This is a genomic window from Acinetobacter baylyi DSM 14961 = CIP 107474, assembly GCF_000368685.1.
GTDB lineage: Bacteria > Pseudomonadota > Gammaproteobacteria > Pseudomonadales > Moraxellaceae > Acinetobacter > Acinetobacter baylyi.
This window is the reverse complement of record NZ_KB849626.1, coordinates 115,344-173,014: the sequence shown is the minus strand read 5'-3', so window position 1 is coordinate 173,014 and position 57,671 is coordinate 115,344. Positions and strand designations below refer to the sequence as shown.

Sequence of the window (57,671 nt, the reverse complement as noted above, 5' to 3'; positions counted from 1 at the left end):
TTGTAATGAACAAAGTTCCTCCAACAAACGCAACAAACATGATAATTGCATGCCAGTTTGTTGCTTGCTGCTCTGACTGACCCAGATCAGGACTTGCCATCGCAAGTGTAGAGAAGAGTACTCCAACTGCCATTAAAGCCAACGCTTTGAATGAATTCCATTTCATCTTAGTGCAGTCCTTTTTCATGAGTAATATTTTCGACTTCTCTCAATGCTTCTTCATTGAGTTGATCGAGTGTATTGTTTGCAATGTACGAATAGACACCACATAGAACAAATGACAGAACAATGATGCCTAAACCCAGTGGAATTCCCCACGTGGTTACACCACCACTAAATGAACTCATCAAAAACTCTTTGTTATATCCCACCAGTAGCATGAACCCAACATAGACAATGAGCATGATGATAGTCAGTGTCCAACTCAATGTTGCTTTCTTGCTCACCATTTTTTTAAATTTGGGATTTTGTAGAATTCGCTCTACCTGAACGTCATCCATAATCTACTCCTTATATCGCGGCCATCGTTGGGCGCTTTTTAATCCTTTTTCTTCACGCTATAACGTTAACAATCTTGTATGAGGTTCGTAACTTAGACTTTGGTCGCTAAATTTTAATCAATATGTAAGGGTTTAACTCGGCTTAAGGTATGATATGCCTAGTGTTTAACAGATTTGGTCGCATGAATAGCTGGCTTATTATTGGTGGACTTGCCCTATATATTTTAGTCTTATTTCTTTGTGCTTTTTTTGGAGAAAAGCATGCCAGCCGCTTGAGCACACGTGGACGAATGTTATTATTCAGTCTCACACTCGGCGTATATTGTTCATCATGGACATTTTATGGCGCAACAGGCGCAGCCGTTCGTGAAGGTATCATTTTTCTCCCCATTTATCTTGGCCCACTTATTTTTATCTGGTTTGGTTACGATATCTGGCGCAGGTTAGGCCGTGTCCGACAGCACCATGCGATTTCCTCAATTGCCGATTTTATCGCAGCTCGTTATGGTAAAAGTGGTGCGCTGGCCTCTTTTGTTACCATTCTGGCCGTTATCGCGATTATCCCTTATCTGGCATTACAGCTTCGTGCAGTCGCCCTCAGTACCGCAGTCATCCTAGATCAGGCTACTGATCATCTGACTACAGCCACCAACAGCGTACTGTTATTAACTGGGATTTTGGCCATACTGGCGATGATGTTTGGTACTCGCCAAATTGCCAATACCGAGCAGCATGGCGGTCTCATGCTGGCAGTGGCATTTGAATCTTTTGTTAAACTGTTCGCACTGTTATGTGTTGCTGGCTTCTTTTTGCTGGAATCTCCCGAAAATATCTCACAAGTCAGCAATGATGTCGCCAAAACTTTTCACAATGTACAAATGTTTGGTGTGCCTGAAACATTCTGGATTCAAACTTTACTTGCGGGCCTAGCCATCATTTGCCTACCACGTCAGTTTCATGTCGCAGTCGTCGAATTACGAGATGAAAAACACATCCGAGGTGCACGGCGCTGGTTTGCGGTCTATTTAATTCTAACGACTGTCGCGATTATTCCGATTGCCAGTTGGGCATTACATGCTGCACCCAGTTTTTTAACCATTCCAGATGTTGCCGTTTTATCTTTGCCCCTTAGCTTTAATCAGGATTGGCTCAGTTTACTGGCATTTTTAGGTGGCTTTTCAGCGTCGACAGGCATGTTACTGGTATCTTCAGTTGCGTTGTCAATTATGCTGAGTAATGACTTGATTATGCCAGCCCTGTGGCGTCTAAATCTTCTGTCCAGACATGACAAACGTTTACCCAAATTTCTGAAATTAACACGACGAATCTGTATTCTTGCAGTCATGTTGATGGGATTTTTATTTTTCCATTTTTTCAACGATATCGATCAGCTTTCAGTCTTTGGTTTATTGGCATTTAGTGCTGTGGCGCAATTTGCACCTGCACTGATTGGTGGATTGTACTGGCGTGGTGGCAGCCGACAGGGAGTATATACGGGTTTGATTACGGGTTTTGTGTTATGGACCTACACCCTGCTTCTTCCGACTATTTTGCGTAGCTTACCCGACAGCTATCAGGCAATTGCGCATCAAATGTTATTGTCTGGTCCATTTGATTTTAACTGGTTGCGCCCTGAAGCCTTACTTGGCTTTGAATCCTTTGCACCTCTCACACATGGGGTGATCTGGTCTCTGGGTCTCAATACAATTTTGTATATCTGGATCTCAAAAATCTATCGTCCGAGTGTGGCCGAGCAGATTCAGGCAGAAAGTTTCTTTTATTATGAAACCAAGCCCTTGCCTTCGCATCAGGCATCCACGGATATGAGTTACCTGAATCATGATGCAGCACGGCTGAAAGTAGGTGACCTGATTACCCTTGCAAAACGAATTACAGGTGAAGGACCGACGACACAAGCATTTAAACAATTTTGTGAACAAAACAATGTCATCCTTAATCCGAATAGTGTCGCAAATGGCATGTGGTGGCGGTTTACCGAGCAATATCTGGCGGGCACCATAGGGGCAGCATCATCACGTACCCTGCTGACCACCGCAATGGTGAATAATGGTCTTGCCCTCGGACAAGTTGCCAATATTCTGGATCAGGCCTCACAGTGGCAACGCTTCAATCAGAATCTGCTCATGACCATGATTGATCACATGACGCAAGGTGTCAGTGTGGTCGACGAAAACATGTGTCTGGTGGCATGGAACAACCAGTATTTAAAGTTATTTGATTATCCTAAAGATCTGGTCTATGTCGGCTGCCCAATTGCCGACCTAATCCGCTATAACGCAGAGCGTGGTGAATGCGGACCTGGTTCGATTGAAGAACATGTCCGTAAACGGATTCACTGGATGAAAGTTGGCAGCGCCCATGAATTTGAACGGTTCCGTAAAGATGGCCGCGTGATTCAGATGCGCGGTAACCCGATTGAAGGTGGTGGTTTTGTAACCACCTTTGCCGACATTACTGCATTCCGTGAAAATGAGGCGATTCTGGAAGCACGGGTCAGTGATCGTACCCAGCAACTTGAAAATGCCCTGTCAGAGCAGCAACTGGCACGTGAACAAGCCGATAAAGCCAATATGTCAAAAAGTCGCTTCATTGCAGCCGCCAGTCATGACCTACTCCAGCCCATGCATGCAGCACGTTTATTCAGCACAGCATTAGAACAGAGCGTATCGACTCAAGATGATCGAAAAACCTTACAACAACTAGATCGTGCGCTACATGGTGCCGAAAGTATGCTGTCTGCACTACTGGATATTGCACGTCTGGAAGGCGGTTCCTTGCAGCCGAAACGCCAGTCTTATCCATTGCATGATCTACTCAGTGACTTGGAACTGCAATTTAAATCGATTGCTGCACAGCGCCACATTCGTTTGAGCGTTCATGATGCCAAGTTCTGGATTGATACCGATCCCCAATGGATCAGACGGATTATTCAAAACTTTGTCAGCAATGCTTTACGTTATACGGCCAAAGGTCGCGTAGTCGTTGGTGTGTTACGTTCGAGTCATCGTCCCAATCATATTCGTATTGGGGTATGGGACACTGGGCCAGGTATTGCTGAAGAACAGCGAATCAAACTGTTTCAGGAATTTGAACGTTGTGGACATACCTCTCCCTGGGGAGAACAAGGATTAGGATTGGGACTGGCGATTGTACAGCGAATGACCAGTTTGCTCGATTATCCAGTAGAGGTATATTCTACTCTGGGCAAAGGATCATGTTTTATGATTGATGTACCAACAGTAGCGGCGCCTAAAGTGCTGGTACCGCAACATCAAGCAGTCCCCCTAAAAACCAAAGCGTATCGAATCCTATGTCTAGATAACGATGAAACAATTTTGGAAGGAATGTCGACTTTATTGTCCAAATGGGGATATCAGGTCTTTAAAGCGACTGAGCCAGAACAGGCATTTGCGATTATTCAGGAACATAATATTCAAGTCTGGTTGATCGATCAGCATCTAAACAATCAACAACTTGGTCTAGATTTTATTACTCAACATCGTCAAGAGCAGGTGCCCGTCGCGTTGATCACAGCAGATTCAGACCCTGAACTGCCACAACGATTAAAAGAGTTAAATATTGTTCTGCTCAAAAAACCGTTAAAACCTGCCTCGTTACGTTCTTGGCTTTCGGGGTTAAAAATTTCGTCTGGTCATTAAAACTTACAATTGGCTATCAGTTTCAAGCTTATTTGTGTGGAGCTGATGCCAACTGGAGCAAATGATTAGCATATTCTTTTCAGCGATTAGGCAAAAAAGTTCATTTTCAACCCTATAATTCGCGTGAAAAGTGACTAAATCTTCCAAATCATCTCTGGCTATGGCAAAGCTTCACCAATTTGTAAAAGATCAATACTATAGTTGGTTACAATTATATAAATATTTAATAATTAATCATTTTATTCAAAAAAAACACCATATTAAACTTTAGTCTAATATCTATTGCATTCCAAAAAACTCATAACATAGGTCATAAATTCATCGTCTGCTGGCCAGATCAAAACTCTCGATATAACATAAGAAAGGACATCCTCATGAATATCTCAGATCTCGTTCCACAAGGTCCCTACGATTCACAGCAGTTTCATCGCCAATACAGTGCCAATGCTTTGCTTCCCGATATTGACTGGGAAGCGCTGTTTCCTTATAGCAAATTAAAACCTCAGCACACACAAGCTTTAGATACCATTTACCGTAGTATAGTGCCACTGGCATTGCAGGTTTTTGATCAGCTTCAACTTGATGTATTTGCGCCCAGCATGTACCGCCCGCAGGGTTTAGGGCTGTTTGAAAAGCTAGCTCAACAGGAAGAGCATCTGCTGCAACAGCTTGAGGCTGAAGCAAATCTGTTGGATGATGATGTTCGTCACCAGATGTGGAGCATGTTATTGCGCGGTGGTGCAGTACTGGTGTTTAAAGCTTGGCTAGGTCGTGTCAAAGAGGGCCGAGAATCTCTGGATATGTCGCAGTTTGACGAATTATCTGATCTGTTATTTATTAAGACACCGCCACATAAACTGGCTCAACGACTTCATATAGATCCACATGCGGCTCTGGATCATATCTTCTTGATGTATGGTAACGATATTTTTCTAGACCGTTTTAATAGCCTGGAAACAGCAGCACTGTTTGTAGATCTGGGCGTGTATGACGCGACTTTCTTAAGCCTGCGTGATGACCGCGTTGCAGAATATCTTAAACAAAAAGGTTACGTCACTCAGGATCAAATTGACGACCTACAATGTGCACTCAATCCATTGTATTGCGATAACATCACCTCTAAGCAAGATTGTCTGGCTTAAATAGTGAGATTTCTCTGTATAAAATAGGGAGCATGCTCCCTATTTTTCTTGATCAAACCTTATTCATGTCTGTTAGAGTTTCTTTTCTTCAATATTTAATGCACTAATCGCAAGTACTGCCTGAGTACGGTTTTGCACGCCCAGCTTTCTAAAAATAGCAGTCACATGTGCCTTGATCGTTGCTTCAGAAACATCAAGTTCATAAGCGATTTGTTTATTCAGTAAACCTTCTGCCACCATCATCAATACTCGAAATTGCTGCGGCGTGAGAGACTGGATACGCTCTGCCAGCTCAGTTTCATCGGAAGCACGCGGATCAAAGCTCAAGTTATTGGGTAAATTTGGAGGTAACCAGATTTCACCCTCAAGTACATGACGAATAGCCTCGCCAATATGACTTGGATGTGCAGACTTTGGAATATACCCCATCGCACCATGCGCAATTGCACGCTGGATCACAGATACCTCTTCATGTGCTGAAACCACAATAATGGGAAGAGATGGATACTGAGCCCGTACATGAACCAATGCAGAAAAACCTGACGCCCCAGGCAAATTCAAATCAAGCATCACCAGATCTGGCTCTGCGCCGCTTTCCAAACGTTGATACAACTCATTCACTGCTGCTGTTTCATGAATTTGTGCTTGCGGCAAACTATATCGAACAGCTTGAATCAAAGCATGACGAAATAGCGGATGATCATCGACGATTAATATATTCATAAGCGAAACGAGAGATCTCTGGCACAGTATGTCTGATTTTACGCATACTGATGGCGTTAAGGATATGCTCATATTACCCAATTTTTAAGTAAAATGTCGGGTAAGCCGTTAGATTTCAGTATTTTTTTCGTTTTTTAAGAATAAGTAAAAGCTCAGCAGTTTTTTTTATAATTTTATTCAATATATTAAAAACCTTATCTATATATATAAAATTATTAGATTTCAAACAGTTGAAAACATGAAATTTAAACCATTTATCAAAGTTTGAATATATCTTAAAAACAGATAACGATTCGTGATTTGATTATTTTACCTAAATGTCGAAATGCAGATTAATAGGCCTAATTGTTTAATTTATTATTTTTAGGTCTGCTATGTCTCAGCAATTCTTTTCTCAAAAACCGCTCAATATTGTGGCTGTATCAGGTGGTCTCAATAATCCGTCCAAAACCGAAGCGCTGGTACAAGAAATCATCAATGAACTCGGCGATGCGACCCCAATTGAAGTTCACTTTATTAAGTTTAGTGAAATCGGGCATTTGCTGGGCGGTGCCATTTATCGTAATCAGTTGCCACAACGAGTGCAAGATGATTTAGCAAAACTCGAAGCGGCGGATGCCTTGATTGTAGGCACACCTGTCTATCGTGCTTCCTTCACAGGTCTATTTAAGCATTTTTTTGATTTTGTCGAGCAAACAGCACTGGTCGATGTTCCTGTATTACTGGCTGCCTCGGGTGGAAGTGACCGTCACGCTTTAGTACTTGAACATCAGTTACGCCCATTATTCAGCTTCTTTCAGGCGCAAACTTTACCTATTGGTGTATATGCGACAGATCGTGACTTTACACCAGAATACACCATCAAAAGTGACCTACTCCGTGCTCGAATTACCTTGGCCGTAGCACGTGCTTTGCCAATTCTTGAATGGGCACCAGCCAAAGGAAAGCGCGCCGAAGTCGTTAAAGATAAATCTCAACAAGCCAATCAGAACCTGGGTATTAACAAACAAATTGAGCAGGATGAAGTTTTGACATCAGCCGCCGTACCTAGTCTGGATGCCGCAGAATCGCGTCTACACCATAAAAATATAAAAACCAATGTGGCCTAAATAGACATTATTAGAGGGATGTTTCATATGAGTCAGTTCAATCAAACAGCTATTAAATTTGCTTATTGGGTTCCAAATGTTAGCGGTGGTCTGGTAGTAAGTAACATCGAGCAGCGTACAGACTGGAGCTATGATTACAATGTTCGCCTTGCTCAGGCCGCAGAAGCGAGTGGCTTTGAATATGCACTCACCCAGATCCGTTTCACCGCAGGTTATGGTGCTGAGAACCAACATGAGTCTGTAAGTTTCAGTCATGCCTTACTCGCAAAAACTGAAAAACTTAAAGTCATTGCAGCGATATTACCAGGGCCATGGAAACCTGTTCTAGCCGCCAAACAGCTTGCTACTATCGATTATCTGACCAACGGACGCATTGCCATTAATGTGGTAAGTGGCTGGTTCCGAGGCGAGTTTGATGCTATTGGAGAAGAATGGCCAGAGCATGATCAGCGCTATGTTCGCTCTGAAGAGTTTATCCGTAGTATCAAGGGTATCTGGACACAAGACAATTTTAGTTTTGACGGTCAGTATTATCAATTTAAGGATTACACCCTAAAACCAAAACCTGTACAAAAACCACATATTGAAGTGTTTCAGGGTGGAAGTTCACGTGCAGCACGTGACATGGCATCACGTGTTTCAGACTGGTACTTTACCAATGGCAACAGTGTTGAAGAAATTCAAAAACAGATTGATGATATTCGTCAAAAAGCGAAGGCCAATCATCATCAGGTCAAAATTGGAGTCAACGCGTTTATTATTGCACGCGACACCGAAGAAGAGGCTCAATCTGTTTTGCAGGAGATCATCAATAAAGCAAATGTTGAAGCGGTTAATGCTTTTGATGATGCAACTCGTCAGGCAGGCGCAGCCAGTCCAGAAGGCGAAGGCAACTGGGCAAAATCAAGCTTTGAAGATCTGGTGCAATATAATGACGGATTTAAAACCAACTTGATCGGAACACCACAGCAAATCGCCGAACGAATTGTTGCCCTCAAAAATGTTGGTGTAGATTTGATTTTGTCAGGCTTTTTGCATTTTATCGAAGAAGTAGAATATTTTGGCGAGAAAGTTCTTCCTTTGGTACGTCAGCTTGAAGAACAACAAGCACTTCAGCACACCGCCAAATCGGCTTAAATACCCTCTGATAAAAATTAGAAAAACCTTTTGATACAAGAATAACTCAACCCCAAGACTCGGCTTGGGGTCTTTTTTAACATTATCAGGCTTAAATTTTCTTGATCACGCTCTCAACTGAATAACGACACCACTTGGAAATCTGCTCGATAAAAAGGTTTAATTCTTGAGGTGAAAAATGTGCCACCACCATATAGCAGGCATTCCCCATCACTTTATAAAACTCATCTACTTGTTCAAAATGGTTAATGATATTTTCAATTTCGGAAAACCTCGGCTCATTTAAAAAAAGCTGAATAAACTGCTTTTGCGGATAGGCAATAGCCAGTGTATAACGCTCAATCACGCCCTGCTCAATCAAATGACTAATCCGTGCCCCGACAGCCTGTCCCGTTCGATGCACTAGCGCTCCAATCTGTTTATGGCTTAAGCGAGAGTCTTGTTTTAATAAAGCCAGAATCTTTAAATCAATGGGGTCTAAATCTTGCATTTTTTTCACTGTGAAAAATAAAGGATGCGTTTTATTTCAACAAACTATCGCTCAGATGATAGGTTACATTTAAGCTCAATCTCATCCAAACAATTGAGATCATCTCATGAAACAAGCATTAATGGTCATCGATGTACAAAATGATTATTTTGAAGGTGGAGCGATGGCGCTGGTTCATCCAGAGCAGGCGTTGCATCATATTCAGCAACTTGAGCGCTGGTTCCTTGCCCAGAATTTACCCATTATTTATATTCAACATATCAACTCAGCGCAAGCGAGCTTTTTTCGTCCCGATACCAACGGCGCAGAGCTACATTCAGATTTACAATTACAGCGCAATTCAATCATTTTACAAAAGCATAAACCCAACAGCTTTTTAGCAACAGATTTAGATCAAATACTGCAACAGCTCTCGGTCAATCAACTGGTGATTACAGGTATGATGACCCACATGTGTATTGACTCAACAACACGGGCAGCAACTGAACTCGGTTATCAACCCATCCTGATTGCAGATGCAACAGCCACTCGCGATTTGCATTTTAATGATCAATTAACTTCTGCTCGCGACGTTCAAACGGCTTTTTTAGCTGCGCTCTCAAATTTTGCAACTATTCAGAAGACACACCAGTTTATTCAAGCTTGAGTCTTTAAAAGCATCATGTTGTATCTTATGAGTAAAAACTCGGATCGGGGACTTTAGCCGTTAAAATCCATTCCCCGATTTCCTGATATTTGTAATCGACAGGGTCATGCAAAGTTTGAGTGCGCACGTTGCGCCAGAAACGATCCAGATTCAAGCTGGCGGTAGTGGCTCTTGCACCCATCACCTGAAATATGTTTTGGGTAATAAACAAACTGGTATGGGTTGCGGCGATTTTGGCAGTCGCAATCGCAATAGACACTTCTCCACGTTGTTCTGCACTCAGACTTTCGACTTGCTGCCATGCGTTTTGTAATGCATCAAGCGCTTTCTTTGTGAGCAAACGTACGCTTTCCAGTTGTACATAAAACTCTGCAAAGTGCTTTTGAATGTATGGATCATCAATCGCTTGCTCTGCCTTAGATTTTCCCCACGCCTTTTGTGGCTGGACTACTTGCTTGGCAATTTCAAACGCCCCTTCGGCAACACCTAAAAATAAATGCACAAAAATAAGTTGAGCAATCAAAGGACGTAAACTTGAATAAGGGGTACTGAGTGGTCCTGGGTTTAACAGTAATTCTTGTTTTAAAATTTTAACGTGTTCAAAATGACTGGTGCCGCTATCTGTCTGGCGTTGTCCCATATTATTCCAGTCTCCCAGAAAACCAACCCCTTCACGTGAGGTGGGAATCACTCCAATCAATAGCTTATTTTCTGCGGTATAGCCTGAGCATAACAACATATCCGAGTCGATTGAACCCGAACAAAAGCTTTTATCACCATGAAAAATAAATTCATGTTCATTTATCTGCTCGACACGCGTCCGAACATCTAATGGATTCAGGGTATTGCCCCAAAATAGATTTTGCTCCGCTGTCTGACGAAACCAGTTGGCATATTGCTCAGGCTGTGCAAAAAGCTGAACTGTGGCAATCAGTAAATGATGAAACCCATAAATATGTGCCAGTGAACTGTCCACGCGCGCAATGATCTGAATCGTTTTAAAGATGACGTTCCAGTCTGCACCCGCTCCACCGTATTGCTGTGGAATCGAGAGACTTAATAATCCACTCTTTCGAATCAAATCTCGCTCATGTTTCGCTGTACCACCTGCCTTATCACGCTCGGCTGCAGTCTGTGCAAATTCCTGAGCCAATTGTTGTGCAATATAAGTAGGATCATGGCGCAGTGAAAAATCAGCTGTGGTATTCATGATAAAATTGATCACCAGAAAGAAGTGTGTTTAGCCTAACAAAAACCCGTGCAGTGCTTTATCCAAATTTCAGCAATACTTTTCAACAAATATAAAGACTTCCCTGCAAGTCTATTCGGCTTGCAGGGAGCATGACTATGATGTGGAATTTTGCGTTTTTTCTGGATAGACCGTGTTAATCAGATACTCAACCACACTTGGATCGGCCAGAGTCGAGGTGTCCCCCAAACTATCAAGCTCATTGGCCGCAATTTTACGTAATATACGACGCATGATTTTACCAGAACGGGTTTTAGGCAAAGCGGGTGCCCAATGTAATGCATCAGGCGTTGCAATCGGCCCTAAAATCTTACGAACCCACTGTACCAATTCTTTACGTAACTCTTCCGATTCATCCACACCAGCCTGAAGGGTCACAAAGGTACAAATGCCTTGACCTTTGATTTCATGTGGCATGCCTACCACGGCAGCCTCAGCCACATGCGGATGTGCCACCAAAGCACTTTCAATTTCTGCTGTTCCAAGACGATGCCCTGAAATGTTTAAAACATCATCGACACGCCCTGTAATCCAGTAATAACCATCTTCATCGCGGCGCGCACCGTCACCAGTAAAATAACGACCAGGGAAAGTTGAAAAATAAGCTTCAATAAAGCGTTTAGGATCTCCCCAAATACCACGCATCTGACCTGGCCAAGAATCCTTAATCACGAGGTTTCCTTCTGCGGCACCTTCAATCTCATGACCATCGCCATCGACAAGCCCTGGTTGAACACCAAAAAATGGGCGTGTCGCCGATCCTGGTTTTAATGCTGTTGCACCAGGTAAAGGTGCAATCAGGATACCGCCCGTTTCTGTTTGCCACCATGTATCGACCACAGGACAACGGCCTTCACCTACCACGTTATAATACCATGACCAGGCTTCTGGATTGATTGGCTCACCGACTGTACCCAATAAGCGCAAGCTACTACGGTCACTTTCACGTACAAACGCATCTCCTTCACGCATCATGGAACGAATGGCAGTCGGTGCGGTATAGAGAATCGTGACGTTATGTTTATCGACAATATGTCCAATTCGTGCCCATGTCGGATATTGCGGAATGCCTTCAAACATCAGGGTGGTTGTGCCATTGGAAAGTGGACCATAAATCAGATAACTATGACCTGTAATCCAGCCCACATCAGCCGTACACCAGTACACATCATCTTGTTTAATGTCAAAGACTTCTCTGAATGTTGTGGTGGCATAGACCAGATAACCGCCTGTGGTATGCAGCACCCCTTTTGGCTTTCCAGTCGAGCCTGAGGTATACAGGATAAATAGTGGATCTTCAGCATTCATTTGTTCTGGTGGGCAAATTTCATTCACCTCAGTAATCACCACGTGATACCAGAGATCACGTCCTTCCTGAAAATGGATCGGATTACCTGTCCGATGCACCACAATCACATGCTCAATCGACTCAGTTCCTTCAAGCTTAAGTGCTTCATCTACACTGTCCTTGAGTGGAAGTAATTTACCTCCTCGCATACCTGCATCGGCGGTAATCACCAGTTTGGCCTGACAGTCTTCAATCCGACTTGCCAATGAGTCTGGCGAAAAGCCACCAAACACCACACAGTGCACCGCACCAATTCGCGCGCATGCCAACATGGCAATCGCTGCTTCAGACACCATTGGCATATAAAGTACAACACGGTCGCCTTTGGAAATACCATATTTTTTTAATACATTGGCAAACCGACAAACTTCTTCGTATAGCTCTTTAAAGGAAATAATTTTATGTCGTGAAGGATGATCACCTTCCCAGATAATTGCGGGTTTGTGCGGATGTTCTTTTAAATGTCGATCCAGACAATTTGCGCAGACATTGAGCTGACCATCTGCAAACCATTCAATTTTGAATTGCTCTGCATCATAGTTGCTGTTTTTGACTTGGGTAAATGGTTTTATCCAGTCTACATTGCGGGCTTCATCTGCCCAAAAAGCATCTGGATCTTCGATTGATTTTTGATAGCGGGTAAAATAATCCGCTTCTACGGTACGGGCTGTTTTTTTAAACTCTTCAGGTACTGGATAGATTTCATTCATAGTATCACTTCCTTGATTTTTTACGCCTCGTCACGAAGCTTATATATCGACACTGTGTTTGATGTTTTTGTTCTAGCTCAAGCAGTATCCACATATTTTCTTATGTAAAACAATCACCATTTGGTCGTATAATGTTCAATTTAGCAGATCAGTAAAAATACAAACAGTTCTAATTGCGTCATTTTTTGTATGCTCCGCATAACCAATGGTTTTGAAGCTATCGTATGTGGTCTAGATCTCACTATACTTGATCGGGTCAATAAATTTAAAAAATTATCTATGAGGCCGACATGAATCAGACGTCTTCACATTCATCTTTGTTTTCATCCAGTTTGCCACCTGTACCCGATCGTCCTCTTTCTCCTTCTGGTCGTTTCAATCGACTCAGTTATCTGGCCTGGTATGGGTTTATCAATCTGATAGGATTGATGTGTCTGTTTGGCACAGGATTAATCATGGGGATTTTTAGTCTGAGTCAGGTGACATGGGATGACCAACTGTTAAATGCCTTATCTGGTAGCTTTGGTTTTATCATGTTTGGTATTTCAATTTTATTTTTTTATTTTCATGTGGTTCTGATGATTCGTCGTCTGCATGATACCAACCGCAGTGGTTGGTGGTGTTTGTTGTTTTTTGTGCCCGTGATTCAGTTTATTCTCATTCTTTATTTACTGTTTATTCCTGGCTCAAAGGCAAGCAATGACTATGGTATCCCACGCCCTTCACCAGTTTGGGAAAAGATTCTAGGCTGGATGATTGTGATTGTTTTACTCTTAAGCCTGCTGATGCTTGGTCGTCTTGTCTCTTTTATGTTGGGAACTGGTCATCTTGATTTTCCACAGGAGTTAATCCCTAAAAATACAGGTTATTTCTAAACATAACCGCTGAAAGGTTGAGTGCTTAAAAACTTCATACTACACTTTCCCATTAACTCTCTCTCAACCCTTTTATCACACCAGGAATTCGAGTGTCTGAACAAAATAAACTAGATCAGGTCGCATCAGATACAGCGACGCTGTTACAACAAGCTGGGCAAAAAACCACTCAATCCGTCATACAGCATACCGAGAAATATCATGAAACCTATACCACAATTGATAAAATTGTAGATAGTTTCTGGGAGCGTATTCCCTATTTATGTATTGCACTGGCAGTATTTCTTATTTTCTGGCTTTTAACCAAAGTTTTTAAGCTATTTATTGATAAAACCCTGACCAATCGCAGTTATACCCGCCAAAATCTGGTCTTGGTACTCAATCGAGTTGGTAGTGTTTTGATCATGTTTGTGGGTTTCCTCATCGCACTGGTGATCGCCATTCCTGGTTTTACTCCAAGTCAGTTAGTCAGTGCATTGGGGATCGGTTCTGTTGCCATTGGTTTTGCGTTTAAAGATATTTTTCAGAATCTCTTATCTGGTGTGCTGATTTTACTGAGTGAACCATTCCGTATTGGCGACGATATTATTGTCAATGGTATGGAAGGTACGGTTGAAGATATCCAAATTCGCGCGACCTTTTTACGCTCTCCTGATGGTCGCCGTTTAGTCATCCCAAACGCCAATGTGTATACCAGCGCCATTACCGTGAATACCGCCTATCAGCGCCGTCGCTGCGAGTTTGTGGTCGGAATTGGTTATGAAGATGACGAACAAAAAGCCAAATCGATTATCATGGATATTCTGAGCAACAACCGTAACGTACTGAGCCAGCCTGCGTTTAGTGTTAATGTTACTGCTTTGGCAGATTTCTCGGTCAACCTGACCGTACGCTGGTGGGTGGATACCTCCGAAACTGGGATCGCAACATCAATCAGTGAAATACAGGCAGAAGTCAAAAAGGCCTTTAATGCACAAAGAATTAATATTCCGTATCCAATTCAGGAACTAAAAGTCCATCAAAGTACGCCTGATGTTTTAACAGCGCCTCAATCTCAGGATACGTCAAACAAATAGTCGCCCCAATAGATAAGAAACGGCTGTTTCAGTTCTTAAAATCCGGCTGCCCAAGTGATAAGCCTGGCAGCCGTTTTTAATCAGTAAATCGACTTCATAAGGGATAAAACCACCTTCGGGCCCGATGATGATGCTACAAGGATGCTCAATTGCATGTGGCATGGCGGTTTCTGCATAAGGATGTGCCACAAAAGCAGGACGCAAAGGTGCAATTAGACTTGGCAACACATCTTCCACAAACGGCTTAAAACGCTTGTAAAGCTGGATATCAGGCACGATCGTGTCGCCAGCTTGCTCAAGCCCCAGCGTAATATAGTCGTCGAGCTGCTGCAAAAAAGGTGTCTGCCAGTAGCTTTTATCCACCCGATAACTATGAGTTAGACAAATGCGCTCTACCCCTAAAGTCACACTGTCCATGATCAGACGGCGTAATACTTTGGGACGTGGCATTGCCACGATAAGCGTTACAGGTAATTTGGCTGGACAGGCCTCCTGCTGTATCGGGGTCACCCGAATCTCTTGCTCTTCAATTGCCACAATACGGGTTAGATAACGTTTCCCATTGCGAATCCCCACTTTAAGTGTATCGTCCACTTGAATATTGAGTTGTTTATGTAGATGACTCAGCTGACGTGCTGAATGAATGCGCCATTCAGCTTGCGCGGTATCTTTGGGTTCAAGCAATACAATATTCATGATAAATATTGATCCAATACATGAATATGTCGTGCTAACGAGCCTTTGTTACGTTGCAAAATGGACTGCGCATGATCGACTATCTGATCAGCACTGTTTGGAGTGCTTACATAATGTAATAATTGCCGCACCGCCTGAGTCGCATCCTGCACGATATCAATCGCCTCGGTTTCTCTAAATTCATCAACAATAGTCTGAAAATTAAAATAGCGCGGTCCAATCACCACTGGAATCTTAAGTGCCATGGGTTCAAGAATATTATGGCCACCACCAGGTTCATTGAGCGAACCGCCAACAAATGCAGTCTGTGCCAGCGCATACCACAACCACAATTCGCCCATACTATCTGCCAGATAGACTTGAGTTTCTGGCTGTATCGGTTGCTCCAAACTACGCCGAGCTGTATCAAGCTGTAGATTTTGACAAATCTGAAAAACCTCATCAAAACGTTCTGGATGACGTGGAACCACAATACATAACAAATCTGGATCTGCCATTAAATGTGTTTTCAGTGCAGTTAAAAGTTGTTGCTCTTCAGGTGCATGTGTACTGGCCAAAACCATGATTTTACGACCAGCCAGTTGCCATTGTTGTTGCAATCTTCTGGCTTGTTCAACAAACAGCAAAGGCACGTCTATATCAAATTTGATATTACCCACCACTTGAGCTTTTTCTCTTGCTAGTCCAAGCCCAATAAAACGCTGCTGAGTGGATTGATCTTGTGCCAGTAAACCAGTTAAGCGACTCAGCATTGCATTACTTAGAGCAGATACCCGTGCATAGCCCTGTGCCGATTTTTCTGATAGTCGTGCATTGATTAAAAATGTGGGAACGCCGTAATGTTGTGCCTGATCAATCAGATTGGGCCAAAGCTCGGTTTCAACTAACGCCAGTAGTTTGGGTTGATACAGCTCAAAAAATTGTTTGAGTAAAAATATCTGATCGACAGGTAAATACACTGCCTGAAACAGCTCCAGATAAGGAGATTTTAAAAATAATGACTTGGCACGTGCTTGCCCTGTTTTTGTGGTGTTCGTCACCAACACAGGATGGCCCAGTTTTAGATAATATTCTATTAAAGGCTGAGCTGCATTGGTTTCACCCACCGAAACCGCATGAAACCATAATGCATGACGATTTTGGGGCTGCTGAAACGGACCAAAGCGCTCACGACATTCCTGCTGGTAACGCATTTCATTTTCAGCCCGCTTTTTAATCCGCCAGCGATAAACAGGCTTTAACACTTTTAATGCAGCGTTATACCAAAATGGAGTCGCCAATATCTATTTCTCAATTTAATTAGAATGGGCAGAATATAGCAGAGCGCCATAGATTTGTTAATGTAGTGTATTTCAAAATGTATGCTGCTCATTTTAACATCACCATACACAACCCCAATGAATGTAAAAATGCTCAATTAAATACTTTTACATCATTTATGTATCCTGTTTGAACGCGATTGATTGCTGCTATTACACATTTTATTTGATCCCTTCAGCAGTAATAACGGTCTTTTATTCAGAGTACACCAAAGTTGTCAGAGTATTGGTGATACAACAGCCACTCATTCTTGGAATATTCCCGATTCCACTACATCGGACCAGTATCATTCGAATTAAATCGATTGCTTTTAAAGGGTAACTTAAAACAGTCAAATGATGGTCACCCATCTAAAGTCTCTGATATGCTAAAGTCTCTGATATGCTTTACAACGCTATTTGTTATTATCATCTGATTGTTGTTTTGATAGCTGTACTAATCCCCCAATCGTGAAATCTCTAACCGTTATTTCAATACGATATTTCACAATTGGGTTTCAATGCACAATAGCTAAACTTAATCTATATGATTAAGCACTATGGTCGAGTGAATCTTTATCGGTTTGGTAATCCAGATAAGATCGTTGAATTTGGATATGGTCAGCAATATGTTTTGCATCGTACCAGACTCCCCAAATAAAGCTCGAACCTCGACCTGTCAGATAAGGTAAACCCAAGAAGTAAACGCCACGCTCATCAGAAATGCCTTGCTTATGCGCAGGTCGACCTTGATCATTGAAGGCTTTAACTTGTAGCCAGTCATAATCCAGACCAAAACCCGATGCCCAAATCACGGTGGTAATATTGGCTTCTTTCAGGTCAAGCGCCAGAATAGGATCAGTGACACATGATGGATCTGGAAGAATCTCACGAACCTGATGTTCTAAAGGTAAATTTAGTTCATTTTGGCGTACATATTCATCAGCACTGTCTAAAAATTTAAGTAGGGTTTCATCGCCATCTTTTAAATTTTTTTGCAAATCATTTTGGAAATAAATTTTATCGCCTTCAAAAGATCGGGTCATGCCCAACAACGTAATTCCTTCATTTGCCAATAACCGAAAATCAATATTGACTCCTCCCCGAGCACCACTGACGGCCAGACCTTTTAGCGGACTATTATCAGATTTCATATAATCCCAGCCGCCTAATACCCCTAACCACCAGACATTGTCACGATTACGGTAACTACGTGGCGGACGCTCGTGAGGTCCCACCGATAGATAAACTTTTCGACCAGAACGATTGATTTCATCTGCAATTTGTACACCAGAAGAACCTGAACCGATGACCAGTACATTGCCTTCTGGCAACGCCTGTGGATTGCGATATTGATCGGAATGAATTTGATAAAAATCAGGCTGTTTTGGCGCAATTGAGGGAATAATTGCTTTTTGGAAAGCACCTGTTGCCACCACAATACGCTGGGTTTGAATCACGCCTTGACTGGTTTCGACAGTGAATCCTTTTTTATTCTTATTTTTATAGGCTTTAGTGACTTCAACCCCTGTTTCAATAGGGGCATTAAATTGCTTTGCATATTTCTCAAAGTATTCAGCAACTTGGTCATGATGCACAAAACTATCCTGATCGGCATCAAAGGTCATATTTGGAAAACGATCATGCCAGCATGGACCATTTGCAACCAATGAGTCCCAGCGTCTGCTTCTCCACGCTTCTGCGATACGATTTTTTTCAATCACAAGGTGGGAAATCCCTAATGCCGTTAGATGCTCGCTCATGGCAACGCCTGCTTGACCTGCACCAACTACGACAGTATCAACTTGAATATTATCTAATTTCATCTTTGCGTTCCTTTACAAGATAGCTCTCTTAATTACCTTGTATTGTTTTTTGATTGCAGCTTCATTCTTCCATCAAATACATTGATTGAATGTACAAGAAACTAACTATGATGATTTCAATATAATGAGCTACTGCCTAAAGTGAAAATCATATAAGCAGAACGCTTGAATCAAAAAAAACGAATTAATCTATCTCATCAAAATCAAAGCGATGGGATTCTCTATCGCCCGCTTTTTTAATGACCACGACCCGATCCATGTTTATAACCAGAATAAAGAACCGAGTTTTTCATAAAAATTTATACGGAATCACTCAGATCAAATATTCAATATTTCTTGATTAACTTAAGAAAAAATTTATTTAAAACCAAAAATATCTCTATAAAAATTTAATGGCTTGTTTTGATATTTTTTTAATTCAAGTGCCTGTATTGTTTAAACAATTTAAATAAAGCATTTTAAAATTAAAATAAGAAAACCAATCTCGAAAAAAAGTAAGATTGGCTATATAAGGCGAATGAGGCTTTTTTATAATGTGGGAATAAATGGAAATTCATCTATCGGTAGTGCGTCGCCTGTTTTTAAAATGGTATTTAAATGCGGGTACTCAGGTGAGGTCTTGCCACCCCGATTGACATAAATCGCGTCATCCCCCAACCAACGAAACGACACGGCGCGTCTGGCATACTCACTGGATAAATTACCTGGTGCACCATGAATGGTAAGATAATCAAATGCAATTGCATCACCTGGTTCAAGTTCCCAACCTAAAATATTGTACTGCTCTCGATGACCGTCAATATCGGGTAAGGACTCTTCCTGCATACCTGAGTGTTCATAGTATTGTCCATTAAAACTTTGAGCTTTAAAGTGTTTATTCCAGCGATGCGACCCTGCAACAAACTCAATACTGGATTCACGGGAAATAGGATCAAGCGGTATCCACAGACTTAAAGTTTGTTTAGCATTTACAGGATAATAAGGTGCATCATGATGCCATGGCGTAACTTTGGATGAATTTGGACTTTTGACCAGTACATGCTCATGAAATAGACGGACATCACGAGATTGCATCAGACTTTTTGCAATTTGTCCTGCTGGACTTTGATAGACAAATTCGTAAAAAGGTTGAATTCGTCGCCAATTGCAGTAATCAGCCCAAAAACGATTTTCTGGCTGATCAGGCGTGTAGTCTCGAAAGCTTGGACCAGGTTGCTGCTCATTTAGCTCGACACCACGGCGCAAAAGTGCAACCCAGTCTTTAAATAAGCCACGAATCACGGTCACACCATCACGTGAAAACATTTCTTGTTCAGTCTGTAGCATATTTTCTTACTCCAACGCTTAAATTTTAAATATCTTTAATGCGGTAAACTTTTTCCCCATTCAGGAATTAAAAAAGTAAGCAGATCAATCAATACATTTAAAATAAAAGCTAGATCTGTTTTGAAGTCATGCATTAAGCCCGCGGTAGACTTAATGCAAAAGATGGAACAGTTTAGGAGATTTAGAAATGATAAATCATTTGTAAATTCAGAAGATTATTTCTTCCAGTTGTATCACCAGCCGCATAGGATTGATCTGTACCACCAATTAGGAAGTCATTTTTACCCATGATATATTCGGTAATAAACGTCAATTTCTTATAATCTATCGCCATCCCCAGAATATTACGTTCAGAGTCTTTAAATTCCGATACTGATTTCTGATATTTACTATACATTCCATACAAGGTGATGGCATCCAATTTGCCCACATGCTTAAATTTATAACTCAGGTCTGCGGTATAAAAATTACCTTTATTCGCCACCAGATAATTGTCATCAAATGAGCCCATTACAGAAATATTAGGATTTATCGGATCTTTATTATCAATCTTGTTTTGTCCACCCACTAAACTTAAAGCCAACTGGTCATAACTAATCGATGTAAATACAGACCAAGCCTTACGACTACCCTCTAGCCCATTGGTTTTATTTTCAATATCAGACGTCCAGTAGGAGGCGCCCACTGAGCTTTTCCAGTGTTGATCATGCAATGGCAAGTCCTGACTAATACGGCCTACCCACATATTTTTTTCTTGTAAGTAAGTCTGACTGCTATCTTCGGGTTGTACATAGTTGGATGTATAACGGCTTGAATCCTTGCTACTACCATGATAACTACCACCATCACGATTGAAGTACGCCAAATCAAGTGTCGTCGATGGCGTCGCTTTAAACTTATAGCTGGCGCCTAAGTTATGCACATCTTCTAAACCAATTTGTGTAACAACACCGCCGTAGTTGTTACTTTCCCAAAATCGTGCTGGTCCAAAAGGAACCGTTTGCAGGCCGACCTGAACCTGATTGTTTTCGTTAAACTTATAGCCGACATAGCTATCGACCAGAGGCGCGAAATCACACAACTTGGAAAATTGATAACAGCGATATTCGACATGACCAAAAATATGGGGTGAGGCATAATCTAAATTGATACGTGCCGCATCAAACGTCAATTTATGATCGTTTGAAGACCAGTCTTTATCCTGATATTTTGCTCTTAAAAATCCTGATACAGACAATTCACCCAGATCAGATTTAGGATCACCCACACTTAAATCTGCTGCATTTACGGACATACAGAATGTCATGCTTAATGCTGTACACAATAACGTTTTCTTTAACATTGTTTTCCCCATGAAACGTGATGATGTATGAAATACAAATATTGAATTGAGCGCTGTCAATGCTGAATTACTTCGGCATATATTTCTCAATGTCTGCATCTGTAAGTGGTTGTAAGTTATACTTCTCGATCAAGGCCGCATATTCACCAGATTTTTTCATTTCTTCGAGGCCCTGTTTAAGTTTGTTGTACATTGGAGTATCTCCTTTACGCACAGCAATACCACCAAGAACAGGAAAGAAAGTATCTGTCGAACTAATGGCAACACGTCCTTTGAGCTTGTCTACGGTGCTTTTAGCGACACTGAGATCGTCATAATGTGCATCAACTGCTTTAGCCAGTAATGCCTGAACCGCCTGTGGAGAGGTTTCAAACTCTCTAACAGTAATCGGTGGCTTACCTTTGGCAACGCAGCTTTCATCTGAGATTTGATGGAGTTGTTGAGGAAAAATCGAACCTTTTTGTGAGGAAATCGTTTTACCACATAATTCATCTCGTACTTTAGGTTGATAGGTTGAACCCACTAAAGACAGCAATGCTTCACGTGTCATGTAGTACGGCACCATGTCGACTTTTTTCATACGTTCAGGCGTGATATAAAGACCCGAAAAAACCAGATCAAATTTTTTGGCTTCAAGTCCTGTAATCAAATTGGAAAAACGTGTATCTACAAACTTAATTTGATCGCCCGTTTTCTCAAAAATTTTATGTGCAATATCGATATCAAAACCAGCGGGCTGATCATTTTCCATATATTCAAATGGTGGAAAGGTAATATCGCTACCAATGTGGTAGGTTGTTCCAGAAGCCTGTGGTGATGTATCTCCTTTGGAGGTCATGTCTTTATGATTTTCACTCTGACTACAGGCAACTAAGCTTGATATCACACAAGCACCGATGATTAATCGTTTGACCGTTGGATTTACTCTCACGCTTAACTCCAGTAATAAAAATTTAATCCGCTTAGGATGAGTTATACGTGAGATTTTTTCAGAAAGTAATTTTGAAATTCCTAGTCATTACTCCAAAAAATGCGATGCAAAAACTCAAGTAAAAAGTCATAGACTTTCATCTAAATCAATCATGAGATGAACCAATGTTAAATGAACAACAAATCCGAATAGACTTAGCAGCGGCCTTCCGTGCATGTGCAAAACTGGGTTTACATGAAGGTGTTGCCAATCACTTTAGTGCGGCAGTTTCAGAGGATGGAAAAAAGTTTCTTCTCAATCCCAAATGGATGCATTTTTCTCGTATTAAAGCCAGTGATCTGGTTTTGGTTGATGCAGATGATCCACAAAGTTTTAATCGGGGTGAGATTGATTCAACTGCATGGACCATTCACGGCCAGATTCATAGCATGCGTCCAGACATTCGTGTGGTCATGCATTTACACCCTATTTATACCACCACACTTTCGTGTTTAAAGAATCCTGAAATTTTACCCATAGACCAAAATAGTGCGCGCTATTTCCAACGCGTAGCTTATGATTTTAATTATTCGGGTATGGCCGACCAGCGCGCCGAAGGTCAACGTTTGGCTCAACTCCTCCAAGACAAAAATCGTTTACTGATGGGAAATCATGGTGTGATTGTCAGTTCACATAAGATCGGCATTGCTTTTGATGATATGTATACCATAGAGCGTGCCAGTCAACTCCTAGTCAATGCTTATGCGACAGGGCAAGAGCTCAGTGTTCTAGATGATGATATCGCTGAAAAAACAGCAAAAGACTGGGAAAAAATTGATGATTATTCTCTGGCACATTTTGAAGAGATGAAAATTATTTTAATGAAAGAAGATCCGAGTTTCATGGATTAAGTGCTTAGAAATAGTTAAATCGAAGCACGCTTCGATTTAACTTATGGTTTGATGATGGATGCTTTGCATTTTTTTATTTAGCCCATTTCCAGACCCGCTTGCTGTACAAAAAATGAGGCTCCTTTTGGTTTTTGTGGAAGCTTAAGCTGATTTGGTGTCATACGAACAGTTCCACTTAAATCACCATAAACCAGATAACCTTCATGCTCACTTGGTAATGGATTATCAGATAATGGCATCGCATCTTCAGCCGCATACACTGCAATATATAAATAACGCGGCAACTCAGTCAGGTTAGCACCAGAAGCATGCAATAATCGTGTATGCATAAAACAGACTGATCCTGCTGGACCAATGCAAGATTCATAATTCTGACACTGCTGCGCCTCTATTTCTGCTTCGACCTTTCCTGTAAAACGCCCATCCTGCCAATGATCGTAGATAGGCCCTTGATGACTTCCAGAAATCACCTGTAAAGGACCATTATCTTGAGTCACCTCTCCCACCATGAGTAACGCCGTGATCATGTCATCATTGGTATGTGGGGTAAAAGGAAAATCTTGATGCCATTTTACAGTGGTACTCGTATGTGGCAATTTAGCGTTAATTTTACTGTGGTGAAATTTGGTCCCATTTCCACCAATAAGTTGTCCAGCCATTTCTGCCATTTTCGATTGCAGAGCCGTTTTGTAATATGCTTCAGAAATTTCTGTCGGTGAACTGACCCGTCGCAAAGAGGGATGCTCAGGGCTATGATCTGCTGGATCGATATCGAACCTTGAACGACCATCTAAGGTTGTTCCCCAAGCTTGATCATATTGACAACTTTCTTCAACCCAAGCTTCCAGTTGTTGACGCAACTGGTTCAATTCATCCTGCTGGATTACATTTTCTACGACCAGATAACCATTCTGATGAAATTGCTGGATTTGTTCTTGAGTTAGCATTGAATTTATCCTCTTCGTATCAGATGTTATTTCATTAATTTCGCAATATCATCTGCCGTAGGCTCTTGTAAGCCATGTGCCGCCAGAATCTTGTGATACTCACCAGAAGCCTTGATTTTATTTAAACCATCTTCGATTTTTTTATAGGTTTCAGTGTCACCTTTGCGAACACCAATTCCACCTAAAATTGGATAGAATGATTCAGTTGAGGTCACTTTAACTTTACTGCCTAGATTTTTTACCGCATTCGCCATTACTGCTGCATCGTCATACTGAATATCAACAGCATGAGCCAGTAAAGATTGTGTGGTTTGAGGTGAGCTTTCAAATTCTCTGACCTTAATTTCTGCTTTACCTTTAGCCACGCAACGTTTTTCCGAAATCTCCTGTAGTTGTGTTGCAAAAGCAGTCCCTTTCATCGTTCCAACCACAGTTCCACATAAATCATCAGGCCCTTTTGGATTTAAAGTAGAATCACCACGAACCAACAATGCAATGTCAGTTTTATAATAGGGGATCATGTCAATTTGTTGTAAACGCTCTTTGGTGATGTACATCGAAGAAAATAGCACATCAAACTTTTTACCTTTCAGACCAGGGATGAGATTCGCCCAACGGGTATCGATCCAGTTCGGTTGATAGGAGCCATCGCTTTCTGCTATTTTTGCCATAATTTCGACATCAACGCCTTTAGGTTTTCCATCCTCCAAATATTCATAAGGCGGAAAGGTCATATCCGAGCCTACGTTTAATGTTGTTTTTTTGGCAGTGTCTTGCGTCGTCGTATGGCTTTGCTCTGTGCCTTTAGAACACGCAGTCAGCATCAAGCTACTTACCAGCAAACTTACTGTAAATGCCCCTTTCATTTTCATCTCTTTTCACCTGAGTTATGTAATCGCCTAAGATCCAATATAGGTGATTTTTCGCGTTTGATAATTTGTATTTACTGATCTAGTTCTTAATAAAATCTTAATCCAATCGATGACTGCACACATCAAAAAAGCCATCAAGAAAAATGGCCTTTATATGAAAATAAGTCTAAAACCGTGGTCACATCGCAGAATAGCTAAACTTTATGCATAAACTGCTTTAAACGTTCATTTGATGAATTTAATAAGACTTCTGGGGTATCCTCAGCCACGACATGACCATTTTCCATAAACATGACACGATCTGAAACTTTAAAAGCAAAACTCATTTCATGCGTCACAATAATCATCGTCAAGCCTTCCTGGGCCAGCTCCTCAATCACTTTTAACACCTCATTGACCAGCTCAGGATCTAGCGCAGAAGTAGGCTCATCAAATAAAATAATCGATGGCTTCATCGCAAGTGCACGTGCAATCGCAACACGCTGTTGTTGCCCGCCAGAGAGTTGATGAGGATATTTATAAGCATGTTGTTTCATTCCCACCTTATCTAGCATCGCCAAAGCCGTGACTTTATTTTCTAAGGTACTGCCCATTTTGTGATAGTTCGGGGCAAGCATGACATTTTCCAGAATGGTTTTATGTGGAAATAAATTAAAGCTTTGAAACACCATTCCGACACGCACAATCTGATTTTTATATTCAGGCGAGTCTTCGGTGAGCACATCATCTTTAAGAAACGGCTGACCGAGTAAATTAATCGTTCCACGATTTAAAGATTCCAGACCATTCAGTGTACGAATAAAGGTGGTTTTACCTGACCCGGATGGGCCAATAATCGAAATCACTTCCCCCCAGCGTACTTTAAGATCAATCCCTTTGAGTACTTCATGGTCGCCATATGCTTTATGTATATTGATTGCTTCGAGTGCAAACTCACCCTGACGTTCAGGTACGATTATTTTACGAACACTAATTGATGCATTGGAAATATTCGGTAGCTTATTTAAAGGATCAAGTTCATTTAACAAACCTGGCTTTCGATTGGTCACATCAATTTTATGCTCGAACCATTGAATTAACCAACCAAACACGGTCACAATTAAAACGTAATAGAAGGCAACAGCCAGCATGGTTTCAAGTACCAGAAAATTTTGCGTATATAGACGCTGTCCAACCAATAAAATCTCTGTCAGTGAAATCACTGAAACCAATGAAGTCAGTTTAACAATCGATACGTATTCATTGGCTAAAGAAGGAAGTGCCACTCGAAATGCTTGAGGAATCACAATAAAACGCTGGATACCCAGAGATTTCATCCCCAACGCTTTGCCTGCTTCAATTTGGCCTTTGGTAATTGAGGTCAGACCACCACGATGAATTTCTGCAATATAGGCGGCCTCACTTAAAGTCATCGCAATTAAACCCGCTAAAAATGGAGATGCCAAAACTACGCTGGATGCAGGAAAAATTTGGGGTAAGTTATAGACAAAAACCAGCAAGACCAATAAAGGTAAACTTCTAAAAAACCAGATATACGTACCGCTCATCCATGCAAGAGGCTTAAAGCTGGATTGCTTTGCAAAGGCCAAGACAAAACCCAATAGAATTCCAATGAGCCAGACCAAAATACTCAGCTCAATGACTGTCCACGTTGCCATCCAAAAATTTTTGTTTAACAGTAACCCTAAGGTATATGTCCAATCAAACTCCATATGGTACCTCTACACTAAAACGCTCATTTAATGCTTTTGTTATAACGGAAATTGGCACAATAAGTAATTTTGAAAAAGTGAAGTAAGTCTATTAAAAATTTAAAGCGATGGCTCAACCGAATGCGGATACGCGTTTCTTATCCTAGAAAAAATAAAATCGTGCCGATATATTCAAATGAAGACATTTGTACAATGAATTGATGAAAATAGAGCGTCCCGCAAGATCATGCTGTCTGGCAGCATGATCCAGAGCTAATCATTTAGACCGTAATAGTGGTCACTAATTTTTCTAAAAATATTTCACATTGTCGCAACTGCGCCAGTGAGACATATTCATTTGGCTTGTGAGCCACCGCGATATCCCCTGGCCCACAAACAATCACAGGACAATTCATGGCACTTTGAAACAGCCCACCTTCTGTCCCAAACGAAATATTGGTCTGTGTCGTATCAACAGGAAGAAGTTGCTGAATAAACTCAACCGCCTGTACAGTCGGTGATGTTTTTAGTCCTGGATATTCATTGACTTGCTTGATTTCAATATGGGATTGATATTCTTCACTGATTTTGTCAAAGATCAAATTTTGAATGTTGGTACTACTGTCCTCAGCCAAGTTTCGAATTTCATAATCCACAATGCATTGATTTGGAACAATGTTTAAAGCGGTTCCACCTGCAATTTTACCCACATGAATCGTGGTATAAGGGATGTCGTAACCCTGATCCTGCTGGCCTTGTAACGCGATATACTGCTGAGTCTGTTGTAAGGATTGAATCAGGTGACCTGCGACATGAATCGCGTTGACAAAACGTGGCGCCAAGGCAGAATGCCCCTCTTCACCACAGCAACGAGCCTGATAAACGGTTTTACCTTTATGGGCAAGTGCCATCTGCATCATGGTTGGCTCACCGATGACACACACCAGTGGAGGTATTAAATTTTCGGATAAATGTTCCAAAATTCCTCTTACCCCAATACAGCCAATTTCTTCATCATAAGAAATACATAACTGTAATGGTCTTTTCAGCTGACACTGTGAAGCATCCAACATTGCATTGATGGCACAGGCCAAAAAACCTTTCATATCTGCTGTACCACGACCATACACATGATCATCTTTAATCACAGCATTAAAGGCAGGCGTATCCCATTGTTGTCCAGTTACTGGAACCACATCAGAATGCCCTGAAAGTAAAATGCCAGCTTCATTTTCTGGGCCTGTACTGGCAAATAAGTTGGCTTTGGTTCTGTCCTGATTGAAGTTAAGCTGCACATAGATTTGATGTTGTTCAAAGATCTGCTTTACATCATCAATCAGTTCGATATTACTTTTATAAGATGTCGTATCAAATGCAATCAACCGTTCCAATAACGCTAAACTTCTAATCTGCTTATTCATCTACTCAGGTTCCTGAACATCGAGTGCATGAGATTTAATATGTGGGTCAAAGAAATGGGCATCGGTCATGCCTGAAATATAATGATTGGAAATAAAAGCACGACAGCGGCTAATAAATGCCTGTGCCACCGTGTTTAATGTGGCATTTTTTGCAGTTGCCAGGCCAATATGCATAGGACGATGTGAACCCGCGATCCGTAACCGCACCAAACGCTTACCATCTAATGAATAATTGTTTTTTGGCCTTACATTTAAAATGGTGTAGCCCAAATTATTCGCGACCATAGAGCGAACAACATCGACATGCCGGGAAGAATGAGTGACTTTGGGACTTAATTTATACTTTCTAAATAATGAAATAAAATAATCATTACTATATGGCATGTCTAAGAGCACCATCGGCAGTTCTGTCAATTCCTCTAATGTCACAGCACTGTTCTGTGCTAATGGGTGGGATTCGCTGACCAGAACATGCGGCGGTAAAATCGCCAGTGATTCAAAGTTAATCAAATCATCATCCAGATTTAAATCATAGGTAAGCGCTACATCCAGTTCATTACGGATTAAACGATTCATCAGCACCATTTGATCGTCTTCAGAAACATTCAGCGTTACATTTTTATATAAGTTACAAAATCCCTGAATGACCTCAGCATGAATCATCGGCGCAAATGCTGTAAAACAACCAAGTTTCAACGGCCCTCGTACTGAACCAGAAAAGTCTGCAACCAGTGCGTAAAGATTATCTGCCTGACTCAGAAGCACCTTGCACTCCTGCATCACCTTTTCACCAATATCGGTCAAAATTAACCCTTTGGCATGCTGGCGAATAAATAGTTGTGCCTGAAGTTCTGATTCTATATGCGCAATCGCGGCTGAAATGGAAGGAGAAGAAACATGAATTTTTTCAGAGGCAATGATAATGCTGCCACTTTCAGCAGTGGCAACAAAATATTGTATTTGACGCAATGAAATACGATTTAGCACGTGTTTTAAACCTTATCAGTGAACACCATCAATGTATCATTCATCGCCTGGAACAGCATAGCTCGGAGAGTCGCTTGGATTCAGTGCCCGAATAACATAATCCTCCACTTGTGGCTCATATACTTTCCATAATTCATATAAGTCATCTATGGGTGTCTCAGACCAGTCCACGCGTAAGTCGATGATCGGCCATTCCAGTTTATCAACAACCAGTATTCCAGCCGAACGAACTGGACCTGCCTCACCACCTGCCTTTAAACCCTGTTGAAGTGCGATCAGTAGACGTTCCGCCAGACTTCCTTCTGCCATTTGAAATGCATCCAGCATTTGTTGAGGAACCGTTGTGTTTTCTAACAAATTACCCGCACAGACCGCATGCTCACCAATACACTGCGAGGCCACGCCCAAAACATGCTGACCACTAAATATAGCAGGCGGATCATTGAGATTGACTAATGCCAACTGCCGATATTCAATAAAATCAGTATTTTTGACCAATTCTGATATCGCATCAGTGGGCGTTATGTCATATTTGATCATATCAAGCAAAATATTTGCCAAATAGGGATCGGTAATATTCTGACTTGCGGCTACGCCAATACCTGCTTTGGCTTGTAAACACCGCGCAGCAACGGCTGGAGAGGAAGATGAAATAGCCCCACCAAACTGTCCAGTTTTCTTACATCGCGCAATAATTGAAAAAGTCATCGGCATGCTCCTGATTAAGGTGTATCGGGAATGACTGCAATCGCATCAATCTCGACGAGCCATTCTGGTCGTGCCAAAGCAGAAACCACAATACCCGTAGATACAGGAAAAACACCTTTAAGCCATCTCCCTACAACCAGATAAACCTCTTCACGATAACGTGGATCAACGATATAAATCGTGATCTTACATATATCTTCAAGCTCTCCACCCGCCTCTTTGAGTAACATATCAATGTTATACATGGCTTGTTCTGCCTGACCACGAACATCACCAATGCATACACTTTCAGAAGTATCCAGATTCTGACCAATTTGCCCACGCAAGAAAACGGTACTACCACGTGCAACCACAGCCTGACACAAATCATTATCAAGTTTCTGTTCTGGATACGTTTCTTTAGTATTGAATGTACGAATGCGTGTATGTTTCATCACATGTATTTCCCGTTAAATAATAAAATGAGTATCTACGATTCACCTATAAAGGCAATTTTCGTTTTCCTTGTTAGTGATTCAAATTTTCCGTATTAATCAAATCAAAAAATTTTTCGAATTATTTCATTTGATATCACATCATTGGCATGGGCTAAAGGTGTGCAATATTCGTAACTATGTCGATGCTGCTACAGCAGAAAATGCCTTCGCCGTGAGAATTATTTTAGTCAAATCTTAAAACCTAAAACTCAATGCTTTAATTAAGTATTTAATCCATGCGAATACATTGCTACAGCAAAAAGCAGTCAGTCAGTTGCTTAATGTCTATCGAGACAAACTGATTCATAATGGAATATCGTTATTACGGGTTAAGACATCTCGTAATATATGCAGGAGCAACAATCCATAGATTTCGAAGGGAATACATAAATCATGCAAGAGCATTTAATTGAGCATTTTTCACATTCATTATAATTGTGTAGTGATGGTAAAAAGCAGCATAGATTATAAAATATTTCTTAGTTACAAATATATGCTGCCTTCAATTAGATTTTTAGTCTTAGGCTTCGAGAGCACTTTCTTGTGAAGTTGGATAATCGGTATAACCTTCTGCACCTTTGGCATAAAGTGTGTCAGGATTTACGCTATTGAGTGGTGCATTATGAATCAGACGCTCATACAAATCAGGATTGGCAATTGCAGCCTTCCCAAATGAGACAGCATCGGCATCACCCTGTGCCAAAATACGTTTGGCAGATTCAGCGCTCAGATTTTCATTGGCAATCCATACGCCATTAAATTTTTGACGTAGTTGTAGGCTAATACTATCCGCAGCTTCATATTCACGCGAGAATACAAATGCAATGTGACGTTCACTGAGCTGACGCATGACATAACCAAAGGTTTCGAGCGGATTGGCATCACTCATATCGTGTGAGTCACCGCGAGGCGCTATATGTACACCAACACGCCCTGCACCCCAGACGTCAATAAATGCATCGACCACCTGTAATAGTAATCGTGCTCGATTTTCAAGTGAGCCACCGTATTCATCACTACGCTGATTGGTACCCGACTGTAAAAACTGATCAATTAAATAACCATTTGCTGCATGTAGCTCTACACCATCAAAGCCTGCCACTTTTGCCAACTCTGCAGCATGCTGATATTGCGCCACAATTTCATGAATTTCTTCAATCGATAAAGCACGTGGCGTTACAAAAGGACGCTTTGGACGTAGTAGGCTGACGTGTCCCTCTGGCTGGATCGCACTTGGTGCAACAGGTATATCACCACCCAAAAGTTGAGGATCGGAAATGCGCCCTACATGCCACAGCTGAACCACGATTTTGGCACCTTTTTGATGTACGGCATCAACAATCGGATGCCACGCGCTTGCCTGTTCTTCCGACCATAAGCCTGGGGTATCTTCATAACCAACCGCTTTAGGTGAAATCACAGTCGCTTCAGTCAAAATCAGACCTGCACCAGCTCTTTGCTGGTAATATTCCAACATTAAATCATTTGGAATCCGATCCTCACCACTACGAGAACGTGTTAGTGGCGCCATCACAAGACGATTTTTAATTTCAAAAGCGCCTATTTTCAAAGGAGAACTTAATTCAGCCATTATCGCCTCAGCTTACGCGTGTTATAGCGTTTCTTTTAAATGATTAAGATATTGCTGAATCAATGCTTCATTACGTGAAAAATATGACCATTGCCCATATTTTTCTACGTTAATTAGTCCTGCTTGCTGTAGCACAGATAAATGATTAGACATAGTCGATTGCGACACCTTGCCTAAACGTTCAATCTGTCCAGCACATACACCACGCTCAAAATATCCACATTCTTCTGCAGATAAATAATCTGATGGATGTTTAAGCCATTCTAAAATCTGACGACGTGTCGGATTTGCAAGGGCTTTAAAAATTGCATCTATATCCATAAGCAAAGCTCAAGCAGCAAAGCATTGTTCAACATCATAGCTCTATAATATCGTTTTTTTTCGATATTAATATTCTCTTTTTACAATATTAATATCGATTTTTATAGATATAGTGTAAGCAGACGTAAATATGCTTTGCTAACGTTCACAATTAGAGACCCTGTTTCAAGCTGGCTTCGATAAATTTATCCAAATCACCATCCAGAACAGCACCTGTATTTGAGTTTTCGACACCTGTACGCAAATCTTTAATACGAGAATCATCCAGTACGTACGAGCGGATCTGGCTACCCCAACCGATGTCCGATTTGGAATCTTCAAGTGCCTGAGCAGCTTCATTACGCTTACTCATTTCCAGTTCATACAACTTGGCACGTAACTGTTTCCATGCATGATCACGGTTGGCATGTTGTGAACGCTGGTTTTGACATGCAACAACAATACCTGTTGGCGCATGCGTCAAACGCACAGCCGAATCGGTTTTGTTAATATGCTGACCACCGGCTCCAGAAGCACGATAGGTGTCGGTACGCACATCCGCAGGATTGATCTCAATTTCAATGTTGTCATCAATTTCTGGCGAAACAAACACCGCACTAAACGAGGTATGACGACGGTTACCACTGTCAAAAGGAGATTTTCGAACGAGACGATGTACACCCGACTCGGTACGTAACCAGCCATATGCGTACTCACCTTCTACACGAATCGTTGCTGATTTAATGCCTGCAACATCACCATCAGACTCTTCCATCAATTCAGCTTTAAAGCCGTGACGCTCAATCCAGCGCATGTACATACGCAGCAACATAGAAGCCCAATCCTGAGCCTCTGTTCCACCTGAACCCGCCTGAATTTCCACATAACACGGATTTGGATCCATCGGATTACTAAACATACGACGGAATTCAAGCTTGGCGAGTTCGTCCTCAGCCGTTGCAAGTTCTGATTCCACATCAACCAGTAAACTTTCATCATCGGCTTCGACCGCCAGATCCAGCATCGCCTTGGCATCTTCTAACTGTTCAGCAAGGTTATCTAGCACATTCAGTACGTTTTCAAGCTCGCCTTTTTCTTTGGCCATGGCTTGTGCACGACTCTGATCATTCCAGATCGCAGGATCTTCAAGTTCACGTAAAACTTCTTCTAAACGCTCTTTTTTCAGATCGTAGTCAAAGATACCCCCGTAGTGTTTGACTACGTTCGGTTAAATCTTTTAATTGGTTTAGATACGGATTAATTTCCACGCCAAAATTCCCAAATTACATTCAAATTAAGTAGCCATATAGTTTAACACAGCAGTCTGTTAGAGAGAAAAGTCTGAACATTTTCGCTACGCTGTTCTGATAATTAAACAGGTTTTTTTAGAGTTTGATTTCATTCATAGACCCAATTTTTACAACTTAAGTCAACTTTAATATTTTTAATTCAGGATAAATCACCAAGCTTATAATTGTTCACAAATTTGTTCATTTTTAGTGCGATCCTGCACAAGTACACAAAAAGCCTTATCTTTTAATAAAACAAAACATTAATAATTTATTTTTAATTATCAAAGAATTAAATGATGATAATTACACCCTACTTACATTATTACAGTTCAGTTACGTTGACTAGATTGACGCACTGTTTTTTTCCACTAGACTAAAAGTTGTAACAAAACATTAATTAATAATTTTTTTGGAGGGGAGATTTCCATGAAAAAGTTAACTCTAGTCACAGCACTTTTGTCTTCACTCGCTTTTGTAGGAACCGCTGCTCACGCTTATCAAACAGAAGTAAACGGTAATTATAACTACCTTGATCCAGATAACGGTGATGGTGTGAGCGTATTTGGTGCGAGTGGTACTTATTATTTTAATCCAGTTCAAACCCGTAATTCACCATTGGCAGAAGCAGCATTCCTTGACCGTGCTAGCAGCGTAACATTGGGTGGACTTTATGGTGACAACGATGGAACCAAGCAAAGCAGCTTAGGGCTTTCAGGTGAATACTATGTACCAAATAGCGACTTTTATTTAGGTGCAGGTGTTGCTCGTGACGAAACTAAGGTTAAAAACTTTAGTGACACGAAAACCACGCGTTACAATGCTGAAGTCGGTTATTTACCAGCACCGGGTTTATTAGTTGCACTTGGTTTACAAGGTTATGACACGAAAGACGGTGGTGACGATGTCGATCCAACTTTACGTGCAAAATATGTGACTCAAGTTGGTCAACATGACGTGAACTTAGAAGCTCGTGGTGTATTCGGCAACAATGACAACAAACAATATTATGTCGCTGGTGACTACTATATCGACAAAACATTGAGCGTTGGTGCAGATTATCAAAAAGATAAAGCAACGAATTTAGATCAATGGGGCATCACTGCTAAAAAATTCTTCAATCAGCAAGTCAGTGTTGATGGCCGATTAGGTTTTGGTGATGACTACAATACTTACTCAGTGGGTGCATCATACCGTTTCTAAGCACTGCTTAAGAACATAAAAAAAATCGCTCAAATGAGCGATTTTTTTTATGTCTGATCTAAATGTAAGATGCGAAGTTGTAAATTTACACTGCCATTAAATTCATTACGATCTAGCTCATATACCAAATTGACATGTTTCTTCATTGGATCAAAATCAAACTTTTGTGCTGCATTAAATGCAATCGCATCTACAGAGCCATATTCTCCCAAGCCAAGTTTTAACTTGAGATGTATATCTTTCAGCCAGCGATAATCCAGCACTTCAAAACGTCCTTCAAACTGTGGAAGTGGGAACTTTTGTCCCCAAGGCCCTAGACGCTCGATCCAGTCGACAGTTTCCAGATCAATAGCCTGTGCAGGCAAAGAGCCATCGGTCCAGAGCACCGCTTGCAGCAAAGTTTCATCCATTTGCGCAATACACGCTGTGAATACGTTTTTAAATTCTTCAAAGTGACTTTTTTTCAGGGTTAAGCCCGCCGCCGCCGCATGCCCCCCAAAATGACTGACTAAATGAGGATGTTGTTCTGCAACCTGTTCAATCGTATCGCGGATGTGAATACCTTCGATAGAACGGGCAGATCCTTTAATATGCTCCCCGTCCGTATCAGGTGCAAATACAATGCTGGGGCGATGAAACTGCTCTTTAAGACGTCCCGCCACAATTCCAATCACACCTTGATGCCAGTTTTCTGCAAACATGACTAAGGCAGGCGGAATATTTTCATGCTGTAACTGAATATCTTCAAGATAGCCAAGTGCCTGCTGTTTCATCTCCGTTTCGACCTGACGACGCTCAAGATTAAGTCGATTCAGTTGCTCTGCAATCGGATAGGCAGTTTCCAGATCACTTGCAAGCAGGCATTCAATGCCGATATTCATGCTGTCCATCCGACCTGCTGCATTAATGCGTGGTCCAAGTACAAATCCTAAATCTTGTGCTTTTAACGTCGAAGGATCACGTTTAGCGATATCCAGTAATGCCAGTATGCCAGCACGGCATTGCTGTTGCTGAATCCGTTTTAAACCTGCATCGACCAAAATCCGATTGTTATAATCTAAGCTCGCGACATCGGCATATGTACCCAATGCGACCAAATCCAGATATTGCGTGATTTTGCAACTTGGTTTGTGATGTGCCTGCCTTAAGCTCGATAAATGTGCCAACAGATAAAATGCAACCCCGACCCCTGCCAATGCTTTACTTGGAAACGGACAATTAAGTTGATTCGGATTAACCACGGCTTCAGCATCTGGTGCAGATTTGGTCGTTAAGTGATGATCGGTAATAATCACTTTCATGCCCAGTTGCTGTGCTTGCTCTACACCAGCATGACTTGAAATACCATTATCGACAGTGATCAACAGCTCTGGTTGACATTGTTGATGCGCCAGATCAGCAATTGCAGGGGTTAAGCCATAACCATACTTAAAGCGATCAGGCACAATGTAATCAACTCTTGCGCCCATTTCTTTTAAAGCTAGACACATCAAAGCCGTACTGGTTGCACCATCTGCATCATAGTCACCCACAATAATAATCTGCTGTTGCTGGTCGATGGCTTGATCAATCAGCGCAATTGCAGTATCCAAGCCCTTTAATGTTGGCTTGAGCAAATATTTCAGCTTTAAATCTAACTGCTGAATAGAGTCGACACCTCGACGGGCTAAAATATGCGCAATAAATTCGGGCACATCCTGAAATTGATCAGGATGTGTGAGTAACGGTCGCTGTTTGATTTGAATTGTGCGCATTTATGGCATCAGTCGTTGCACAACCCATGTGCCATCTGTGTTTTGATAACTTAAACGGTCATGTAAGCGATTCGGACGCCCCTGCCAGAACTCGTAATAATCTGCCTGCAAACGATATCCTCCCCAGAACTCTGGTTTAGAAAGTACCGTCTGCTGACCGACTTGCTCATATAACCGATTAAAACGTTGCTGTAATTCTTCACGATTTGCAATTATTCCACTCTGCGGCGTACTAATATGTGCAGCAATCTGACTATCACGAGGACGTTTATGGTAGTAATCTGTCGATTCATGCTCCGAGATTTTATTGACTATCCCACCAATACGTACTTGACGCTCTAGGCTCGGCCAGTAAAACAGCAACTCTGCATATGGATTTTCGGCTAGATCGATGCCTTTCTGACTGTCATAATTGGTATAAAAGTCATAACCCTGTGCTGTTGCACCGCGCAATAAAACTGTTCTTACATGGGGACGTCCTTGACGATTACAGGTCGCCAATGACATTGCGTAAGGTTCATGCAGATTCGATTGCAATGCATGATTAAACCATTGTAAGAACTGCTCATGAGGATGGGTGTCCACTTGCGCTTCGTGTAGTTCACCTTTTTCATAACTCATGCGAAGTTCGCTGAGATCTTTAATTACATCTTTCATAGCGAATTGATTACCTTAGGCGGCATGTGTACGTACAGATTCTGCCAAACGATGAGCCAAGTCAGTGACTTCTTTTTGATTGTCACCTTCAACCATCACACGAATGACAGGTTCGGTACCTGATTTACGAATCAATAGACGTCCACGTCCTTTCAACTGTGCTTCTGCCTGTTCAAATTCACTGACTAAGGCGGGGACCGAGTATGGATCCATCATTTGATCCAGACGCACATTGACCAGTACTTGCGGGAATAATTCAAAACCAGTTACCAGTTCATGTAAAGCTTTATTTTGCTCAACCATAACCGTCAACACTTGTAATGCCGCAATAATGGCATCACCCGTTGTACTCTTGTCTAAGGTCAAAATATGTCCAGAAGGCTCGCCTCCAGTCACCCAATCATTTTCTTCAAGTGCCTGTAACACATAGCGATCTCCGACCTTGGCGCGTATAAACGGCACATCAGCTTTTGCCAAAGCCAATTCCAAAGCCATATTACTCATGACCGTGCCGACAATGCCAGCAGGTTTCTTTTTGGCCTGAGTCGCCAAGATATATAGAATATGATCTCCATCGACCAACTCTCCGAATTTATCAACCAGAATCACTCGGTCTGCATCACCATCAAAAGCAATGCCTAAATCGGCCTTGTAATGAACCACTGCTTTTTGCAGATTTTCTGGATGGGTTGAACCACAATGCTCATTGATGTTCATACCATTCGGATCATTATACAGTGCAATCACTTTTGCACCGAGCTCACGAAAAACCGAAGGACCTACGTTATAGGCTGCACCATTGGCACAATCCACCACAATGGTCAGATTTCGTAAGTCAAAATGATACGGAAAAGTTGATTTACAAAACTCGATATAGCGCCCATTAGCATCGATGAGACGCACACTTTTACCCAAATTTGCGGTGTCTTCAATATGCAACTCGTGCTCAAGTTCCTGATTAATCTCATCTTGAAGTGAATCAGGTAGTTTTTTACCTTCACCAGAGAAAAACTTAATGCCATTATCAAAGTAGGGATTATGAGATGCAGAAATCACAATACCTGCATCGGCATGTAAAGCACGCGTTAGATGCGCAATTGCAGGGGTTGGCAAAGGCCCCAGTAAATGCACATAAACGCCTGCCGCATTTAAACCTGCCTGTAAAGCTGACTCTAAAATATAACCAGATAAACGGGTATCTTTACCCAAAACAACAATAGGCTTATTAATTGGACTTGTTCGTTTTAATACTTTTCCAGCGGCAAACCCTAATTTTAATGCAAATTCAGGGGTGATCGGCATCTCACCGAATTTTCCACGAATGCCATCGGTTCCAAAATAACTCATCTTTGACTCACTTCTTTATCTTGTGGTGAAGCCACCATCTATCTGTTTACTTTACACCAAAACAAAAACGCCGTCAGTGGACTGACGGCGTTTTTTATTCAGGCTCAACCGTATTGAAAATTAACCAATACGGTAGTTTGGCGCTTCTTTGGTAATGGTCACATCATGTACATGTGACTCTTGCATACCTGCAGCCGTAATCTTCACAAATTGGGTATTTTGATGCATTGCTTCGATATCAGCAGACCCTGTATAGCCCATAGATGAACGTAAACCACCCATCATCTGATGCACGATTGCACTCATTGGACCTTTGTAAGGTACACGACCTTCAATCCCTTCTGGGACCAACTTTTCGACACCCGCTTTCGCGTCCTGGAAATAACGATCTGAAGAGCCACTTGCTCCAGACATCGCACCCAAAGAACCCATACCACGATAAGCTTTGTAATAACGCCCCTGGAAGAACTCGACTTCACCAGGTGCTTCTTCTGTACCTGCCATCAATGAACCGACCATAATCGTACTTGCACCAGCAGCAATAGCCTTAGCCATATCACCAGAGAAGCGGATACCACCATCTGCAATTAATGGAATTTCACCTTTCAAGGCACGCGCAACGTTGTCAATGGCTGAAATTTGAGGTACACCAATACCCGCAACAATACGTGTGGTACAAATTGAACCTGGACCAATTCCGACCTTAACTGCATCGGCACCCGCATCAAGCAAAGCCAATGCTGCATCACCTGTTGCAATGTTGCCACCAATCACCTGTACTTGTGGGTAGTTCTGTTTTACCCAGCGTACACGCTCAATGACGCCTGCAGAATGACCATGGGCTGTATCCACAACAATCACATCCGCACCTGCTTCAACCAGTGCTTCAACACGTGCAGGCGTTTCTGCACCTGTGCCGACAGCTGCGCCCACACGTAGACGGCCAAGTTCATCTTTACATGCATTCGGATAAAGTTCGGCTTTGCGAAAGTCTGTTACAGTAATCAAGCCTTTAAGCGCATGAAGGTCATCCACCACTAAAACTTTTTCAATGCGGTGCTTTTGTAGTAATGCCTGAATGCTTTCTTTTGATGCGCCTTCTTTCACTGTCACCAAACGATCTTGTGGTGTCATGATATTGCTTACAGGCTGCTCAAGATTCGTTTCGAAGCGTGTATCGCGTCCTGTCACAATTCCAACAACCTGACCATCTTTCACTACAGGTACGCCGCTGATATTGTTTGCTTGTGTGATTGCAATCAATTCACGTACTGTGGTTTCAGGGCTCACCGTAATCGGATCTTTGACCATGCCTGCTTCAAATTTTTTCACACGACGAACTTCTGCAGCTTGTGCAGCAATGTCCATGTTTTTGTGCAAAATACCGATACCACCGTTTTGTGCCATCGCAATCGCCATACGTGACTCAGTCACTGTATCCATTGCAGCTGAAACAAGTGGAACATTTAATTGAATGCCGCGAGTCAAACGTGTCTTTAAGGAGACATCTTTTGGGAGAACTGTAGAATAGGCAGGGAGTAATAAGACATCATCGAAGGTTAACGCTTCTTGAACGATGGTCAGCATAACAATCTCACTGGTAATTTCCGTGAGCTATTATAAACAAATTTAACACTAAATTTCATTTTTCTTGCGCTAATTTTTTATTTGTCCTGCTTTTCCACAGCGTTCAAGGCATTTTTTTCAGTACCATTTAAATCAATTCGGCCTTTTTCATCTCACTTTTGAAGTAAGCGTAATAAATTGGTGCAGCAACCAGACCAATCAAGCCAAAAACCGCCTGAAATACCAGCATGGCAATCAAAAGCTCCCAGGCTTTGGCATTGATTCGTTGTCCAATAATATCTGCATTTAAAAAATATTCGAGTTTATGAATCAATACCAAATACATTAATGCAATTGCGGCAGTAGTAAATGAGACACTAATCGCGGCCAGCACCACCAAGGTATTCGACATCAAATTTCCAATAACGGGCAATAATCCAAATACAAAAGTAAGAATAACCAATGTCTTACCGAATGGTAAATGCATTCCCATCAAAGGCAAAGCAATAAAAATAAATAAACCTGATAGAATCGTATTAATCAGTGAGATCTTGACTTGTGCAAATACAATATTTTTAAACGCACGATACAGCATGTCTAAACGCTGAAGAAAGACACGTCGAAATAGTGGCATTTCCTTTTCGCTCTGATGCGGGTGCAAAGAAATCAACGCACCCAAAATCATGCCAACAATCATGGTCACAAAACCATGTAATACGTCCGTTCCTGCATGCTGTAAGGTAATTAAGTGGTCCTTTGACAGTCTCAAGAGTGTGTCTTTCATTTCATCGATACTTTCTGGCACAAAACCAGGAAAATATCCGCCTACTTCATGCTGGAATTTTTTCAGCAATACATCCAGATTCGCATTGACCGAGGACAAGCCGCCACCTCTAAGATCATGCACCACATAAGCACTCAGACTGACCATTAACACCACTAGCAACGTGATGATAACAATACTAAAAATTGCAACCACGGTCACACGCCCATATTTGCGATTTGAAAAACGTTCAACATACGGGCTTAGGCTGGTGACCAGTGCATAAACCAATAAACCTGAAAGCAGTCCAGGCAAAAGATGCAATGGCAAGATCATCAACAGACTTAAGGTCATGATCACATAACTTGCAATGACGCATTGACGCTCATTCATTAATTGCATACCAACATCCTATATTCTGCCTAAAACGGCACGCACCTGATTCTACTTTTGTGTTTTTTATTTCATTAGCATGAATCTTTCGATTCAATACTCTCTATCATATTTTAACGTAAATCTGACCAACTCATGCATCTTAAAAGTGCTTATTCAACACAAAAATAAATTAAAAAACGCCCTTCTAGAGGGCGTTTTTTTATGATCAACTGAGTTAGAAGAAGTAATGTTGCACCAAGGTCGAAATACCCACGATCAGGAAAATCGCAGCACCAATTTTATGAATCAGGGCAATCGGTAAGCGGTCAGCCATCTTATTGCCAATAAATACTGCTGGTGCGTTGGCAATCATCATTCCTACCGTCGTACCCAGCATTACCCAGAATACACTGTCAAAACGGGCTGCTAACGCTACGGTTGCAATCTGAGTTTTATCACCAATTTCTGCAAGAAAAAACAGAATAAAAGTTGCCCCAAATACGCCAAAACGCTGCCATCTATTAATACTGTCGGTTTCATCATCCAGTTTATCTGGGATAAGCATCCACATGGCCATTCCAATAAAACCAATGGCCAAGACCCATACCATGACCGTTGGATTTAAGACAGTGGTCAGCCATTGACCCAATACAGCAGACAAACCATGGTTGATGGTCGTCGCTAACAAAATTGCAATCAAAATCGGAACAGGTTTGCGGAACCGGGCAGCGAGTAAAAGCGCGAGAAGCTGGGTTTTGTCGCCCATTTCAGCAAGGGCAACAACAGAAGTCGAAATTAGGAATTCTTGCATGTCTGTTCTCTGGCTAGCACAAATACCTATGACCTATCGCTCCTGCTAGCCAAAAAGTGCAGAACGATAAATCAAAGGTCTTGCCAACTCTGGAACGCTTGGAAGCGTTTAAGCTATGATGACCATGCTCTGTTGAGCAATTATGTTGATCATCACCTATTTACTTTGCGTAAATAGAGGCTACTCCCCAATGAAGTAAGCCTAGTGTAAAGGGGTTTAATTTTTTTTTCAAATTGAATTTTCTGTTCTTAATGCGCTTCCGATAAATGAAACTGCATTAAAAAACCCCGCCAGAGCGAGGTTTTTAGAGAAATAACAGAATTAAGAAATATTATGCATTAAATAAGCAAGCTACGGATGTCCTGAAGTAACTTGGTCAACTTATTGGTGAAACGCGCAGCGTCAGCACCATTGATTACACGGTGATCATAAGACAATGACAGTGGCAACATTAAGCGCGGGTCAAAGTCTTTACCATTCCATACAGGCTGCATAGTTGCAGGTGAAATACCCAAGATTGCCACTTGCGGCCAATTCACCAAAGGTGTAAATGCCGTACCACCAATCGCGCCCAGGCTTGAAATAGTGAAGTTTGCACCTTGTAAATCTTTTGGTGAAAGCTTCTTATCACGTGCTTTTTGACCAATTACACCCAGTTCAACCGCAATTTGCTTAATCGTTTTCTGATCAGGATTGCGAAGCACAGGCACAGTCAAGCCATCTGGTGTCGCGACCGCGATACCCATGTGAATCTCTTTACGCAACAATACAGACTTACCATCATCAGACAAATGTCCAGCAAATTCACGCTCTTCTTTCAAAAGATGCGCAACCGCTTTAATGATAAATGCCATAATGGTCAGGCTAATCCCTTCTTTTTTGAAGTTACCCTTTAAATCATTACGCCATGCTTCAAGTTCAGTAATGTCCGCAAGGTCAAACTGAGTCACTTGAGGAATAAAGTTATTTAAAGAGAGTTGTGGAATCGATACTTGCTGTAAACGTGTCAGCGTTTTCTCTTCCACACCACCAAATGCACTGAAATCTGGCAATGTTGGCAAGCCTGATGCAACTGCCGCAGCCGCAGCTTTTGGCGCAGCAACAGGTGCTGTTAGACGTTGTTTGACATACGCATAGATGTCCTCTTTCATCAAACGCCCATGCTCGCCAGATGCTTTAACCTGAGCCAACACAACACCCAACTCACGTGCCAATTTACGCACCGCTGGACCTGCATAGACTTTCGAATTTTCAGCTTCTTGCTCTTTGGTGAGCTTGTCCGCACCTGCTTGTGGTGCTGTTTCAACTTTAGCCGCAGGTGCTTCAGCTTTCTGTGCCGCTGGCGCAGGAGCTGCTTCAGCTTTTGCTACAGGTGCCTTTGGCGCGCTTGCAACGGCACCTTCAGCTTCTACAGTCACTAAAAGAATGCCTTCTTTGACATCCTGACCCGCTTTTACGTGAATAGCTTTGACAATACCAGATACCGTACTTGGAACTTCAACAGTCGCCTTGTCTGATTCCACCACAACGATACTTTCATCTTTGGTAATCTTGTCACCCACGTTGACCAAAATCTCAGCCACGGCAGCCTTGTCTACGCCCAAATCAGGCACGAGTACATCTACTGCCCCAGCTGGTGCGCTTTGAACTGCTGGCGTCTCAGCCTGAGTTTCTGCTTTGGTTGCAACAGGTGCCGCTGTAGGTACAACAGCTTCTTGTTTCGCTGGTGCAGCATTCGAAGCACCTGCTGTTTTGACTTTCAGTAGCAGAACACCTTCTTGAATGGTATCGCCTGCTTTCACTTCGATACTTTCAATCGTACCAGAAACCGTGCTTGGCACTTCAACCGAAGCTTTATCCGACTCAAGTAGAACCAGACTGTCATTTTCAGCGATTTCATCGCCGACACTGACTAACAATTCCGCGACAGTGGCTTTTTCTACACCAATATCTGGCACTTGAACTTCAACTACAGATGATGCAGCCGAAGTTGAAGTCGCTGGTTTGGTTTCCTGTGGAGCAACTTGCTCAACAGGTGTTTCTGCTTTAACTTCAGTTTGGGCTGGTGCCGATTCAGATTCAGTTTTGTCAGTATTGTCGCCGCTTTCAAGCTCAATCAGTGTTGTTCCTTCCGAAACTTCATCACCAAGGCTCACCAAAATGCTTTTTACCACGCCAGAAGCTGTACTTGGTACTTCAACAGAAGCCTTGTCCGATTCGAGTAGAATCAGACTGTCATTTTCTGAAATAGTATCGCCGACTTTTACCAGAATTTCAGCAACGGTTGCTTTATCTACGCCAATATCAGGTGTTTTCACTTGCATGTCTTAGTTCCCCTCACCTGAGTGTTCTTCGTAAGCTGCAACAGGCTGAACTTCAGGATGTGCCTGAGGTGCCCATGCGACTGGACGATCAGTTTCCAATTCAAAGCTTGAAATCGCGTCTTTGACCAAACGGTTTTCAACTTCACCTTCATCTGCCAGTTTCTTCAATGTTGCGACCACGATGTGAGCTGCATCTACACCAAAGTAACTACGCAGATTGCCGCGAGTATCCGAACGACCATAACCATCTGTACCCAATGTGACATAAGGACGATTGTCTGGAAGGTAAGCACGAATTTGTTCGCTATACGCACGCATATGATCTGTTGCTGATACCACGATACCATCTGTACCGCGTAACTGCTGAGATACCCAAGACTCTTTGGTTTCTTCTGCAAGCGGATGCAAGCGATTGTATTCATCACACGCCATACCATCACGTGACAACTCATTGAAGCTGGTGACACTCCAGATATTTGAGTGGATCTGATATTCTTCACGCAAAATTTTCGCTGCTTTAATCACTTCACGCAGAATCACACCCGAACCAAGAAGCTGTACAGTGGCTTTGTCGTCTTTTTCAAACAAATACATCCCGCGCTTGATACCTTCTTCAGCACCTTTTGGCATTTCTGGATGTTCATAGTTTTCATTCATGACCGTTAAGTAATAAAACACACGTTCCTGATTGACATACATACGCTGTAAACCATCATGCACCACAACAGCCAATTCATAACCAAAGCATGGATCGTAAGAAATACAGTTTGGAATAGTATTTGCCAGAATGTGTGAGTGACCGTCCTGATGCTGTAAGCCTTCACCGTTTAATGTGGTACGACCCGCTGTAGCACCGAGCAAGAAACCTTGCGCCTGCGCATCACCTGCTGCCCACGCAATATCGCCAATACGCTGGAAACCAAACATTGAGTAGTACATGTACATTGGGATCATTGGCAAGTTATTGGTTGAATAACTGGTACCAAGCGCAGCCCATGCACTCATCGCACCCGCTTCATTGATCCCTTCTTGCAACATGTGACCATCTTTGGCTTCACGATAGTTCATGAGCTGTTCATTGTCTTCTGGTGTATATTTCTGACCATGCGCAGCATAAATACCCAATTGACGGAACATACCTTCCAGACCAAAGGTACGTGCTTCATCTGGAACAATTGGCACAACACGGTCTTTAATTGCTTTTTCTTTAAGTAAAGCAGCAATCAAACGTACCATCACCATCGTGGTGGATTGTTCTTTTCCGTTACTACCGCTTAAAACGCTATCAAAAATTGAAATATCTGGAATCGCCAGTGCTTCACTTTCTTTACGACGTGCAGGCAGATAACCACCCAATGCTTCACGGCGTGCCTTCATGTATTTTAATTCTGGCGAGTTTTCTGCTGGACGATATAACGGTAGTTCTTCAAGTTGCTCATTGGTAAATGGCAGATTGAAGCGATCACGTACATATTTAAGTGAATCAACATGCATCTTTTTGATCTGATGGGTTTTGTTAACCGCTTCGATTTCGTCAGACAAACCATAACCTTTGACAGTTTTTGCCAAAATTACCGTAGGCTGGCCTGTGCTCTTCATCGCTTCTGCATACGCTGCGTATACTTTGTACGGGTCATGACCACCACGATTCAGATTATCAATATCTTCATCGCTTAGATTTTTCACTAAGTCTTCAGCTTCAGGATATTTACCAAAGAAGTGCGCGCGCGTATATGCACCACCTTTTACTTGATAACGTTGATAATCACCATCAACCGCTTCTTCCATGATGGCTTTAAGTGCGCCTGAATTATCTTTGGCCAATAGCGGATCCCAATGACGACCCCAAACCACTTTAATGACACGCCAACCCGCACCACGGAATAAAGATTCAAGTTCTTGAATGATTTTACCATTACCACGTACAGGACCATCAAGACGCTGTAAGTTACAGTTCACCACCCAAATCAGGTTGTCTAATTTTTCACGACCTGCAAGTGAGATTGCACCTGTACTTTCAGGTTCATCCATCTCGCCATCGCCAAGATATGCCCAAACTTTACGATCTTCTTCTTTAATCAAGCCACGATTCATCAAATATTTTTGAATATGCGCTTGATAAATCGACATGATTGGGCCAAGACCCATCGATACTGTTGGGAACTGCCAGTAATCAGGCATTAAATATGGATGTGGGTAGCTTGATAAACCGTTACCATTCACTTCACGACGGAAGTTATTGAGCTGGTCTTCAGTCAAACGGCCTTCAAGGAATGAACGTGCATAAATACCTGGTGCGCAGTGACCTTGATAATAGATCATGTCGCCGCCAAAGTTATCACTATTGGCACGGAAGAAGTGGTTAAAACCAACATCATATAACGTTGCTGAAGATGCAAAGCTGGCCAAGTGACCACCTAAATCATCACCTGTCTTATTCGCACGCAATACCATCGCCAAAGCGTTCCAGCGGATCAATGCACGAATACGGCGTTCCATATCCTGATCGCCTGGCATCGCAGGTTCTTCAGCAACCGAAATCGTATTTAAATAAGGCGTATTTAGACGTTGAATGGGAACATGCTTTGCAATCGCACGTTGGTAAAGCTTTTCCAATAAGAATGCAGCGCGCTCAGTTCCCATGTGCTGTAGAACCGAGTCAAATGCATCTTGCCATTCTTTGGTTTCTTGTGCGTCGGAATCACCATAAAACGCCATAACTCACCTTTTCCTTAGTCTTTTGTATGGGGTCTATTTTTATCATATTTAGGGGGATGCAAGTTATCCCCACAGGTGAATACAGATTGGCATCATTATTTAGATAATAAATAGTCATTGACCTTTTATAACCTAAAATAACAAAAAATCGCCAATTAAAGGCGATTTTTTATACACAACTATTTGAGATTCAATGTTAGGCTTAATTCATCCGTAAAAATAACTGAATCGGTGAGAGACATGGAGAAAATAATCTGACATGCACTCATTACGGCAATAACGCAAGATAAGAGCCTGGATTTTTACGCTGACCATCTTTCACCACTTCAAAATGCAAGTGTGGGCCTGTACAACGACCTGTACAACCAACATTAGCAATGCGTTCACCCGCACTCACACGATCACCCACTTGAACCATAATTCGTGAAGCATGTGCATAACGTGTCAGGTAACCATTTCCATGATTAATCTCAACATATTGACCATAACCTGTACCCCAGCCTGCTTTGGTGACAATACCTGGACCAGAGGCATAAATTGGTGTGCCACTCGGCGCAGATAAATCAATTCCCTCATGAGGACGCGTCGTACCCAACAGTGTACGCGTACCAAATTCAGATGATACACGAACCATATCTGGCAAAGGATGGGTGACTAACCATGAATAAGGGCTATTATTATTGGACGTGTTATAACGAGAAGACGAACCAGGATACTTTTTCTCGAGGGTCTGGTTATTTAGCTCTATTGATTTTTCGCGTAAAGTTACTGAAACTCTCGCACTGGCAGGTAAATCAAGATCATCTGGATGTGAATAAGAACCCTGACTCAATGTACGAGAGAGTTGTTCAAGACGGTCTGATGGTGTTGCACTGGTTTGGTCTATCGTTTGATAATCAGCGAAAGCGACTGATGCGGCAGAAGCTGCCAGCGAAAAAGCAAGTAAAATACGGCGCGGATGCATAAAAAACCTCTTGAAACTGTTCTTACTCAAAGTTCCTTGTGTGATCTCTTCCTTGATATCCGTTGAAATACACGTATAAGATGAAGACACATTCAAACTGGATATTGACAATGTCTGAACCTAAAAACGTGTTTCAACAAACAAGAAAACACATAAAAACAGGAAACTTAACGTTTCTTACAGCGCAAGTTGCACAATGGCAAAAACTTACGAAACTTATTCAACCCTTATTGCCTCAACCTGAAAAATGGCAAGTAGTCTGTTATCAATATGGTGTGTTGACCCTAACCGGCGAAAATCAGGCCATGATTAGTCAGCTTGGCTATCTTCAAACACAATATATTACCAAGTTGGCTCAACTTGAAGGCTTAAATGAACTACAAAAAATTCAAGTGCGTTTACGACCAAAATCGCAACTTCCCCAATCCCCTACAGATTCAAAAACCTCTCTCACGCCTGAGACACAAGAAATGTTACAAGGTGCCGCTGGCTTGGTGAGCGACCCTAAGCTTAGCCAAGCTTTATTACGTTTGGCAAGCAATAAAAAGTAACAACCATTTCAGTAAAATGTCTATTTTAAAAATATATGTGACGCAGTTATCTTTTTAATTTATTACAATATAACATTTCAACCACAACACAATTACTTAGGCGACGTGTACATACTGAATTGGACAATTTTTAATGTCATCAAATGTTACAATTTCGTAGTTAGAAGGATCACTTTGTACATTGCGTAATAACTGATTATTCAGTGCATGCCCAGATTTATAGCCATCAAACTTGGCAATAATCTGATGTCCCATGAGATACAAATCACCCACAGCATCCAGAATCTTATGTCGAACAAATTCGTCCGAAAATCGTAGTCCTTCTTCATTCACCACACCGGTATCATCGACGCCAATCGCGTTATCCAGACTCGCTCCTAATGCCAGATTATTGGCTTTTAGATAATCAAGATCTTTCATAAAACCGAATGTTCTTGCGCCACTGACTTCATAAACAAATACTTCTGTCGAAAAGTCAATCGTGGCAGACTGATACTCTTTGGCAAATGCGGGATGATCAAAATCAATTGTAAAATTTAACTGGAAACCTTCGTGTGGCGTAAAAATGGCACGTTTGTCATCAATCAGCGCCTCAACGGGCTTTAATATTTTTATAAATTTTTTCGGTGCATCTTGTTCATGCAACTCGCCTTGCATCAACAAGTAAATAAACGGCCCTGCACTGCCATCCATAATTGGTACTTCAGAAGCAGATACTTCGATAATCAGATTATCAATGCCAAGCCCTGCAATGGCACTCATGACATGCTCAATCGTTCCGACCTTAACGTCTTCTAGTACCAGATTCGAACACATAAAAGCTTCTTGAATCAGTAGCGAATCTGCCTGAATTTCGACAGGTGGATCCAAATCAATTCTGCGAAACACGATTCCACCATCAACTGTATGGGGCAAAAAATTGATCATGACCTTCTGACCACTATGAAGACCAATGCCACTCGCCTTTACCACACGTTTGAGGGTACGTTGTTTCAACATGCTACTCTAACTTTCTCTTAAAAACCGATATACGTTAGCATATTTAGCTATTGATAAAAAATAAAAAAGGTAGTGAATCTCACTACCTTTTGGCTATCTTTATGCAAAAACTATTTACGTTGTTGATTTTTAAGATAATCCTGAATACTCATTGGAGATGAGCGAGGTGATGAACTTGGTGCAGCAGAGGCCTCAGTTCCTTGACGTTTGCTAATCGCAGGTACATCATCTTCATCTACAGCATGTGCCGTTGGCACATGAACATGATGTGGAACATGACGTTTGCGTGGCTCTGCTTCGCTCGCGTTACGGGTTAAACCTGTTGCTATAACTGTCACACGTAACTCATCACGTGCTTCTGGATCAAAGACCGTACCGTAGAAAATTTCACCTTCATCCAGATCGACAATCTGGTTGACTACATCGGTAATAATTTCTGTTTCACGCAAGGTAATATCATCACCACCAGTAATGTTGATCAATACACCTTTAGCATTGATGATATTCACATTATCTAACAATGGACTACGAATGGCCTGCTCTGCAGCCTGACGTGCACGATCTTCACCACGACCTAAACCGACACCCATCATCGCGTAACCACGCGTACTCATGGCAGTTTTCAAATCGGCGAAGTCAAGGTTAATATGACCACGATTAACCACAAGATCAAAGATACTACGTACCGCATTAAGCAATACGTCATCTGCCTTTTTGTAGGCATCGCGCATTGAAATGTCGCCATAGACACTGAGCAAACGCTGGTTTGGAATAATAATCAAAGAGTCGACATGTGCTTCGAGTGCTTCTATTCCTTTTTCAGCAGCACGCTGACGACGGCGACCTTCAAAATTAAACGGTGTCGTAACAACACCCACCGTTAAAATTCCCATTTCCTGTGCGATTTCAGCAACGACTGGTGCAGCACCTGTACCTGTTCCACCCCCCATACCTGCCGTCACAAATACCATATCTGTGCCTTCAAGATGTTGACGAATCATTTCGCGGCTTTCTTCACCTGCAATCTGACCCACTTCTGGATTTGCACCTGCACCCAACCCGCGTGTACTTTGCTCTCCGAGCTGAATCTTGAATGGCGCATTCATACTGTCAAGTGCTTGCTTGTCTGTATTGGCACAAACAAATTTCACACCTTTAATATCAGATTGCACCATGTGCTGTACGGCATTACCACCGCCACCACCAACACCAAACACAGTGAAACGGGCTTGACCGTTGCTATCGCTTAGTTCATCTTCTATAAATTCAAATGAGGCCATGACCTGTAGAGTTCCCTAATTCATTTGGCAGTCACTTCAGCCCGTATACTGCCTTGATCTTTAATAAACAATAGATTTTAGGATGCTGCTCAATACTTAGCTTGTCAAGTATGACAATTTACTATTACAACATCCCAACAATATTCCCTAAAAACACATACACCTTAAAAGATGGCTTTTAGCTTGGTATTCAAGGTATTCCAGCCATTTGCAACACGATTCCATAACGAACGTTGTGACGCTTCTTCGGAATCTTCGACCGTATCTTGCAGCTCGCTTTGACTGAACATCAATAAACCCGCTGCTGTGGCATACATAGAACGTCGAATCGAAGCTTGATGCTGATCATCAGCATAAACCTGTAATGGCGGATTCCCCAGATGTGCAGAAACACCCAGTATACGACGTGCCAAACTAATCATTCCCTCAATTTGGCAAGCGTCACCTGTTAGTACCACACCATGATATAAACCATGAATGGCACCGCTTCGTTCAAGTTCATCACGTACTTGTCCAAGAATTTCTTCATAACGCGCAATAATGATTTCAGCAAGTTCAATACGACTAATGGTCTGTGGGCCATCAATGGCTTGCACTTGAATCATTTGATCAGGCTTAATGGCGCTTAAATCGACGCAACCATGTAGAATTTTGATGCGTTCAGCTTCTTCTGTCGTCGTTTGTAAAACGGCCGCAATATCGCGCGTTACATTTTCGCCACCACGCTGCAACGTTCTCGCAAGCGCCAAACGACCATCCAGATACACCGCAATATTGGTTGTGCCTGCCCCAATATCCAACAAACAGACACCGTACTCTTTTTCATCTTTAAGCAAGCTGGCTTCGGCTGTTGCAAGACAGGACACCACCATTTTTTCGACACCGATACTGGCACCTTTCATGGCCCGATCCAGATTTTGCATGATACTGATCGGCATCATCATCAACTGATAATGTCCAGTCATACTATGTGCCGACATATTGATCGGATTCTGAACCCATTCTGATGAATCATCCAGTTCAAAACCAAGTGGTACAGCACTGGCCAAGTAATAATCTGGCGTGACATGGCTTGCTTTTGCAAGTTCTAACGCGCGCACGACCTCATTCGTGGTAATAGTATGATCAGCTTTCGCAATAGGGATACGACCCGAAGCATAAAAACTTTGTAATTCTGTTGTTGGAATCGACACCCATGCTGTGTGAACACGGCATTCAGCCATGTTTTCCGCTTCAGCAACGGCATTTTTAATTGCGGAGATGACTTTATCGAGACTAACTATTTTGCCTTTATTCATGCCACGGTTACGTGCAGTGGCCATCCCGATGACCTGAATGTTATCCGGTGCGTGAACTTTACCAATCAAAACTGAAACTTTATGTGTCCCAATGTCAATCGCAACAACCGAGGGAACAGCTTCACTCATTACTCACTACCATTTGTTCGTTGTCTAATATGGCAAAAAATGCCTGTTATTTAAAAGCCAAACATTATGGCTTTGCTGTCATTCCAGATGCAACATTTGTGTCATCACTCGTTACAACAAACTGACCATTTAATATTTTGGGCGGTACGCCTGTTTTCCACTGTAGTGATAATCCATTTCTATAGCGTAAATCAATGGCTGAGATTTTAGACCACACAGGTTTTAGGTCAGTTTGAGCAAGATGACTTAAACGTTGCAACTTACTCATGGTTTGGTCCTGATCTACAATGACACGTAAACCAGAATCAAATTGCATAAACCATGTCATACGTTCTGTTAGATATAACTCAGTTAAACGTAAATTGACAGGCTGGAATAATTGATTAATTTCATTGTAACGACGCATCATCGCTTTAGACTGGGTAATCGGTCCATGCAGCATCGGTAAATTTGGATGATTTTTTAATTCAGCTTCTGCATATACATCGCCGCTATCACTGAGCAAGCGCCCCGTTCCCCAGCGTGCAATAGCGTGGCGTGGCATAATGCGGACCCGAATACTGTTTGGCCATGCACGAGACACAACAACACGATCAACCCACGAGATTTCAAGTGCTTTATCCCGAATCTGCTCAAGGTCAGAAGTAAAGTAGTTATCTTTGATAATTGGTTGGATATGTTGTTGTAACTGGTTTTGTTCTACCACCGAGCGCGTGCCTACAATACTTAAATCGGCAATTTTAGCATCGGTAATCACTTTATACAGACCATATACGCCAGCAGCCAGCACCACAAATGCAATACACAGCAAAATCCACCCACCTGCATTCACAAGCTTTTGCTTGCGTGATGGTGGTTTTTCATGGATAGAGGTAATCGCCGCTCTTTTACGACGCATTGATGCTGGAAGCTGAGCCATATTTAGTGTGCCAAACCTGTAAGCGTTTGCGCTAAAATTTCGACGCACAATGCATCAAAATCGATACCTATGGCTTGTGCAGCTTTAGGTACGAGCGAGTGACTGGTCATGCCAGGTACGGTATTGATTTCAAGCAACCAGAAATTACCGTGTTCATCTTGCATGGCGTCGACTCGGCCCCAGCCGCTTGCACCAACTGTATGAAATGCACGCAATGTGAGCTCTTGCAGTTTCTTTTCATCGCTATCAGATAGACCAGATGGAATACCATACTGCACATCATTACGCTGATATTTGGCATCATAATCGTAAAATGCAACATCTTGCGGTGGTTGTAAGCGAATGACCGGCAATGCCTTTCCATTGAGCACCACAATCGTGTATTCACGACCAGTAATCCATTTTTCTGCCATCACGATTGCATCGTGTGCTGTCGCTTTTTCAATGGCTGGTGCAAAGTCTTCGATTTTTTCAACTTTGCTCATGCCAATGCTCGAGCCCTCATGGACTGGCTTAATAATCACAGGCAAGCCTAATGAAGCCACAATCTCATTAAGGTCTGAGTCTTTGCTGACAATGCGATAAGGCGCTGTGGGAAGGTCGCTCCCCTGCCAAATCTGCTTGGTCTTGATTTTATCCATTCCAATGGCAGAACCCTGTACGCCTGTACCGGTATAAGGAATATCCAGCCATTCAAGTACCCCCTGAATTTGACCATCTTCCCCGCCACGACCATGCAAAACAATAAAGGCACGATCATAACCAACCAGCTCTGTCACGCTACGTTCTTTTGGATCAAATGCTTCTGCCTGCACACCCGAACGTAACAATGCATCAAGCACGGCCTGACCACTATCTAAAGAAACGTCCCGCTCAGCCGACTTCCCACCAAACAACACCGCCACTTTGCCGAATTTTGAAGCATTTGACACGTTTTTATCCTTAAATTTTATCGCAAACTAAATATGATCAAGCAATACACTTATTTCAAATACAATTGCTGCTGGGCAAGATCAACGGAAATTGCTCCCACGTTACCTGCACCCTGCGTCAATAACAAGTCATTTGGTTGTAACACTTTTTGTATGATGTTAGGCAAATTGCCTTCCACTGGATCAACCAGAATAGGCTCAACATCACCACGCAAACGAATACTTCGAGCCAATGTACGACTGTCTGCGCCCACAATGGGCTTCTCACCTGCAGGGTAGACCTCAAGTAACAATAATTGATCGACCTGCGATAACACTTCAACAAAATCATCAAAACAGTCACGGGTACGACTAAAGCGATGAGGCTGAAACATCATCACCAAACGACGATCTGGATGACTCTGACGGGCAGCTTTAATGGTTGCCTCAACTTCTTTGGGATGATGGCCATAATCATCGACTAGTTTGACACTGCCTTCACCCAACTCAAACTCGCCCTGAACCTGAAAACGACGCCCAACACCACTAAAGCCTTCCAATGCACGTGCAATTGCTGCATCAGATACGCCTTCATCAGTGGCCACACCAATGGCTGCCAATGCATTTAAAATGTTGTGCAGTCCTGGCTGGTTAACAGTCAAACGCAGTGGTTCACGATCTTTACGTAGTACGGTAAAATGCGACTGCATCCCCTCTTGCACCACGTCTACAGCGCGAATGTCATTATCTTCATTAAAGCCATAGGTCAGTGTTGGACGGCCAAAACGTGGCATGATTTCACGCACATTATGATCATCACCACAGACCACAGCCAAACCATAAAATGGCAAACGATGAATAAACTCAACAAAGGTATCTTTGAGCTTATCGAAGCTACCGCCATAAGTATCCATATGGTCGGCATCAACATTGGTAATGATGGCCGCCATCGGTTGTAGATATAAGAATGAGGCATCTGACTCATCGGCTTCGGCCACAATAAATCGACTTGCACCCAGTGCTGCATTGACACCCGTACGGTTGAGCAACCCGCCAATCACATAGGTTGGGTCCATATTTTCTTCGGCCAACATGGTGGTTAACAAACTGGTTGTGGTGGTTTTACCATGTGTTCCAGCTACCGCGATTCCATGGCGATAGCGCATGAGCTCGCCCAACATCTCGGCACGGCGCACCACGGGGATACGATTTTCGATTGCGGCCTTGACTTCAGGATTTTCAGGATCAATCGCAGTGGATACCACCAGCACATCGACTGCTTTTAAATTATCAGCAGTATGACCGATATAAACTTTAATGCCTTTTTGTTCAAGATGTGCTGTTGTTTTAGAGGCTTTAATGTCAGAACCAGATACTTTGTAGCCCTGATTTTTTAACACTTCCGCAATGCCACACATTCCTGCACCACCGATTCCCACAAAATAAATGTGTTTGATACGGCGCATTTCAGGAACTTTAATGAGTTTTTTTGCTTGATCGGCAGGGGTTGTTGGTGACATAGAGCACTCTAACTTACAAAGTTTGAATAAGGTCTACCACGTGTTGGGTAGCATTGGGTTGTGCATGTTGACGGGCTTTTACAGCCATTTCTGAAAGTAACTGACGATTCATTAACGGTTTAAGTAATGCATCCAAGTTTTCTGGCGTCATGGTCGATTGCTGGCAAATCTTGGCTGCACCGACATCTGCCAGAAATCTGGCATTTGCAGTCTGATGATCGTCCACCGCAATCGGTAAAGGCACAAATACTGCCGCAACACCAGCAGTCGCAACTTCAGTGACGGTTAGCGCACCTGCGCGACAAATAATCAGATCTGCATCACGATAGGCTTGTGCCATATCTTCAATAAATGGCATTACCTGTACGCTCATATTCGCAGGAGCATTTGTGTAACGCACTCGGGTTTCTTCAAACTGTTTCTGTCCACACTGATGAAACACATTGAGGGGTAAATTGAGATTTTTCAATGCATCGGGTAACCGTTCATTAAGTGCCTGCGCGCCTAACGACCCTCCCACAATCAGAATATTTAAAGGTTGTCCCGCTTGCTCACGGCTATCATAACGCCATTTTGGACTTAAAATTGCGGTAATTTCTTTTCGTACAGGATTACCTGTAGTCACTCGTTTGGCACTTGCGGGAAATGTATTTGGAAATGCTTCACATACTTTTGAGGCCACACGAGCGAGCTGAGTATTGGTGAATCCCGCAACAGCGTTCTGTTCATGAATCAGAATTGGAATCCCCAAAATGCGTGCCGCCAAACCACCAGGACCCGCCACATAACCACCAAAACCTGCTACAGCATCAACTTTGAGCTGTTTCATATAACGCATAGCACTGTAAGTGGCTTTTAAAATTTTAAAGGGAGCCAGAAGTTTACGTACTGCCCCATTACCACGCACACCTTGAATATCAATCTGATAAATCGGAATATTCTGATCTTTCAGTAAACGGTTTTCCATACCCGCAGGCGTTGCAAGCCATGATACCTGACAGCCGTGTTGTTGGAGTTGTTTTGCCACAGCTAATGCAGGAAACACATGACCGCCCGTGCCAGCAGCCATCATCATGACATGTTTAGGTTTAACTTGTGATGGATCAGTCACGGTATATTCTTCAGCTCAAAAACAAAGGAAATAACGGGTATTTATTTAGCAGATTATTCTAATCCTAAAGCATACATAACGAAAAGCTTATTTCACGTGTTTGCAACATAAAGCATCGGGTTTTTTGATTGTTTTGCAATAAAAAATATATTAAATGAATGAAAAGCAAAAACTCATTTTTTAAATGCCCCCATATTGTGACAAACTCGAGTCAGTCACAATATGGGGGCTGTATTATTGTTAGTGTTGACGGCCTGCTTCAAGCACATCAAATAAGGTATCTGCAATTGAGGTACCAAACTGTGCATCAATTTCACGGATACAGGTTGGGCTGGTCACATTGATTTCTGTGACATAATTTCCAATCACATCAAGTCCCACAAATACCAAACCTTTGTCACGCAGATATGGCCCGACCTTGGCAGCAATCATTTTGTCATTTTCGGTCAGTGGGCGGGCTTCACCTAACCCACCCGCGGCCAGATTGCCACGTACTTCGCCATTTTGCGGGATACGCGCCAGACAATACGGGATTGGTTCACCATTGACCATCAAAATGCGTTTATCCCCTTCTACAATCTCAGGAATATAACGCTGTGCCATAATCGGACAGGTTCCCATTTCGGTCAGCATTTCAAGGGTTGAACCAATGTTCACCCCATCTTGATATAGACGAAAAATTCCCATTCCCCCCATACCATCGAGCGGTTTCACAATCACATCACCGTGTTCTTGAATGAACTCACGAATCAGGCTCTGTTGAGAGGTCACCAGTGTGGGTACTTGCAACTCTGGAAACTGAGTGGCAAAGAGTTTTTCGTTACAGTCACGTAGTGATTGTGGTTTATTAATAATCCACGCGCCTTCGCGTTCTGCCTGTTCCAGAATATAGGTGGTATACACAAAGTTCATATCAAATGGTGGATCTTTACGCATCAAGATCACATCGTAATCTGCCAATGATTCTTTTTGCTTGTTTCCTAATTCATAATAATGCTGATAGTCTTCAAAGACTTTTAAAGGTGAGATCAGACCAAATGCTCTACCTTGATCGATATATAAATCGTGCTGTAATGCGTAACCCAACTCATGTCCGCGACGGCTGGCAGCCCAAAGCATGGCCATGGTGGAATCTTTTTTGAGATTTACATTTTCAATCGGGTCCATCACGACAAGTACACGCATAATCTGACGC

General features: G+C 42.2%; 49 protein-coding genes, 1 pseudogene and 1 riboswitch (1 of these 51 only partly in view). Of the genes and pseudogenes, 10 read left to right on the top strand and 40 right to left on the bottom strand.

The window, feature by feature from the left end:
* Positions 1-166, bottom strand: partial view of a cation acetate symporter gene (locus F952_RS05100; protein WP_004923464.1) — the start only. The gene continues 1,550 nt to the left of window position 1, outside the view; only the first 166 of its 1,716 coding nucleotides appear in the window; its start codon is at positions 164-166; its stop codon lies off the left edge, out of view.
* A gap of 1 nt (position 167) precedes the next feature.
* Complete coding sequence (locus F952_RS05095) at positions 168-500, bottom strand: DUF485 domain-containing protein (protein WP_004923461.1); 333 nt, start codon at positions 498-500, stop codon at positions 168-170.
* Between the two features lie 182 nt (positions 501-682).
* Between F952_RS05095 and F952_RS05090 the strand changes: the two genes are divergently transcribed.
* Together F952_RS05090 and F952_RS05085 are read left to right on the top strand one after the other, a co-directional pair.
* On the top strand, positions 683-4,180 hold the full coding sequence (locus tag F952_RS05090; protein ID WP_004923458.1) for a hybrid sensor histidine kinase/response regulator: 3,498 nt from the start codon (positions 683-685) through the stop codon (positions 4,178-4,180).
* 374 nt (positions 4,181-4,554) lie between these two features.
* Positions 4,555-5,322, top strand: a complete 768-nt coding sequence (locus tag F952_RS05085; RefSeq protein WP_004923455.1) for a nucleoside triphosphate pyrophosphohydrolase family protein — start codon at positions 4,555-4,557, stop codon at positions 5,320-5,322.
* A gap of 72 nt (positions 5,323-5,394) precedes the next feature.
* Here the strand turns inward: F952_RS05085 and F952_RS05080 are convergent, their stop codons facing one another.
* A complete protein-coding gene (locus F952_RS05080; protein ID WP_004923453.1) occupies positions 5,395-6,045 on the bottom strand; it encodes a response regulator in 651 nt (216 codons plus the stop codon).
* A gap of 374 nt (positions 6,046-6,419) precedes the next feature.
* Between F952_RS05080 and msuE the strand changes: the two genes are divergently transcribed.
* Together msuE and sfnG are read left to right on the top strand one after the other, a co-directional pair.
* The gene (gene msuE / locus F952_RS05075; protein WP_004923451.1) at positions 6,420-7,154 is read left to right on the top strand and encodes an FMN reductase; all 735 of its coding nucleotides are present in this window, start codon (positions 6,420-6,422) and stop codon (positions 7,152-7,154) included.
* A gap of 27 nt (positions 7,155-7,181) precedes the next feature.
* Positions 7,182-8,291 carry a dimethylsulfone monooxygenase SfnG gene (gene sfnG / locus F952_RS05070; RefSeq protein ID WP_004923448.1) on the top strand — a complete coding sequence of 370 codons (1,110 nt, stop codon included), beginning with the start codon at positions 7,182-7,184 and terminating at the stop codon, positions 8,289-8,291.
* A gap of 91 nt (positions 8,292-8,382) precedes the next feature.
* On the opposite strand, the gene F952_RS05065 is transcribed toward sfnG, so the two are convergent.
* Entirely contained in the window at positions 8,383-8,781 is a 399-nt protein-coding gene (locus F952_RS05065) for an Lrp/AsnC family transcriptional regulator (RefSeq protein WP_004923445.1), read from the bottom strand.
* A gap of 106 nt (positions 8,782-8,887) precedes the next feature.
* On the opposite strand from F952_RS05065, the gene F952_RS05060 reads away from it, so the two are divergent.
* Complete coding sequence (locus F952_RS05060) at positions 8,888-9,427, top strand: cysteine hydrolase family protein (RefSeq protein ID WP_004923442.1); 540 nt, start codon at positions 8,888-8,890, stop codon at positions 9,425-9,427.
* A 25-nt stretch (positions 9,428-9,452) separates the two neighbouring features.
* Here the strand turns inward: F952_RS05060 and F952_RS05055 are convergent, their stop codons facing one another.
* Both F952_RS05055 and acs read right to left on the bottom strand, forming a co-directional pair.
* A complete protein-coding gene (locus tag F952_RS05055; RefSeq protein ID WP_004923438.1) occupies positions 9,453-10,637 on the bottom strand; it encodes an acyl-CoA dehydrogenase family protein in 1,185 nt (394 codons plus the stop codon).
* Positions 10,638-10,772: 135 nt separating this feature from the next.
* Positions 10,773-12,734: an acetate--CoA ligase gene (acs, locus tag F952_RS05050; RefSeq protein ID WP_004923435.1), complete on the bottom strand. Its 1,962-nt coding sequence runs from the start codon at positions 12,732-12,734 to the stop codon at positions 10,773-10,775.
* A gap of 290 nt (positions 12,735-13,024) precedes the next feature.
* Between acs and F952_RS05045 the strand changes: the two genes are divergently transcribed.
* Entirely contained in the window at positions 13,025-13,609 is a 585-nt protein-coding gene (locus tag F952_RS05045) for a DUF805 domain-containing protein (protein WP_004923433.1), read from the top strand.
* Positions 13,610-13,701: 92 nt separating this feature from the next.
* Positions 13,702-14,685 carry a mechanosensitive ion channel family protein gene (locus F952_RS05040; RefSeq protein WP_004923430.1) on the top strand — a complete coding sequence of 328 codons (984 nt, stop codon included), beginning with the start codon at positions 13,702-13,704 and terminating at the stop codon, positions 14,683-14,685.
* On the opposite strand, the gene F952_RS05035 is transcribed toward F952_RS05040, so the two are convergent.
* The 6 genes from F952_RS05035 to F952_RS05010 form a co-directional block, all read right to left on the bottom strand.
* A complete protein-coding gene (locus tag F952_RS05035) occupies positions 14,674-15,381 on the bottom strand; it encodes a 16S rRNA (uracil(1498)-N(3))-methyltransferase (protein ID WP_004923426.1) in 708 nt (235 codons plus the stop codon). The two genes, F952_RS05040 and F952_RS05035, sit on opposite strands and share 12 nt — an antisense overlap.
* A complete protein-coding gene (locus F952_RS05030; protein ID WP_004923421.1) occupies positions 15,378-16,661 on the bottom strand; it encodes a 3-deoxy-D-manno-octulosonic acid transferase in 1,284 nt (427 codons plus the stop codon). The genes F952_RS05035 and F952_RS05030 overlap by 4 nt, the downstream gene beginning before the upstream one ends.
* 569 nt (positions 16,662-17,230) lie before the next feature.
* On the bottom strand, positions 17,231-18,505 hold the full coding sequence (locus tag F952_RS05025; protein ID WP_004923419.1) for a flavin-containing monooxygenase: 1,275 nt from the start codon (positions 18,503-18,505) through the stop codon (positions 17,231-17,233).
* A gap of 528 nt (positions 18,506-19,033) precedes the next feature.
* A complete protein-coding gene (locus tag F952_RS05020) occupies positions 19,034-19,831 on the bottom strand; it encodes a phytanoyl-CoA dioxygenase family protein (protein WP_004923416.1) in 798 nt (265 codons plus the stop codon).
* A gap of 181 nt (positions 19,832-20,012) precedes the next feature.
* Positions 20,013-21,173 (bottom strand): hypothetical protein, encoded by a 1,161-nt coding sequence (locus F952_RS05015; protein ID WP_004923413.1) that lies wholly within the window; start codon positions 21,171-21,173, stop codon positions 20,013-20,015.
* Positions 21,174-21,240: 67 nt separating this feature from the next.
* A complete protein-coding gene (locus tag F952_RS05010) occupies positions 21,241-22,104 on the bottom strand; it encodes an ABC transporter substrate-binding protein (protein WP_004923409.1) in 864 nt (287 codons plus the stop codon).
* A 164-nt stretch (positions 22,105-22,268) separates the two neighbouring features.
* On the opposite strand from F952_RS05010, the gene F952_RS05005 reads away from it, so the two are divergent.
* Positions 22,269-22,994 (top strand): class II aldolase and adducin N-terminal domain-containing protein, encoded by a 726-nt coding sequence (locus tag F952_RS05005; protein WP_004923407.1) that lies wholly within the window; start codon positions 22,269-22,271, stop codon positions 22,992-22,994.
* 77 nt (positions 22,995-23,071) lie between these two features.
* On the opposite strand, the gene F952_RS05000 is transcribed toward F952_RS05005, so the two are convergent.
* From F952_RS05000 to prfB, 11 genes and pseudogenes are all read right to left on the bottom strand, one after another.
* On the bottom strand, positions 23,072-23,941 hold the full coding sequence (locus F952_RS05000) for a phytanoyl-CoA dioxygenase family protein (RefSeq protein WP_004923404.1): 870 nt from the start codon (positions 23,939-23,941) through the stop codon (positions 23,072-23,074).
* 26 nt (positions 23,942-23,967) lie between these two features.
* Positions 23,968-24,813, bottom strand: a complete 846-nt coding sequence (locus F952_RS04995; protein WP_004923401.1) for an ABC transporter substrate-binding protein — start codon at positions 24,811-24,813, stop codon at positions 23,968-23,970.
* Positions 24,814-25,007: 194 nt separating this feature from the next.
* Positions 25,008-25,730, bottom strand: coding sequence for an amino acid ABC transporter ATP-binding protein (locus tag F952_RS17255; RefSeq protein WP_227499444.1), 723 nt, complete (start codon positions 25,728-25,730; stop codon positions 25,008-25,010).
* 144 nt (positions 25,731-25,874) lie between these two features.
* Positions 25,875-26,471, bottom strand: a pseudogene (locus tag F952_RS17250) (amino acid ABC transporter permease); the annotation flags it as partial.
* Positions 26,472-26,785: 314 nt separating this feature from the next.
* A complete protein-coding gene (gene argE, locus F952_RS04985) occupies positions 26,786-27,925 on the bottom strand; it encodes an acetylornithine deacetylase (RefSeq protein ID WP_004923396.1) in 1,140 nt (379 codons plus the stop codon).
* Positions 27,926-28,912 (bottom strand): LysR family transcriptional regulator, encoded by a 987-nt coding sequence (locus tag F952_RS04980; RefSeq protein ID WP_004923393.1) that lies wholly within the window; start codon positions 28,910-28,912, stop codon positions 27,926-27,928.
* A gap of 36 nt (positions 28,913-28,948) precedes the next feature.
* Positions 28,949-29,620 (bottom strand): DUF1028 domain-containing protein, encoded by a 672-nt coding sequence (locus tag F952_RS04975; RefSeq protein WP_004923390.1) that lies wholly within the window; start codon positions 29,618-29,620, stop codon positions 28,949-28,951.
* A 14-nt stretch (positions 29,621-29,634) separates the two neighbouring features.
* Positions 29,635-30,054: a RidA family protein gene (locus tag F952_RS04970; protein ID WP_004923387.1), complete on the bottom strand. Its 420-nt coding sequence runs from the start codon at positions 30,052-30,054 to the stop codon at positions 29,635-29,637.
* Between the two features lie 562 nt (positions 30,055-30,616).
* Positions 30,617-31,687 carry an alkene reductase gene (locus F952_RS04965; RefSeq protein ID WP_004923383.1) on the bottom strand — a complete coding sequence of 357 codons (1,071 nt, stop codon included), beginning with the start codon at positions 31,685-31,687 and terminating at the stop codon, positions 30,617-30,619.
* Positions 31,688-31,708: 21 nt separating this feature from the next.
* On the bottom strand, positions 31,709-32,008 hold the full coding sequence (locus F952_RS04960) for an ArsR/SmtB family transcription factor (protein WP_004923380.1): 300 nt from the start codon (positions 32,006-32,008) through the stop codon (positions 31,709-31,711).
* Positions 32,009-32,159: 151 nt separating this feature from the next.
* A protein-coding gene (prfB, locus tag F952_RS04955) for a peptide chain release factor 2 (RefSeq protein WP_100222846.1) occupies positions 32,160-33,255 on the bottom strand; the annotation gives its coding sequence in 2 pieces (ribosomal slippage) (positions 32,160-33,182 and positions 33,184-33,255; 1,095 coding nt in all).
* A 450-nt stretch (positions 33,256-33,705) separates the two neighbouring features.
* Between prfB and F952_RS04950 the strand changes: the two genes are divergently transcribed.
* Entirely contained in the window at positions 33,706-34,479 is a 774-nt protein-coding gene (locus F952_RS04950; RefSeq protein WP_004923376.1) for a putative porin, read from the top strand.
* 47 nt (positions 34,480-34,526) lie between these two features.
* Here the strand turns inward: F952_RS04950 and recJ are convergent, their stop codons facing one another.
* The 9 genes from recJ to F952_RS04905 form a co-directional block, all read right to left on the bottom strand.
* Complete coding sequence (gene recJ, locus F952_RS04945) at positions 34,527-36,233, bottom strand: single-stranded-DNA-specific exonuclease RecJ (protein ID WP_004923374.1); 1,707 nt, start codon at positions 36,231-36,233, stop codon at positions 34,527-34,529.
* Positions 36,234-36,890 (bottom strand): pyridoxamine 5'-phosphate oxidase, encoded by a 657-nt coding sequence (gene pdxH, locus F952_RS04940; RefSeq protein ID WP_004923370.1) that lies wholly within the window; start codon positions 36,888-36,890, stop codon positions 36,234-36,236. It abuts the gene before it with no gap.
* Positions 36,891-36,905: 15 nt separating this feature from the next.
* A complete protein-coding gene (gene glmM / locus F952_RS04935; protein ID WP_004923367.1) occupies positions 36,906-38,237 on the bottom strand; it encodes a phosphoglucosamine mutase in 1,332 nt (443 codons plus the stop codon).
* Positions 38,238-38,357: 120 nt separating this feature from the next.
* Positions 38,358-39,824: an IMP dehydrogenase gene (guaB, locus tag F952_RS04930; RefSeq protein ID WP_004923364.1), complete on the bottom strand. Its 1,467-nt coding sequence runs from the start codon at positions 39,822-39,824 to the stop codon at positions 38,358-38,360.
* A 127-nt stretch (positions 39,825-39,951) separates the two neighbouring features.
* Entirely contained in the window at positions 39,952-40,968 is a 1,017-nt protein-coding gene (locus tag F952_RS04925) for an AI-2E family transporter (RefSeq protein WP_004923359.1), read from the bottom strand.
* 208 nt (positions 40,969-41,176) lie between these two features.
* Positions 41,177-41,752 carry a TMEM165/GDT1 family protein gene (locus tag F952_RS04920; RefSeq protein ID WP_004923356.1) on the bottom strand — a complete coding sequence of 192 codons (576 nt, stop codon included), beginning with the start codon at positions 41,750-41,752 and terminating at the stop codon, positions 41,177-41,179.
* A 30-nt stretch (positions 41,753-41,782) separates the two neighbouring features.
* A riboswitch (yybP-ykoY riboswitch) is annotated at positions 41,783-41,953 on the bottom strand.
* 137 nt (positions 41,954-42,090) lie between these two features.
* Entirely contained in the window at positions 42,091-44,076 is a 1,986-nt protein-coding gene (locus F952_RS04915; protein WP_004923352.1) for a 2-oxo acid dehydrogenase subunit E2, read from the bottom strand.
* Positions 44,077-44,079: 3 nt separating this feature from the next.
* The gene (gene aceE / locus F952_RS04910) at positions 44,080-46,794 is read right to left on the bottom strand and encodes a pyruvate dehydrogenase (acetyl-transferring), homodimeric type (RefSeq protein ID WP_004923350.1); all 2,715 of its coding nucleotides are present in this window, start codon (positions 46,792-46,794) and stop codon (positions 44,080-44,082) included.
* 268 nt (positions 46,795-47,062) lie between these two features.
* Complete coding sequence (locus F952_RS04905) at positions 47,063-47,758, bottom strand: M23 family metallopeptidase (protein WP_004923348.1); 696 nt, start codon at positions 47,756-47,758, stop codon at positions 47,063-47,065.
* A gap of 104 nt (positions 47,759-47,862) precedes the next feature.
* Here F952_RS04905 and F952_RS04900 point away from each other — a divergent pair, with 104 nt between their 5' ends.
* Positions 47,863-48,309, top strand: coding sequence for a DUF721 domain-containing protein (locus F952_RS04900; protein ID WP_171056935.1), 447 nt, complete (start codon positions 47,863-47,865; stop codon positions 48,307-48,309).
* 96 nt (positions 48,310-48,405) lie between these two features.
* On the opposite strand, the gene lpxC is transcribed toward F952_RS04900, so the two are convergent.
* The 8 genes from lpxC to gshB form a co-directional block, all read right to left on the bottom strand.
* Positions 48,406-49,308 (bottom strand): UDP-3-O-acyl-N-acetylglucosamine deacetylase, encoded by a 903-nt coding sequence (gene lpxC / locus F952_RS04895; RefSeq protein ID WP_004923344.1) that lies wholly within the window; start codon positions 49,306-49,308, stop codon positions 48,406-48,408.
* A 110-nt stretch (positions 49,309-49,418) separates the two neighbouring features.
* Positions 49,419-50,588, bottom strand: a complete 1,170-nt coding sequence (gene ftsZ, locus F952_RS04890) for a cell division protein FtsZ (protein ID WP_004923343.1) — start codon at positions 50,586-50,588, stop codon at positions 49,419-49,421.
* A gap of 164 nt (positions 50,589-50,752) precedes the next feature.
* Positions 50,753-52,015 (bottom strand): cell division protein FtsA, encoded by a 1,263-nt coding sequence (gene ftsA, locus F952_RS04885; RefSeq protein WP_004923341.1) that lies wholly within the window; start codon positions 52,013-52,015, stop codon positions 50,753-50,755.
* A gap of 64 nt (positions 52,016-52,079) precedes the next feature.
* A complete protein-coding gene (locus tag F952_RS04880; protein WP_004923340.1) occupies positions 52,080-52,934 on the bottom strand; it encodes a cell division protein FtsQ/DivIB in 855 nt (284 codons plus the stop codon).
* A 2-nt stretch (positions 52,935-52,936) separates the two neighbouring features.
* On the bottom strand, positions 52,937-53,866 hold the full coding sequence (locus F952_RS04875; protein WP_004923338.1) for a D-alanine--D-alanine ligase: 930 nt from the start codon (positions 53,864-53,866) through the stop codon (positions 52,937-52,939).
* 50 nt (positions 53,867-53,916) lie between these two features.
* Entirely contained in the window at positions 53,917-55,365 is a 1,449-nt protein-coding gene (gene murC, locus F952_RS04870) for a UDP-N-acetylmuramate--L-alanine ligase (RefSeq protein ID WP_004923336.1), read from the bottom strand.
* Positions 55,366-55,378: 13 nt separating this feature from the next.
* Complete coding sequence (murG, locus tag F952_RS04865) at positions 55,379-56,476, bottom strand: undecaprenyldiphospho-muramoylpentapeptide beta-N-acetylglucosaminyltransferase (RefSeq protein ID WP_004923335.1); 1,098 nt, start codon at positions 56,474-56,476, stop codon at positions 55,379-55,381.
* Between the two features lie 240 nt (positions 56,477-56,716).
* Entirely contained in the window at positions 56,717-57,661 is a 945-nt protein-coding gene (gene gshB, locus F952_RS04860) for a glutathione synthase (RefSeq protein WP_004923332.1), read from the bottom strand.
* Positions 57,662-57,671 lie beyond the last annotated feature (10 nt).

What these genes read in the sequence shown, in the direction of transcription:
- glmM (WP_004923367.1), bottom strand. Translation starts at nt 38,237, where the DNA reads ATGAGTTATTTTGGAACCGATGGCATTCGTGGAAAATTCGGTGAGATG.
- F952_RS05085 (WP_004923455.1), top strand. Translation starts at nt 4,555, where the DNA reads ATGAATATCTCAGATCTCGTTCCACAAGGTCCCTACGATTCACAGCAG.
- F952_RS05080 (WP_004923453.1), bottom strand. Translation starts at nt 6,045, where the DNA reads ATGAATATATTAATCGTCGATGATCATCCGCTATTTCGTCATGCTTTG.
- F952_RS04995 (WP_004923401.1), bottom strand. Translation starts at nt 24,813, where the DNA reads ATGAAAATGAAAGGGGCATTTACAGTAAGTTTGCTGGTAAGTAGCTTG.
- F952_RS05000 (WP_004923404.1), bottom strand. Translation starts at nt 23,941, where the DNA reads ATGCTAACTCAAGAACAAATCCAGCAATTTCATCAGAATGGTTATCTG.
- F952_RS05095 (WP_004923461.1), bottom strand. Translation starts at nt 500, where the DNA reads ATGGATGACGTTCAGGTAGAGCGAATTCTACAAAATCCCAAATTTAAA.
- F952_RS05035 (WP_004923426.1), bottom strand. Translation starts at nt 15,381, where the DNA reads ATGAATATTGTATTGCTTGAACCCAAAGATACCGCGCAAGCTGAATGG.
- pdxH (WP_004923370.1), bottom strand. Translation starts at nt 36,890, where the DNA reads ATGAAAGATGTAATTAAAGATCTCAGCGAACTTCGCATGAGTTATGAA.
- sfnG (WP_004923448.1), top strand. Translation starts at nt 7,182, where the DNA reads ATGAGTCAGTTCAATCAAACAGCTATTAAATTTGCTTATTGGGTTCCA.
- msuE (WP_004923451.1), top strand. Translation starts at nt 6,420, where the DNA reads ATGTCTCAGCAATTCTTTTCTCAAAAACCGCTCAATATTGTGGCTGTA.
- F952_RS04920 (WP_004923356.1), bottom strand. Translation starts at nt 41,752, where the DNA reads ATGCAAGAATTCCTAATTTCGACTTCTGTTGTTGCCCTTGCTGAAATG.
- F952_RS05025 (WP_004923419.1), bottom strand. Translation starts at nt 18,505, where the DNA reads ATGAAATTAGATAATATTCAAGTTGATACTGTCGTAGTTGGTGCAGGT.
- argE (WP_004923396.1), bottom strand. Translation starts at nt 27,925, where the DNA reads ATGAATAAGCAGATTAGAAGTTTAGCGTTATTGGAACGGTTGATTGCA.
- F952_RS05055 (WP_004923438.1), bottom strand. Translation starts at nt 10,637, where the DNA reads ATGAATACCACAGCTGATTTTTCACTGCGCCATGATCCTACTTATATT.
- F952_RS04925 (WP_004923359.1), bottom strand. Translation starts at nt 40,968, where the DNA reads ATGCAATTAATGAATGAGCGTCAATGCGTCATTGCAAGTTATGTGATC.
- F952_RS04915 (WP_004923352.1), bottom strand. Translation starts at nt 44,076, where the DNA reads ATGCAAGTGAAAACACCTGATATTGGCGTAGATAAAGCAACCGTTGCT.
- aceE (WP_004923350.1), bottom strand. Translation starts at nt 46,794, where the DNA reads ATGGCGTTTTATGGTGATTCCGACGCACAAGAAACCAAAGAATGGCAA.
- F952_RS04970 (WP_004923387.1), bottom strand. Translation starts at nt 30,054, where the DNA reads ATGAAACATACACGCATTCGTACATTCAATACTAAAGAAACGTATCCA.
- F952_RS05005 (WP_004923407.1), top strand. Translation starts at nt 22,269, where the DNA reads ATGTTAAATGAACAACAAATCCGAATAGACTTAGCAGCGGCCTTCCGT.
- F952_RS04975 (WP_004923390.1), bottom strand. Translation starts at nt 29,620, where the DNA reads ATGACTTTTTCAATTATTGCGCGATGTAAGAAAACTGGACAGTTTGGT.
- F952_RS05015 (WP_004923413.1), bottom strand. Translation starts at nt 21,173, where the DNA reads ATGTTAAAGAAAACGTTATTGTGTACAGCATTAAGCATGACATTCTGT.
- gshB (WP_004923332.1), bottom strand. Translation starts at nt 57,661, where the DNA reads ATGCGTGTACTTGTCGTGATGGACCCGATTGAAAATGTAAATCTCAAA.
- F952_RS04905 (WP_004923348.1), bottom strand. Translation starts at nt 47,758, where the DNA reads ATGCATCCGCGCCGTATTTTACTTGCTTTTTCGCTGGCAGCTTCTGCC.
- recJ (WP_004923374.1), bottom strand. Translation starts at nt 36,233, where the DNA reads ATGCGCACAATTCAAATCAAACAGCGACCGTTACTCACACATCCTGAT.
- F952_RS04960 (WP_004923380.1), bottom strand. Translation starts at nt 32,008, where the DNA reads ATGGATATAGATGCAATTTTTAAAGCCCTTGCAAATCCGACACGTCGT.
- lpxC (WP_004923344.1), bottom strand. Translation starts at nt 49,308, where the DNA reads ATGTTGAAACAACGTACCCTCAAACGTGTGGTAAAGGCGAGTGGCATT.
- F952_RS04965 (WP_004923383.1), bottom strand. Translation starts at nt 31,687, where the DNA reads ATGGCTGAATTAAGTTCTCCTTTGAAAATAGGCGCTTTTGAAATTAAA.
- F952_RS04950 (WP_004923376.1), top strand. Translation starts at nt 33,706, where the DNA reads ATGAAAAAGTTAACTCTAGTCACAGCACTTTTGTCTTCACTCGCTTTT.
- F952_RS05060 (WP_004923442.1), top strand. Translation starts at nt 8,888, where the DNA reads ATGAAACAAGCATTAATGGTCATCGATGTACAAAATGATTATTTTGAA.
- acs (WP_004923435.1), bottom strand. Translation starts at nt 12,734, where the DNA reads ATGAATGAAATCTATCCAGTACCTGAAGAGTTTAAAAAAACAGCCCGT.
- F952_RS05020 (WP_004923416.1), bottom strand. Translation starts at nt 19,831, where the DNA reads ATGCTACAGACTGAACAAGAAATGTTTTCACGTGATGGTGTGACCGTG.
- F952_RS05090 (WP_004923458.1), top strand. Translation starts at nt 683, where the DNA reads ATGAATAGCTGGCTTATTATTGGTGGACTTGCCCTATATATTTTAGTC.
- F952_RS04880 (WP_004923340.1), bottom strand. Translation starts at nt 52,934, where the DNA reads ATGGCTCAGCTTCCAGCATCAATGCGTCGTAAAAGAGCGGCGATTACC.
- F952_RS05045 (WP_004923433.1), top strand. Translation starts at nt 13,025, where the DNA reads ATGAATCAGACGTCTTCACATTCATCTTTGTTTTCATCCAGTTTGCCA.
- ftsA (WP_004923341.1), bottom strand. Translation starts at nt 52,015, where the DNA reads ATGAGTGAAGCTGTTCCCTCGGTTGTTGCGATTGACATTGGGACACAT.
- guaB (WP_004923364.1), bottom strand. Translation starts at nt 39,824, where the DNA reads ATGCTGACCATCGTTCAAGAAGCGTTAACCTTCGATGATGTCTTATTA.
- F952_RS05065 (WP_004923445.1), bottom strand. Translation starts at nt 8,781, where the DNA reads ATGCAAGATTTAGACCCCATTGATTTAAAGATTCTGGCTTTATTAAAA.
- murC (WP_004923336.1), bottom strand. Translation starts at nt 55,365, where the DNA reads ATGTCACCAACAACCCCTGCCGATCAAGCAAAAAAACTCATTAAAGTT.
- ftsZ (WP_004923343.1), bottom strand. Translation starts at nt 50,588, where the DNA reads ATGGCCTCATTTGAATTTATAGAAGATGAACTAAGCGATAGCAACGGT.